This is a genomic window from Chryseobacterium sp. X308 (assembly GCF_020733145.1).
Classification (GTDB): Bacteria; Bacteroidota; Bacteroidia; order Flavobacteriales; family Weeksellaceae; genus Chryseobacterium; species Chryseobacterium cupriresistens.
Map to the genome: position 1 here is coordinate 346,029 of NZ_JAJFZH010000001.1, position 57,671 is coordinate 403,699.

Genomic DNA, 57,671 nt, shown 5'->3' on the forward strand with positions numbered 1-57,671 from the left:
AAATACCTTATTGAAGTTTGCAATATTATTAAAACCTGCTTCAAAAGCAATCTCAAAAACAGTAAGATTTTTCTCCATCAGCCAGCGTGCAGCATAGCTGATTCTTATTTCATTCAGGTAATTGACAAAGGTTTTCCCTGTTCTTTTTTTGATAAACCTGTTGAAAGTCACATTGCTCATATTTACCAATGAAGCAACTTTATCCAGTGTTATTTTATTTTCAAAATTCTTGTGCACAAAGTCATGTACAATCTTCATCTTGTCATTATCATCAAAAGTTTCAAGCTCAATACTGTATGATGAAAGCAGAGTTTTATTTTCTGCAATAGCAAGTTCATTCAGAATCTTCATAATTTCTATGAAAGATTCAAAACTGTTCATCTTCGACAGGTTGAGAAACGAATCTTTTAGTTTTTCAGCTGTTTCCTCAGAAAAAAGAATGCCTCTGATAGAGTCTTTCATCAGATTATTAATGGGCTTCAGAATATTTTTCTGCATCATAGACTGATTAAAGAAATCCTGATTGAACTGTATAGTGATTTCGTGGGTTTTTCTGTTTTTACATCGGTAGTTTGCCCAGCAATGCGGTAAATTGGGACCCACAAGAACCAATTCCAGATTACCAATTTCTCTTGTATGATCGCCGATCATCCTGCGATAGCCCTTTCCTTTATAAACAAAATTAATTTCAATCTCCGGATGGTAATGATAAGGAAAGTCAAAAGAAGCTTTAATCCTGTCAAATACGAGAAAGCTGTCCTCAGGAGATAGTGGAGTTATTTCTCTCAGAATATTTTCTAATTCGCTCATACAGGCAGTTTTGAAAAAAGGGTTTACGAATAGGGATCACAGTACAAATCTTTGTAAAAATGATAAAATAATATCAATGTAAAAACTTATTTTCGATTTATTTTTGTTCCAAATTCTGTAGATCAGATACCAGAAATTTGGGTTTCAATAATTTAATACCGTTCAAATCCTGCATTTTTGTATCTTTAATCTAAAGTTAAAGTATGCTGCAACCGCTTATTTTTGAAGATCATTATAAAAGACTGGGGCTCGAAGTCTTTTCAGAGGAAAGCCTGAAGAACTTCAGCGGAGATCTGTTCAGAACAGATATTAAAATATTTTTTATTCCTGCCGGATATGAGCTTACGGTTGATTTTAACCATTACAAAACCCAAAAATCTTCCCTGTTTTTTCTGACCAACCAACATCTAAGCATACAAAAAGGAAAAGAGGAATCAATTCTTCTTTTTTATAACCGTGATTTTTATTGCATCCAGATTCATGATAAAGAAGTGGCTTGTGACGGGCTACTCTTTCATAATGTATTTGAAATTCCTTTTGTGGAGCTTGACCATTCTGAAACGACTCTTATAAAATCCCTGTTTCAGAATATTCAGGATGAACTTGAATGGAAAGATTCCTCAGCAGAAGAAATGATAAGAACCTATGTAAAACAGATTATCATCCGGGCTACGCGGAAATGGAAAAAACAAAATTTAGACAATGATACCTTAAGAATTCCTGGCAGTGAACTTGATATTTTCAGGGATTTCAGCAGGCTTCTTGAAATTCATTTCAGGGAAAAGCATAACGTCGCTGATTATGCAGAACTGCTTCATATGGCTCCGAAAACTTTAACCCATAAATTTAAACATTTAAATCTCGAATCTCCCAATCAGTTTATCATCAACAGAATTTTATTGGAAGCAAAACGATTGCTTTTTTATACAGACAAGCCTGTAAAAGAAATTGCCTACGACCTGGGATATGAAGATCCTGCTTATTTCAACCGTCTTTTCACCAACAAAACAGGAAATACACCTGCCAATTTTAAAAAAAATTACACTTCGGGAAAAAAGTACAATATTTAAGCCTTTTTATCTATTGAATACGCCTAACCTCTGACCTACCTTTGTAACATCAAAATCAAACAATATTAAAAATAAAAAACAAACATTATGAGACGTAACGCAACAGCCGTTTGGAACGGTACTATCAAAGAAGGAAAAGGACACTTAACTACTCAGAGTACAACTTTAAACCAGACTCAATATTCTTTCAACAGCCGTTTTGCAGATGGTGTTGGGACAAACCCTGAAGAATTGCTGGCAGCAGCCCATGCAGGATGTTTCACTATGAAACTGGATGCAGAGCTTTCACAAGCCGGATATAACCCTGAAGAATTAAAAACAACTTCTGTCATCACTTTAGATCCCAACATTGGAAAGATTACAAAATCTGAACTGACATTAACCGCTAAAGTACCGGGAATCTCAGAAGAGGAGTTCCAGAAGTTCGCGAAAATTGCAGAAGAAGGATGCCCTGTAAGCGCCGCATTCAACTTTGAAATTACTTTGAATGCTACTTTGGAAAACTAATTTAAGTATTCATTCAATATCAATAGAAACGGGCTATTATCCTGAGCTTAGTCGAAGGGAGCCCGTTTTTTAATTTAAAAAGAATCCATTGGCTTCAGCCAAAACTTAAATCCAAAACATTCAAATTAATTATTCTTTTCCAATAAAATATACCGAGTGGTATATTTTTGTATATTTGCATCATATTTAAACATTTATAATGTCAAAGGCAGAAAAAACAAAACAGCATATCATTGAGAAAACAGCAACTCTTTTTAATACCAAGGGTTATATTTCCACTTCGCTGTCAGACATTACCCAGGCAACCGGACTGACGAAAGGCAGTATTTATGGAAATTTTGAAAACAAAGATGAAGTAGCCATTGAGGTTTATAAATACAATGCCGCCGTGTTGAGTAAAACCCTCAGCCGCTCCTTTGGCAATGAATTTCCTACTTCACTGGATAAGCTCTATGCATTTGTCGACTTTTACCGAAAAAACTGGAAGTTTGTCTTTGCCAACGGCGGCTGTCCGCTGATGAATGCTGCTACGGAAGCTGATGATTCTTTTCCTGCTTTAAAAACTCAGGTGAAAAGGTCTTTTACACAATGGATGACAAAAATATCAACTACTATCGCTGAGGGCCAAAACAAAGGTGAAATTGATCAAAAAGTCAATGCTGAGCAATATGCTTCCCTGTTCATCATGCTTATTGAAGGCGGAATCCTGCTTTCAAAAACAATGGGTGATCAAAGTTATCTCAACCATGCCTTAGATAAGGTGGCCCAAATGATTGATCATGAACTCAATATTCTTCCATCATAAATAATACCATATGGAAACAAAAAAAGTGGCTATTGTAGGATACAACAGAATTCCTTTTGCCAGAATGAATACCGCTTATTCAGAGCAGGGAAACCAGGACCTTCTGCTTGCTTCTCTGAACGGATTAATAGACCGTTATCACTTAAAAGGAAAACGACTCGGAGAGGTTGCCGGCGGCGCAGTCATTAAACACATTTCCGAAAGCAACCTCATCAGAGAAACGGTGATGAATACAACGCTGGATCCCGCTACTCCTGCTTGTGATCTTCAGCAGGCTTGTGACACGGGAATTGAGGCAGCTGTTTATATCGGAAATAAAATTGCTCTGGGTCAGATAGACTGTGGTATTGCATGCGGTGTGGAAGCCATGAGCAACATTCCATTTGAGTCTTCACCAAGGTTAAGAAAAGCACTGCTCAAAGCCAATAAAGAAAAATCAGCGTTTGGAAAAATAAAACAACTGCTAAGCCCGAAGCTGAAAGACTGGATGCCCATTCCTTATAAAGGGCAGGAACCCAAAACAGGTCTTGTCATGGGCGAACATACAGAAATCACTGCCCAATATTACAATATACCAAGAGAAGAACAGGATCAACTGGCATTAAAAAGCCATCAGAACATGGCAAAAGCTTATGATGAGGGATTTTTTGATGATATGATCACTCCAGCTTTTGGACTGGATAAAGATAATAATCTGAGACGTGACAGCAGTATTGAAAAATTATCGCAGCTGAAACCTGCTTTTAATAAGCAGAACGGAACCTTAACGGCAGGAAATTCAACTCCATTTACAGATGGTGCTTCTGCAGTTTTGCTTGCCAGCGAAGAATGGGCGATAGCCAATAACCTTCCCGTCTTAGCTTATATCACTTTTTCAGAACTGGCAGGAATAGAATATGTTGAAAATAAACAGGATTTACTTCTAGCTCCTGTTTTTGCAGCAGAGAGAATGCTTAAAAAAGCAGGTATGAATTTGTCAGACTTTGATTACTACGAAATTCATGAAGCATTTGCAGCACAGGTCCTGGCTACCATAAAAATCTGGGAAAATGATGAGCTGGCCAAAAAGTTCGGATTGGAAAAAGCGCTGGGAAAAATAGACAGAAATAAACTGAATGTAAAAGGAGGAAGCCTTGCTGCAGCCCATCCTTTTGCTGCAACCGGAGGAAGAATTATCGCAACACTGGCAAAATTACTTCATGAAAAAGGCAGCGGTAAGGGATTCATATCCATTTGTGCAGCCCGTGGACAGGGAGTAACGATGATTTTGGAAAAGTAATAAAAGCCTCATCCTATATTCAAAAGAGCAGATTCTTTTATTATGCAGTAAATAATATGATTGATTATTCGTCTGCAGAGAAAGAAAATTGATAATATTGCAGTGCAAAAATTAGCTGATAAAAGAAGTAATTAAAATAAAACATGGGATAAACAGGGTTTATCTTATGAAAGTCTAATCTATTAAAAAATAGTAACTACATATGAAGAGAGTTGTCATTACAGGATTAGGTGCTTTGACACCTTTGGGAAATAATGTTGAAGATTTTTGGCAAAACAGTATTAAAGGAGTCAGCGGAGCAGGACTCATTACCAATTTCGATACGGAAAAATTTAAAGTACATTTTGCCTGTGAGGTAAAAAGCTTTGATCCAAAAGTATATCTGAATCATAACGAAATCAAGAGAAGTGATCTGTTTACACAATATGCCATGTATGCTTCTGCAGAAGCGATTCAGGATTCAGGCCTGGAGCTTGAAAAAATGGATCCCTTCGACACAGGAGTCATCTGGGGAACAGGACAGGGCGGAATGTGGACTTTTGAAAAAGAAGTAATGGATTTCGCTGCTGGAGATGGAACGCCACGTTTCAATCCTTTCTTTGTACCGAAGTTTATTGCCAATATGGCTTCGGGAATGATTTCCATGAAATACGGTCTTCAGGGAATCAATTATACAACAGTTTCTGCCTGTGCTACAGGAAATACGGCATTGATGGATGCATTCAATTATATCCGTTTGGGAAAAGCCAAAGTAATCATCAGCGGTGGTTCCGAAGCAGCTATCACTCCGGCTTCTATCGGAGGGTTCTCTATTATGAAGGCCATGTCGACAAGAAATGATGATTTTACAACGGCCAGCCGACCTTACGATGCAGACAGAGACGGATTTGTAATGGGTGAAGGTGCAGGAGCTCTGGTACTTGAAGAATACGAACATGCTGTTGCCAGAGGAGCAAAAATTTATGCAGAATTAGCAGGAGCTGCCATGACAGCAGACGCTTACCACATGACAGCACCTCATCCTGATGGCGTTGGAGCTATCAAAGCAATGCAGCTGGCAGTGAAAGAAGCAGGAGCCAATATGGAAGATATTGATTATATTAATCCGCATGCTACTTCTACACCCATTGGAGATACGATTGAATTAACAGCTATCAACAAAGCATTTAAGGGAAGTAAAAATCTTGATATCAGTGCCACAAAATCCATGACCGGCCACTTATTGGGTGCTGCCGGAGCGGTGGAAGCCATTCTTTCGATCAAGGCTATTCAGAATGGAATTATTCCTCCAACGATTAATCTTCACAATATTGATGAAAGTATTCCTAAGGATATCAATATTGTTTTCGGAGAAGCGAAAGAAAAGAATATCAATTTTGCGTTGAGTAATGCTTTTGGATTTGGTGGACATAATGCCACTGTAGTATTTAAGAAATTCAGCTAATCAGATTAAATAATTGAAAATCCCTGTATGAAAACCATGCAGGGATTTTTTAATCGGATTAAAAATTAAAAAGCAGTCAAAACTGACTGCTTCAAATATAACGAATTATATACCCCTTATAAAGAGATTGACTTGTAACTATTGAGCATCCGGGATAAAAAAATCATCCGCATTTTCAGCAATCGGGATATAGAGTCTCTCCCATTCTTTGCTTTTCACCATATCCCAGCTGTGGCCGGTTCCTTTAAGGTCTTCTGCAAGAAGAACTACTCCCGGTTTAATCATAAAAGTAGAACCATCTGTTACTTTAAATCGTATATTGCCCTTGATGGTAATCACATATTGTCTTCGGGGAGCCGGATGTGCATTTTTTTCCCACTCCTCCGTTTTATTGCTCATCCAGAACGTTGTGGTATTCATATGTTTAAGAGTAGGTATTTTCCCTTTCTCAAAAGAGCATGAGCCGTCAGGATTATTAATTAATCTTATGGCAGGAATAAACTCAGTGGAGCTCTCCGCAGTAACGCTCACATGGTTGTGTTTTTTATGTTGTGCATTCATAAATCCTACAGTACTTACTACTAAAACAAGGCTTAAGCCCTTAATGATGTTTTTCATTATAAATTTAATTTTTTATTTTTAATTATAAACAGTATCATAAACCAGCATTCTCTCAAAGAATGGCTTATATTTCTGAACCAAAGCAAGATGCTCAGGAAGTTTTCCATAAGCTTCAAGTTCTTCCAGGCTATCGAATTCCATAGAAGCATTATAAGTAAATGTGCTGTCTAAAACACTTCTCGGGCTGGAAGCTGCCGGTTTTCCGTAACGGAGATTCTTCTGATAAGGAAGCTTTTTAAGGCCTTCAAAAAAATTTTCAAATTCTTTTACCTCAGGTCCGGAAAGGTCTTTTCTAAGCCAGAACAACAAATAATGGAAGTACACTTTTTTCTTTTTTTTAGGATTAAACATGGGTAAAGCAGACGCAAACATATTTCCTGAGATCAGCAGCAAAGCAGAAGCCTGGACTGAGCGGAATAAAAATTTTCTTCTTTCCATTGTCATTTATTTTAATTAAAATCTATTCTGTATTTAAGGACAAACTGCCATTTCCGGTCTGAAACTACGGCATTGTTTGAAGGGTCATTGGTGTAAACGGGTCTGTTCTGAGCGTCAAAGGTTAAACGGGAAGACATTCCGTTCATCAGCAGAGATATTCCTGCATCATAGATCACAGCATTATCATGAAGTCCTTTCAGATCTGACAGCTGCATTCCTACGGCAGGCTGAAGCTGAAGACTTTTCTTTTCTTTGTCCAGATAAGGCAGGGTTCCTCCCAGTTGTACATAATATGTATTTCCGGTTCCGATAACAGGCATTGCATTTCCTGCTCCATTCAGACTCGCTTGTGTAACATCTACAGAAGTCGCAGGATTATTGGTACCTACATACCGGATATAATTGGGTCCGTAGTCGTTATGCATCGCCATCCCATAAGCGCTTATTGACGTTCCTTTTTCTTTATTCAGTGGTGCATCATAAAATAAATCTACTGCAAAGCTTTTCATATCATCATTCACTGTATTTTTACCGGAATCCAGATGCCATAATGCATTGTGAATATAATCAAACCCCGCTCCCAGACTCAGTACATTCTTCTTCCCTACATAAGTTCCTGCATTAAAGGGAGTAGAAATATTTTCCTTATCCAAAAAAGCATATCTGAAATATCCTGAGAAATCTTTTCCGGGAGAGTTTTTACTAAAGGAAGCGACATTCAGTTTCGGATCAGAAGTTGCCATGGTATAAGGATCAGCCACTACCAGACGATAATCAAATCTTCCGAGCTGTCCTTTAATATAGGCACTCAATTCCCTTACGGTATAATCTGTTGCTCCCGCATTGGAGGTTGCGTAAGCCGGCAGGTCGTATAACAGCGTATTCAAAGGTCCTGTAGTAAATCTTGAAAGGCCGCGCCATGTAGAACGTCCTGCCCCAAAAGCAATTTTATCATTAAAAGCGTATTCAGCATAAGCATCCAAAAGGTCAAAATAGTTACTTCCTTTTGCATTGACATTCACGTTGGTAGTTCCACCCTGCAATACAAACATCAGCTTTTCTGTTGGCTTATAAGTCATTTTTACACGAACTCTTCTAAGCGAAAGGTCAGACAGGTCTGATTTTGCTTCGTTATTGACAAGGCTTCCAGGGTTAAGCTGGGTATATCTGGCCCACAATTCTGCATATCCGCTAAAGGAAATATATCTTGAGTGATCTTCATTGAAATAATGAGTCAATCCGGGATTATTAAAATCATTTTTTTTCTGGGCTTCTAATTTCCCCATAAGTCCTAATAAGGAAAACAACGCAATTGCTGTTTTGAAAGAGGTAGTCTTCATATTTTTCTATTCTTATCTTTTGTTGATTTCAACGGGACAAAATTAGATTGCTAAAAGGCCGACAGGTATTAGAAATCTATTAGAAACCTTATAGAAAACTATTAAAAGGGGGAATGTTTTCTGATAAAAGAAAAATATAAAATACCTTTGTACAGTGCTTTGGGAATAAATGAAGGTCAGGCTTTTAAAATCAAAAAAAACGTTTGAAAAACCAACACCCCTATTCATCGTATTTCTTTATGAAAATTTTAATTGTAGAAGATAACTCACGTGTTTCAAGCCTTTTGAAAAGAGGGCTGGAAAGCCAGCAATATCAGGTTTATATTTCGGAAGATGCAGAAGATGCGATTATCCTGCTGAATAAAATAACATTTGATCTCGCCATTACGGATATTATGCTCCCGAAAATGAGTGGCATTGATCTGTGCAAACTGATCAAACAGCAATATCCTGACCTCCCCATCATCATGCTTACCGCTCTGGGAACGATTGATGAAAAAATTGAAGGATTTGACGCCGGAGCAGATGACTATATGGTGAAACCTTTTGAGATTAGAGAGCTCTATGTGAGAATCAAAGCCATTCTGCAGAGAAGATCAATTAAAAATAAAGAAGCCTATCTGAACGATCTGGAATATTATGACCTGAAGATCGATAAGAAATTCAACAGAGTTTTCAGAAACGGAGCGGAAATAGAACTTACTCCCAAAGAATTTAAACTCCTGGTATTTCTGGTAAGCAATGCCGAAAGAATTCTTACCCGTGAAGAAATTGCCGAAAATGTATGGGGGAATCATTTCGACACCGGAACCAATTATATTGATGTCTATATTGCTTATTTACGGAAAAAGATTGATAAAAATTTTGATCATAAACTGATTCACACCAAACCCGGAGTAGGATTTATTTTTGCTTCACAATTATGAAAATAGCAACCCGAACAGCACTCATTTATTCCATCCTTACGGCAGGCATCTTATTTTTGTTTGCTTACGTTCTTTATTTTGTTTCTGAAAAAAACAGAGAAGATGAATTCAATGACCGGCTGGGATACAAAGTGATCTGGCGTTCAGAATTTATATTTGATGCCAGAATCAGTGATGAAAAAATCCGTGAACTCCACCAGCGTAACCAAAAACTTCTGAATGAAGCAGACATCAGCGTTTATAACAGCAAAAAAGAGCTTACCTTCACAGATCTTCCTCCTCTCAAAAGCAATGAAAAATATCTGGATAAAATGATCAGATCCGATAAAAACAGAATATTCTGGCAGCGGGGTGATCGTCAGTATATTGCCATTCAGCTCTCCTCCAACGGAGAAAAATATTATATTATTGGAAGTGCGGTAGACGTCACGGGAAAGGCCCATATTTCTGAGTTTAAAAAAGATATCATCATCATCTACATCAGTTCGATTGTTATCATTTTTATTATAGGATTTCTTTTTTCCTATTATACGCTTAAGCCTTTAAAGGATATCATTCTCCAGATCCGTGATATTTCAGAGCACAACCTTAATAAACGGCTGGATATTCCCAAGGCAAAAGATGAGATTTATGAACTCACAGAAACTTTTAATTCTACCTTCAACAGGCTTGAAAAATCCTTCAACAATCATAAGCAATTCGTGACCACTATTTCTCATGAATTCCGGACTCCTCTTTCTACCTTAATTGCAGAACTTGAGCTTGCCAAGGAACTTAACGTGACCCTGGATGACTATAAGCTTTCTATTGACAATGCTCTGCAGGATGCCAATGACGCTTCGGAACTATCTTCTGCTCTTTTGGATTTTGCCAGAGCCAGCTATGATGTATCACAAATCAGTTTTACCAATCTACGTCTGGATGAGATTTTGGCAGAAGCCAAGCTTGCATTGCTGCAGAAAAATGCCAGTTACAAAATCGGGATCAATTATATGAGCAATGCCTCAGATGATGATGAAAACAATTATGATTTTTATGGCAATCCTTACCTGCTGCAGGTTGCTTTTTCCAACTTAATAGAGAATGCCTGTAAATATTCGGCAGACAAAAGCTGTCATATCGAGATAGAAACCCAACAGGAACATATCAAAATCCATTTTATTGATCATGGGATCGGTATTTCAGAAAAGGATCTTTCTAAAATTTTTGATCTTTTTTACCGCGGTTCCAATAAGAGTTTCGAAAAAGGAAACGGAATCGGTCTTTCCATTGTAAAAAGAATTGTAGAAATACACGAAGGAAAATTGACTATCGATTCTGAAGTAGCCAAAGGAAGTATATTTACTGTAAAATTTCCCTCCAAAAATTAAAAAGCAGTCATTTTTGACTGCTTTTTAATTTATGCTTTCAACCATTCTGAGGAAGAAAGATAATTCTGATCAGGATAATAGATGAACAGACAGTTTTTGCCTTTAATCGTATTGATTATAGATTGTGTCAGTTCTCTTGGGACGGCAGGGCATCCCCAGCTTCTTCCGATTCTTTTGTGCATCGCAGCAAATGCATCACTTACATAATCCGCACCATGCATTACAATTGCTCTTCTGTATGCAGCATCATTAAAGCCCTTATCCATTCCCAATAATTTCAGAGAGTATCCGTTATCACCCTGATAGGTTGCATCCGTGATATAAAATCCCAGGCTGCTCTGCAGCGAACTTTCCTTGTTAGAAAAATTCGTCGCAAATTCTTCGCCGGTATTTTTTCCGTGTGCTACCAATGAGTTGAACAGAACTTTTTTGTCTTCAAGGTCAATAATCCAAAGTCTTTTTGTATTAGAAGACATAGAAAAATCGCAGATAGTCAATAAATGCGAGTCCTGGGTAAGCAATCCTGCTTTTTTTAAATTTTCATAGCCAGTCAATGCTTTTGAGAACACATCATAATTCAGTTCATGCCCCGGCTCAAATGCAATAGATTGGTACAGTGCTTCTGATGAAGACACTGCTGCAGTGTTCTTCTCAGATTTCGTTTCAGCTACTTTTTCAGTTTTCGTTGTTTTCACATTCTCACTTTTCGCCACCACTTTTGGGGAAATGTAGAATGAAGTCGTCACCATGTAAACAAGGCCTAATACGCTATAAAATCCTTTCATTCAATACTATATAAATCCAAATTAGTGGGGCAAAATTATAAAAACATAATTACCAAGGGGTTATAACTCTACAAAGTTTAACGCTATTTAAGAAACTTTAACGTCCTGATTTTGTGAATTAAAGTGGTTATTTTTGAGAATCCGGAACAAATTCCAGGCTTACAGAATTCATACAATATCTTAATCCGGTAGGTTTCGGACCGTCATCAAAAACATGTCCCAGATGGGAATCACATCTTTTACAAAGTACCTCTACTCTATCCATACCGTACGACTGATCTCTTACATAGTACACGCCTTCTTTATCTGCTTCAAAGAAACTCGGCCAGCCACAGCTGCTGGAAAATTTTGATGTCGAACGGAACAGATGATTTCCACATACCGCACAATAATATTCTCCTACCTCATCAAATTCGTTATATTTTCCTGTAAAAGCTCTTTCTGTTGCCGCTTCTCTGGCTATTGCGTATAGATCCGGAGCAAGGATTTTTTTCCATTCTTCATTGGAAACATTGAGTTTTGAAGTATCTGTTCTGGAGTAATATGGATTGCTTTTTGCTTGTGTATTTTCCATAGGAGTTTTTTTAATAGGTTCATATTTCTGCGTACATGCCTGCAGAATAATTAATAGGGTTATTGAAATTAAAAATTTCATAGTAAATTTTAATTCTTTAACCACGAATGGTTTCATAACCAAATTTAGTAAATTTGAGAATATGAATGACGAAGCAAAAAGAAAACAACTTAGAAAATATAAAGCATTTGCCACCGGATTATTTGTCCTGATGGCTGTTATTTTCATTGTTACCACTATTTTACAGAAGTCTGATAACTCTCACTGGATTGGCTATGTCCGGGCCTTTTCCGAAGCGGCAATGGTGGGTGCGCTTGCGGACTGGTTTGCTGTAACGGCATTATTTCGTCATCCTCTGGGGCTTCCTATTCCCCATACCAACCTGATTGAGAATAGTAAACAGAGACTGGGAGACAATCTTGGAAATTTCGTGGTGGGAAACTTCCTTTCACCTCAGAATATTCGCCCTTACATCCAAAAGCTCAAAGTATCAAATTTTGTAGGAGAATGGCTGGCCAAGGAAAAAAGCCAGGACATTTTGATTAAAAACCTTTCGGATATTGTTCTTGATATTCTCAATAAACTGGATGATTCTACAGTAAGCCAGTTTATCAGCAAAAAGGTGTCTGAAATGACGGATGATATCAAGCTTAATAAAGTAGTAGGAAACGGAATCGGTTATATACTGGAAAAAAATGATCACCAGAGAATCATCACCAATCTTTCAAAACAGATCAAAGAATACATCATTGAAAACGATGAAATGATCCAGGAGAGAGTAAAAAAAGGCAGTTATTCGTTCATTCCATCTTTTGTAGATAACAAAATTGCTGATAAAATTGCCGACGGACTTTCTGATTTTTTCAAAGAAATAGAAGAAAATTCTCAGCATGAAGTAAGAGCATTGATCACTCAGAAGATTCATGAATTTTCCGTTGATCTGAAAGAAGATCCGAAATGGGATGAGGAATTTAAAACGATTAAAAACGGTCTTCTCAAAAATGATAAACTGGATGAATATTCCAATGATATCTGGGTTTCCATTAAAAAAACATTGATGAAAGAACTTCAGGAGGAGGATTCTGCTTTGAAAAAGTACCTTTCAAAAAACCTGAATGAGTTTGCCCAGAATTTAAAAACAGATGAAAACCTTCAGAACAAAATTGACCATTGGGTTCGTGTGACGGCTTATAAGTACATCCTGAAAAACACTCATCAATTCGGAAACCTCATCAGTACTACCGTTGGGAACTGGCAGGGAAAAGAGCTCAGTGAAAAACTGGAACTGGAAGTAGGAAAAGACCTGCAGTTTATCCGGGTCAACGGAACGCTGGTAGGAGGCCTGGTCGGTCTGATCATCTACACCATCGCACACTTCTTCATTTAAAAAAACTAAAATCCACGATCACTCAGCCATGAAAAAAATTTTCAGTGTCTTCTTTTTTTGTTTTCTCACATTTGCCCTGTGTCAAAAAGTTGAATTAAAGAAAGTAACGGATTCTTCCCAAACGTTTACGGGAGAAATCGGAGGAATACCGATTACCATTGAACTCAACTATACTGGAATAGTAGATTGTGATCAGTATCAGCATTATGTTGATGGATGGTATTATTATAACAAGTACAAAAAGAAAATCCCTCTTACCGGAATATATGATTACTATGGAAACCTGTATTTGTATAATTTTGGAGCAAAACAAAAACAGAATTCAAAGCTTTTGAAAGAGCAGATCACTTCTCTTCAGAAAGTGGAAAAGACGGATGAAATAGCCCAAAAATTAGCACCAAAGGAATCTATTGTATTTGAAAATAGCAGCCAGAATACCAACCCTGTTCCCGGACATTTTTATCTGGACAAAAAATCCCAGCCTGCAAAATTATTTACAGGCAATACGATGATCTACCGTCTCAACAATTATCTGTACTTACCCAATAATAAGAAAATCAACACCTATGATTTCATCAATAAAGCAGGTGGAAACGAGCTAATCTCCTATTCTTCAGGAGAAAATGGGAACAGGATTTTACTGTATTTTGAGGAAATATCAAATTTTAATGCCTGCGGGCAATGCGGTGCAAGCAATGGAGAGAAAGGCTACCGGATTCTTTACTTCACAAAAGACTGGAATTATAAAAGCTATGAAGAATTCCTGACTGAAAGCTGCCGCGAAAATATATATGACGTTACCAAAACAAAATCCAAAGACAAACAAACGATTATCTATAAAATCGGTAAATCCGAAAGCACTCCGCCCCATACGCTTACAGTAAATATTAAAAACGCATCTGTTGTAAAGTCAAAATAAAAAAGAGAGTCATATCAACTCTCTTTTATTTTATCTCGGCAACCTGCTGGCTCTTTTTAGCAATTCCTGATTGATGTCGTTGATCAGTTGCGGGCCTTCATAAATAAATCCGGTGTACAACTGAACCAGCGTAGCTCCTGCATCCAGCTTCTCCATCGCATCCTTAGCAGAGTGAATCCCTCCTACTCCAATGATTGGAAATGCCCTGTTGCTTTTATCGGAAAGGTATTTGATCATTTTTGTACTTCTTTCACGGATGGGCTTTCCACTTAATCCACCATTTCCTATCTTTTCTAAAACTTCCGGAGAGGTTTTCAGGCCTTCTCTGTTCACGGACGTATTGGAAACTACAATACCATCTATTTTTGTTTCAGCGATCAGATCAATGATTTCGTCTAACTGATTGTTATTCAAATCCGGTGCAATTTTCAGTAATATAGGTTTCTGTACAGATTTTGACTGGTTTATTTTTTTCACTTCCGTAATCAGTTCTCTCAGATAGTCTACATCTTCCAGTTTCGCGTGGCTTCCTACATTCGGGCAGCTCACATTCAATACAAAGTAATCTACATGAGGATGAAGACCTTCAAAACAGTCTAAGTAATCCTGCGTATAATTTTCCGGGCTTGTATCTGTATTTTTCCCGATGTTTCCACCGATGATTATTTTTCCTTTATTGGATTTCAGTTTTTCAATAGCTGCTTCAAGACCATCATTATTGAATCCCATTCTGTTGATGATTCCACCATCTTCAATGAGACGGAACAATCTTTTTTTAGGATTTCCGGCCTGCGCTCTCGGGGTAACGGTTCCTATTTCTACAAATCCGAAACCAAGATCTCCCAATTCGTTAAATAACACTGCATTTTTATCGAAACCGGCAGCCAGTCCTACAGGATTTTTAAATTTTAACCCGAAAATTTCTCTTTCCAGACGTTTGTCTTCAATAGGTTTTGGTAAAAACAGTTTGGTAAGAAATCCAAAATTTTTAAGCATTGAAAATGTAAAATGATGAACTTCTTCAGGATCAAATTTGAAAAGGATCGGACGAATGAGCGATTTGTACATTGAAAAAAAGTTTTACAAAATTACTCATTTTAAAATTAATGCTAGATTGATGTATGATATTTTATCGAAATATCTCATATACAGCATCTATAAGATATACATATTGGTGAGATCATTTTTTTAAACGCTACGATCGAAAAGAAAATAAAAGCTATTTATCAATAACTTTGCGAGCATTGCGTTAAAACAATATGTACAGAGAAATCTGTGTTATCTGTTAAATGGAATGGGATACTTAGAAATCCCATCCTTGTCAAGGTTTAAAACCTTGACAAGGATATTTAAAATCTTGATGTTTTAATTAAGAGTACGCACTCAGATCAAATTTCAGAATGTCTCCTACTCTTTTGAACTCTTCATCTATAGTAGCATTTATTGTAATTCTTTCGTTAGAAACAGGATGGTTAAAAATCAACTGATGGGCGTGAAGTGTCATTTTGTTGATGTCAAACGTCTGAAGCCACAACTTATTTTGTTTGTTGCAGCCATGTTTGCGACAGCCCAGAATCGGATGGAGAATATGTTTAAAATGTTTTCTCAGCTGATGAAATCTTCCCGTTTCAGGAATGGCTTCTACCAAAGAGTATCTTGAAGTCTGATGTTTTAAAAAAGGTAAATCTATTTCTGAAGTCTGCAACCGGCGATAGTACGTAACAGCATTTTGCGTGACTTCATTTTCATTAACTAAATCATAATCAATGGTTTCTTCTTCTTTTGTCCAGCCACGAAGAATAGCCAGATATTTCTTCTCCACATCACGTGATGCAAACTGCTCGCTCATGATTCTAAGAGTATCTTTATCCAGAGTAAACAGCAGAACCCCCGAAGTTTTCCGGTCCAACCGGTGTACGGGATACACTTTTTGCCCGATCTGTTTCTTCAATTCCTGAATAGCATAGGTATCAGCTTCTCCGGCATAAAAAGATTTATGAACCAGTAACCCGCTGGGTTTGTTGATGGCAATAAGATGCTCGTCACGATAAAGAATTTCTAACATCCGGCAAAAGTAAAGATTTTTCGATTGATATTATATGCTGCCATTTTTGTAAACCTAACAGGTTTTGACATTCCTTTATCAATAGCCCCGATCTGAGAGAAAATCCCGCAGTGAGGCGGCGGCGCGAAGCAGAGCCGCCGAGCGAGGAATTGCAACGGAGAGCGGGTTCCCGGCTCCTGAAAAATTAAATTGTCAATATTTGTCTGTTTATTAACTGCTTTTTTTATTGAATCTCATGATTTTGGATCCAAATTGCTATTTTTGCATTTCAGACGTAAAAAAATTATGGCAAAGCAAGAAGATGTTTTCAAGAAAGTGATTTCTCACGCTAAAGAATATGGTTTTATTTTCCCATCGAGTGAGATCTATGATGGTTTATCCGCTGTTTATGATTATGGACAGAACGGTGCCGAACTAAAAAATAATATCAAACAATATTGGTGGAAAGCTATGGTACAGCTTAACGAAAATATTGTCGGCATTGATTCGGCGATCCTTATGCACCCAACAACATGGAAGGCATCGGGCCACGTAGACGCTTTCAACGATCCATTGATTGACAATAAAGATTCCAAGAAACGTTTCAGAGCAGACGTTTTGGTGGAAGATTACTGTGCTAAAATTGAAGATAAAGAGAATAAGGAAATCGAAAAGGCTGCGAAAAGATTTGGTGAGGCTTTCGATAAAGATCAGTTTGTAGCTACCAATCCAAAAATTATTGAATACAGAGCCAAAAGAGAGGCTATTCTTTCAAGATTGGCAAAGTCTCTTGAAAATGAAGACCTTGCTGATGTAAAAGCTTTGATCGAGGAGCTTGAAATTGCAGATCCTGATACAGGTTCTAAAAACTGGACGGAAGTAAGACAGTTCAACCTGATGTTCGGAACAAAACTGGGAGCTTCTGCTGACAGTGCAATGGATCTTTATCTGAGACCTGAAACGGCTCAGGGTATTTTCGTTAACTTCTTAAACGTACAGAAAACTTCACGTCACAAGCTTCCTTTCGGTATTGCACAGATCGGTAAAGCATTCAGAAATGAAATTGTTGCAAGACAGTTTATCTTCAGAATGCGTGAATTCGAACAGATGGAAATGCAGTTTTTCGTAGCTCCGGGAACAGAACTTGAATTCTATGACCAATGGAAGCAGAAACGTCTGAACTGGCACAGAGCTTTAGGTTTAGGAGATGAGAACTACAGATTCCACGATCACGAAAAGCTTGCTCACTATGCGAACGCGGCGGCTGATATTGAGTTTAACTTCCCATTCGGATTTAAAGAGCTGGAAGGTATTCACTCAAGAACGGATTTCGACTTAAAAGCGCATGAAGAATTCTCAGGAAGAAAACTTCAGTTCTTTGATCCTGAGAGAAACGAAAACTATGTTCCTTATGTAGTGGAAACTTCAGTAGGTTTAGACAGATTATTCCTTTCCATATTCTCTCATTGTTTAAGAGACGAAGTGTTGGAAGACGGTTCAGAAAGAACGGTTTTATCTTTACCTCCGGCATTGGCACCCATTAAAGCAGCTATTCTTCCATTGATGAAGAAAGATGGTTTAGCAGAATATGCTGAAAAGATTTTCAATGATCTGAAATATGATTTCAACTTATTCTATGAAGAGAAAGATGCGATCGGAAAACGTTACAGAAGACAGGATGCCATCGGTACTCCATACTGTATCACGGTGGATCACGATTCTCTTACAGATCACACTGTAACCATCAGAGACAGAGATACGATGCAGCAGGAAAGAGTTCCTGTTTCAGAGTTGAGAAGAATCATCGATGAAAAAACAAACTTCAGAAATTTACTTTCTCAATTATAGTTACAAAGCCCTGGTTTCAGGGCTTTTTTATTTTTCGCAACATATGGGTTAATTTATTACTTTTATACCTCAAATTCTAACCATGAAAAAAATAACTCTGATGATGTTTGGGCTGATCCAGACATTTGCTTTTTCCCAAACTCAGGACCTTACAACATTAGCTGCAGGTGATCACGTAGGAATGAATGCGCTATTCGATGATAAAGATAATCTGTACGGTTACGTTTCTCTCTATTCTTATGGTAAATCCGGTGACAAGACCAAGAAATTTGAGTATGTAATTCTTGATAAAAACCTCAACCCTGTTGCCAATAAGGAGTTTGAAGGAGATATCACGGCAGCCTCTTATCTGGGATATGTTGATTTTAAAGGTCAGATTATCTTAAAACCATCCATGATGGATTATTCTCTTGTAAAAAGTAAAGAAGTATTTACTCCGGTTTCTATGGTAATAGATCCGAAAACCAACTCCATTACCCGGAAAATATATTACGACTATCTGGAAAACGGTACTTTCAAAGAGATTAACGAACCTAAGAGCTGGAAAGAACAGCGTAAGGAAAACCGTGATGAGAAAAAAGAAAAAGGCTACAACTATGTTTCCGCAGTAGGAGAACTGAAAGAAGGCGGTTATTTTGCTGTTGAATACAAAGATTACGGTAAGTATGAAAATAGCAACAGCCTCATGAGGTTTGATGAAAACAAAAAGGAAATCTGGAGGTATCAATACAACACAGACGGCAGCAAAAAACTGTACACTACCCTTTCTGTTCTGGAAAGGGATGAGAACAATATGTACTGCATTATGAAAAAAGTGAATGACAAGCAGAAAACATTCAGTCTCATGGTTCTTGATATGAAAACCGGAAAAGAGAAATCCAGCAAACCCATTACCGGATTATCTGATGATACCATAGACAATATTGAATCCTTCTACTCCAATTACAGAAAGCTTGATAATGATAAAACCTTTGATGATAAAGTAGTTTTGCTGGGAAGAAACTATGATAACTCAGAATCAGTAGGGTTTGCAAGAATGCTCCTCAACAAATCCGATTTCTCTGTAGATACGAAAACGATTAATTACGAGCCCAACATCTCTGCTTTTCTCCCGAAGCTCAATAGAAATGGTATGGTAGAAAGCGGATACATGCTTCAGACTAAAGACATGTACTTTATGAATGATGGAAGTGTGGGTATTTTATCAGAAAAGTATAAGCCGGCCGGTCAGTATAACGCACCAAAGACCACGGATCTTGTATATATCTACACGGATAAGGATTTTAAAGTGAAAAATGTTCAGGTTTTTGAAAAGGAAAAATCAAAATGGGTGAACAGCGATTATCTGTTTTCACAGTACCTCAACGGAGGAAAAGACGTGGTATTTTTCTATCGTGACTATCAAAAAGATGAAGTCACCAAACAAAAAAGATGGAATCTGTTTATCAATACCATTATTGATGGAAAATTCAAACAGGAGATTATTCCAATCTCTGAAAAAGATAATTATGCAGTAACGCCATATGTAGGAAAAGAAGGTTATATCCTGCTTCGGGAGTATAACGAGAAAGAGAAATTCAATAAGATCCGTTTGGAGAAATTAAATTACTAAAATAATAAGAACCCTGACGAAACATCAGGGTTCTTTCTTTATGTTTTGGCCTAAGCCAGCGGATTTTTTATTATTTCAAAAACGGGCTCCTTCGACTAAGCTCAGGATAATAGCCCGTTCCTATTTTGAGATTTCAATCATTTATAATTAAAATCAGTTTACTTTTGCCAGCGTCTCATTCGTCTGATAAAAGTCTGCTATATTCTTTATTTCATCAAGGCTTAAGTTCCACATAAAGTTCAGAAACTGCTGATAGCTTTCACTTTGATTTTTAGGTTCTATTCTGTCCAGATACCGGTTGAGATTATAATTTTTTCTCGCCTCATATATTTTGGAGAAACATCTTCCCAACCAGCTCTTATAATATTTTTCTTCCTCTTCATCCTGTAAAAACTGCATGGCAGTATAGATTCCCAGTCCATAATCTTCCGAATGGAAATAATTGGGTACAATCTCCATCCTTGCAGTTTTTCTTAATGTTAAAAACAGATCTGAGGGTTTTTCCGGACCCACAGGAGTACCAAGCTCTGTAAAAGTCTTTTTAAGTGCTTCTATTCTTCTGGAAACTTCAGGATGCGATGCCAGAGAATCTTTGTTCAGCTTTTCTTTATAAAAGTTATAATTGTACAGGGAAAAATCTTCCTTTTTCATCCATTTCTCATTGAATGCCTGCCTGGGAAGATTAAACAGTTTTTTATAGGTTTCCACCTTTAATTCCCTTGGAGAGATCGTATCAAAATCCTGTAACCTCTGAAGAGCATTGACGAATTCTGTTTTCCTGAAATCACTGTTTTTAAAAATAACATACCCTAAAGAATCTGCCTGTATTTCATTTTGTCTTCTTTCCACGCTTTTCTTGTAGACTCTGTTTTTAAAAATATCGAAAGCCTTCTGGTTCTGGCTCTGGCTTCTGCTTGTCGTAGTGGATTTGATATTCTCAACCACCAGTTTATCCTGTTTATCCTGTTCTATAATTTTCAAAAAAGTCTTCAGGGAGTGCTCCTCTATTTTATGTCCAAGCTCATGGGAAATCACTGCAGCAATTTGTTCCTCATTATTCAGCCAGCTGTAAAGCCCCATATTGATGACAAAAGTTCCGTCAGCAAGGCAATAGGCATTGGGAGTGTTGTCTTTGGCAATCAGAATTTTCAGATCGTGAGGAATTGTAGGATTATTCTTTTTAAGACGTTGAATCATAGACTGTATGCTGGTTTCAAATTCAGATTTAAAAATAAAATCCTTATTCTTCACCTGCTTTTCAAAATCAGTTCCGAATTCTTTATAAATTTTGGATAATTCAGAGCCTGTTTTTCCGGAATATTGGGACTTTAATCTCTTTACAGTCGCTTCATTATTCCCTTCAAAGCTCTTTAAAAATGCTTTTCTTTGTATATAATCTGCAGTATCTATCGGTTTATAAATCTGGGCTGTTCCCAGGATTGAAAACAGGAAGTACCCCAATACAAAAATTTTTCTGGTCATAGTTTTCATCAATAAGAACAAAAATAACTTATTTGCTGATTCATTTTAAATTTTATAACCAAATTATTTTAAATTTGTTAAAGACCCATTCATAAAAAATGAGAATACTAAAATATATGATAGGCGGGGCTGTAGCCGGTGCGGCAGCAGCTTATTTTCTGGGATATGATTATTTATTCAATGGCATTTCCAAAACCTATCTGAAAGGAAAATCAAGTGCCCATATTGATGATGGAAATCTTTTCCCGAGCAATCCTGTTGCAACAGAAGAACCCAAACTCTGGGAGGAAGATCCGGACTACAATAAAACAGAATTACCTAAACATTTAGTTGAAAACTTAAAACACTCCAGAACAGCTGCTTTGGTAGTGATAAGGAATGGAAAAATTCTTCATGAACAGTATTGGGACGGCTACAATCAGCTATCACAAACCAATTCTTTTTCTATGGCAAAAGCAGTGACGGTGATGCTTCTGGGAAAGGCACTGGAAGAAGGAATTATTCCAACTCTAGATGAAAAGTTCTCAGATTTTTATCCCGAATTTAAAAACAAACCCTTTGGAAATCAGGTTACCCTTAAAAATTTAGCTCAAATGGAAGCCGGGCTGGACTGGAATGAAGATTACAACAATCCTTTTCTTCCCAATGCCAAAGCCTATTATGGAAAAAGCCTTGTAAAAGCTGTATTTTCCCGAAAATTTAAAGAAGAACCCGGTGTAAGATTTGAGTATCAAAGCGGCTCGACACAGCTTCTTGGTTTTGCACTCCGAAAAGCATTGAATCAATCACTAGCCGCCTATTTATCTGAAAAATTCTGGATTCCTCTGGGAATGGAACAGAATGCCAAATGGAGTACAGATGATCACGGTATGGAAAAAGCCTATTGCTGTATTCATTCCAATGCAAGAGATTTTGCCAAACTGGGACAGCTGTTTCTGGATGATGGGAAAGCCGGAGATCATCAGATTCTCAATGCAGACTTTATTGAACAGATGAGAACTCCCACACAAAAGTCTGAAAATATTTACGGAATGGGACTTTGGATCAATCATGACAACCCCATCAAACATTATTATTTCCTCGGATTACAGGGACAATATATTATCATGGTTCCGGAGCATAATATGGTTATTGTAAAAACCGGGAGCTATTCCAATAATCCTAAGAATGACAGAGGAAGACCTGACCAGGTAAAATTCCTTGTGAATGAAATTGTAGAACTATTCTGATAAACAGTATGGAAAAACATAGCGCAAAAGTTGATGAATACATTGAAAAATCTCCCGATTTTGCAAAACCTATCTTAGATTATCTTCGTGAAATCATTCATGAAGCCTGCCCCGATGCGGAAGAAGCCATCAAATGGAAGTTTCCCACTTTCATGTATAAAGGGAAGATTTTATGTTCCATCACCGCTTTCAAGCAATATTGCAGCCTTGGATTCTGGCTGCATCAGGAAATGAAAACTTTACAGGAAATAGAAACAAATACTGAAAAAAGTTCAATGTTCAGTTTAGGAAAAATAACCCGTCTTGAAGATCTTCCATCCCAACCTCAGCTGAAAAGAGCGATTAAAGAAGCCATGGAGCTTACAGATATGGGTGTAACGATGAAAAAAGCACCTCCATCGAGGATAGAAATGGAAATTCCTGATTATTTTCAATCTGCCCTGAATGCTCAGCCGAAAGCAAAAGAAATTTTTGAAAAATCTTCACCATCTTTCAGAAAAGAGTATATTGCATGGCTTACAGAAGCCAAAACAGAAGCTACCAGAAATAAAAGATTGGAACAGTCTTTGGAATGGATAGCCGAAGGTAAAGGCCGCAACTGGAAGTACCAGAAAAAATAAAAAAACACACACAATGAAGAAAAAAATTATTCTCTTTTTCTTCCTGATTATTTCAATTTTTACATTCGCTCAGGAATTTGATTTTGAGGGACAATATAAGTATGCCCGAACACTATCGTCCAAAAATCCGGACAGCTCAGAAATCGTTCTGAATAAGATTATAGATTCTGCACGGAAAAGAAATCTCCCGGAATTTTTAGCAAAAGCTTATTATTTAAAGTCTTTCAACAGCTATCTGAGATCTGATGCTGAGAAAAGTCTTGATTTTGCAGATAAGGCGCTTACAATAGCGACCCAAAGCGATTACAGCATCGGAAAAGCTCTCGCATACAGAATGCAGGGAACTCAATATGCAAAGCTCGGGCTGCTTAAAGAGTCTTCTGCCAGCCTCCGGAATGCACTTGCTGAAGTAAAAAATAATAATACCGAAGAAGGACATGAGCTGAAAGGAATGATCTATAATTCTTTTTTGATCCTTCTTAACAAGGAACAATATAAAGAGAAAGCGTATTATTCCAAAAGTGCCATTCAGGAATTTCAGAAGCTTAAGAATGTCAACAGAAGAAATGAACTGCTGATTTCCGCTTATACCAATATGGGATATAATTTATCTGAGGTAAAAAAATTCAGGGAGGCTAAACCTTATTTTGTAAAAGCCCTTTCGCTGGTAGGGGAAAACAATTATTATCTTCGGGCAAACATCCTGAATGATATCGGATTTTCTTTTTCAAAACAGAATAAACCGGACAGTGCGGTGCTTTATTATCAGAAATCCCTGGCCATCGTAGATCGGTATGGATTCAATGAAAAAAAGATTGAGGTTACTAAAAATCTTGAAGAAGCCTATGCCCAGCTTCACGACGACACCAATACCGAAAAATATAAAATTGAAAACCTTACATTAAAAGACAGCATTGCTTACAACAAGGCCATGGCCGTCAACAAAACACTTTCTAAAAAAGAAGAAAGCTTTCATCAGCAGCTCAATGAAAGCCATTCCGTCTCAAAAGGGCTTATTATTGCGTGCCTTGCATTATTAATTGTTTCAGGAGCTGTGATTTTCAATAGCCTCCGTCTCCGTAAAAAACATAAAGAAGCTGTTTCCAGAATTTACAGAGAAGGCATTTCTCCTGTTATTTATGAGGAAGATCCACAGGAAATTTCTGAGGATATTCAGGCAAAAAATACCTCTACTCCATCAGAAATAAAAATTTCGCCGGAAGTAGAGGAAAACATATTACAGGGATTAAAAATATTTGAAGAAAATCTTGAGTTTAACAACAAAAACATTTCGCGTTACAATCTTGCCAACACATTGAATATCAATACAAAATACCTTTCAACGGTTATTAAGAAACATAAGAAATTCAATTTCAACCAATACATTAATCATCTGAGGATCAATTACATTGTTAACCAGTTGAAAAATGAACCTCAATACAGAAAGTATAAGATCAATCACCTTGCAGAAATTACGGGATATTCCTCCCACAGTGCTTTTTCTCTTGAGTTCAAAAAGATTACAGGACTTCACCCGTCTGCTTTTATCAAAACCCTTGATGAAATCTCCTGATTACTGTTCTGCTATGGTAAGATTATTATAGCCGCCCGTATTGTTGAGCGAAAAATTCGCGAGGTTTGAATTATTTAAATTAAACCAGATGTAAGGCATAAGCCTCTGCCCTGCTGTCATGTAGAATGAAGCGGTACAGTTACTTCCTGCATCAATATTTCCTACGCTGTTTGAGGACATGGTATTGGCACATTTCACGGTATTGATAATATTGGTAACAGCCAGTCCGGCCGTATTATCGTAAAGCTGCCAGATGGCTTCTATCTGAATAGGATTTAAAGGATCCGTTGTATAATTAATGGCCAGCGGAGCCAGATCTGTAGTGAAAGTGGCTACATAAATTCCATTTCTGGGAGCTGTAAAAATACCTGTCGCAGCATTAAAGCTCGTACCGGAATTGCTCTCAAAAGTTTTACTCCAGTCTACAAGATAATTACTTGCTCTGTTCTGTAAACCCGCAGTTATAGTGGGAGCAGCAGGAGTTGCCAGTTTTACATTATTGGTCGTTTTGGCTGCAATAACGATTACTTTATTACTGGCAGACTGTGCTGTGAGCAAAGGAAGCCATTCATTTCCATTGGAATATTCCACACCGTTGTTATACCGTACGGCACCCTCATCTGCGGCTGCGGCTGTAAGGGCAGATGTTCCAAAACCAATGGCTCCGTTTCCGGAATTTCTGGCATCCACTTTTACTGCCGGGTTCAAAGTTCCTGCTCCTATTTTCCCTGCACTGTTCACAAGGATATCATTACTCTGCTGGGCTGGAGTAAATACAGCCCCTGAAGCAGGATTATCTTTTTGTCCGTCAATATGCAAAATGCCCTGCGGATTTGGGGTATTGATTCCAATTTGTGAAAATGCACACTGGAAGCTTAACGTCATTAAAATCAGTAAACAATTTTTTTTCATCATGTATGTTTTTATAATCCGAAAATACTTAAAGAAGTTAGCGTAGAATCCGTGTCCAGGGTTTTTGAACTTCCCAGTTTCTGATTCAGGCTTACGGTAATATTATCACCCTGATTCAGGTTGAAAATACCTGAGCAGTTTCCTGCAACGCGGTTTCCAATTGTATTGTTTCCGGGATAACTTCCTACACATTTGAAAACTTTACCGGTTGCGGAAGAGGTAGAATTGGTCTGGATCAAGGTTTCATATCTTGAATCGTCTGCAATACTTCCGGAAGCCAGTGAAAAGGTAAAGGATACAATATATACCCCTGTTTTTGAAGCTGTAAAAGTACCTGTACCGGCATTAAAGCTGCTGTTCACATCTGTTTTTTTAGTCCAGCCCGTAACGGCAGTCTGTACTCCATTGCTGAAACTTTGTATGGAAGCATTTTCAGCATCCACAAAATCATTGGGAGCCTTATGAGCCAGTGCTACCCAAGCTGTTCCGTTGGAATAGCTCAGATCCTGAGTTCCGGAATTATACCTCATCGCTCCTGCCTTTGCTGCAGATGCAGATTGTGAAGTTCCTCCGATGCCAATAGCATTCAGGCGTTCCCCTGATCTCAGATCCAGTCTTGTTTTGGGAGTTTTTTTTCCTACTCCTACATTTCCGGAAGAAGTAATGACTACATCATCATAATAACTGGAAAGTATTGAGGTATTTGTATTTTTCTGTCCGTCAATATGTACTGCTCCTTCCGGGGAAGACATATTGATTCCTATCTGGGCCTTCATCGCTATGCTGCTGCAAATGATCAGGGCCAGTCCTAATTTTTTTATCATATCCAATGTGTTATTGTTCCAGAATAGAAAGATTTACAAAGCCATATTCATTGCTTGCAGAAGAAATATCGGTCCTCAGACTCAGGTTGCCATTATAAACAGACTGATAGATATACGGCTGAAGCGTGTCTCCCTTATTGAGCTGAACGCCTGCAACGCAAGATCCTGCCACCTGTGCCTGTTTTGAGATATTGGAGTAAGATTTCACGCATTTTTTTACCGTAGTGCTTCCGTTTACAACATATCTTGCTTCTGAAAAATAGCCTGAAACAATAGGAATTCTTACAAAGTCATACGTAAAAGAAACAAGATATACTCCTGTTCTTGGCGCTGTAAAAACACCTGTTCCGGGAGTAAAATTTCCTGTCGGATCGGAAACCTCTGTCCAGCCTGTAATACCTGTAGCAGTCTGATAGGGAATTTTAACGGTAAAGTTCGCAGCCTGAAGGTTGGCTACCACTACTGCCTTTGTTGGGGAAGAAATAAGATCCTGCCATACAATACCATCCGAATACTGCATCTTTCCACCATTCAGCGGATTATACCGTACAGCACCTCCGCCTGCAGCCGAGGCTGTCTGACTGGTTTCTCCAATTCCGATTGCATTATCAGTATTGTTAGCTGAGCGCGTATCGATTCTGGTGGCCGGTGTTAAAGTTCCGATTCCGATTTCTCCGGCAGAAGTGATGGCAACATCATTGGAAATTTGGGTAGAGGATGGAGCTCCGGATGAGGGATTATCTTTTGCCCCATCCACATGGAAAATAGTTTGAGGGCTTGAAGTATTAATACCTACTTGAGCTTTTGAATAGCTTATGGTAAAGCATAAGGGAACCAGAATTCCCTTCATCAAAATACTTAGATTTTTCATTTAATTTGTGGTTTTAAAACGAGTACATTTCTTGGTCAAAGATAAATGTAAAAGCACATCCCACACAATAGCCCCGCTTAAGACATAAACACTTAAAACATTGATAATAAGTCAAATATAGTATTATTTTACATTATCAAAATACGGAATTTTATTATTTTACCATAAAACTGAACCTTATTTCGTAAGAAATTTTAAGGATTTATATTTTTGATGAAAAAGATTATTTCAGAAAAGATACTATTTAACTATCCTATGTCTTGGCAGCCCAATCTCATGTGCCTGTGGATAAGGTTTTCGAAAAGTCATACTCACATCTTCCTTAATCTGCCTGTGGATATCATATTGTTTTTCTTTATCATAAGCGTATCTGGGGTCTGGGATCATTGGCATTTTGGCCATCTTATGAATCGTTATAGTTGGAAAATGAAAATCTACTTCTACTGTTCCCAGTAATAAATAGCAGCCGCCACCCTGAAAGTCATAATTTTTCAGGCTATCCGGAAAATGGGCTGTATCAAAGTAATCTCCATTTGCATCAATCCAGGTTCCGAAATACATCGTTCCTTTTTTGGTTGGAACATGTTTCCTTGAAATAAGATAGGCGAGCATCTTTACCTGTTTTTTATGATATTGCAGCAGATCTTTAACAAAAACAGAACCTCTGTATTGGGTCTGCAGTAAATCAAAAGGGCTGCATGAAACCGGAAAACCAATCAGTTCGATTTCATCGAAAGCATCTTCAAACTGTTCTCTTTTTAATTGCGGAAGTTTAAATTCCTGCACAGGTTCTTCAATCAGCATAAGTCCTCTCTGTTCCGGTTTAAAATTGACCAATAGTAATCGGGCTTCCACCAATAGTTCATTTTTAGGTTTACCTGTGAATCTGAACGCGCCAATAAAAATAAGAATCTGTATTGTTTCAATACCAATGGGAATTCGTCTGATAAAATCTTCCAGCGATTTGTATACTCCGTTTTTTTCGCGTTCTTCAATAATACCATGTGCGACTCTTGTTTCGAGCCCTTCCAAAAGCATCAGCCCCAGGTAAATATCTGTTCCTTTAAGCGTTGTCTTATATTCACTGGTATTCACACAAGGAACCTGAACATTTCCTCCGGACATTTTTGCTTCATGGATATAGACTTCGGTGCGGTAAAATCCACCTTGATTGTTAACCACAGAAACCATAAACTCCAACGGATAATATACTTTCAGATAAAGACTTTGGTAACTTTCCACGGCATAAGAGGCGGAGTGAGCTTTGCAGAAAGAATATCCGGCAAAAGATTCAATTTGTCTGTAGGCTTCAGCAGTAAGTATTTCCGAATGCCCCTTTTCTCTACATTTTTCAAAAAAATTAGCTTTTACCTCCTGAAGCTTTTTGATTGATCTTCCTTTTCCGCTCATTGCCCTACGTAAAATATCACCGTCTGCAAGAGACAGCCCTCCAAAATACTGGGCAATCTTCAGCACATCTTCCTGATAGACCATAATGCCATAAGTTTCCTTTAAGTGCTCTTCAAATATGGGATGAAAATATTCAAACTGCTCAGGATGATTATGTCTGAATATATACTCCCGCATCATACCGCTTTGTGCTACTCCAGGTCTGATAATAGAGGACGCGGCAACCAATATTCTGTAATTATCACATTTTAATCTTCTTAAGAGTCCTCTCATGGCCGGAGATTCAATATAGAAGCATCCGATAGTTCTTCCTATTGCCAAATATTCGTTAGCTTTCTGTTCATCTTTGGAAATCGTTGTATCCCAGATATTAATATCAATTCCTCTTGTTTTTTTTACAAGGTCTACGGTGTCTTTAATAGTACCCAGCCCACGTTGTGAGAGAATATCCAGTTTTTCCATTTTTATATCTTCTGCCACGTTCATATCAAACTGGGCAATCGGAAAACCTTTGGGGGGCATTTCTAATGCTGTGTAATGGGTAATGGGCTCTTCCGAAATAAGGATTCCACAGGCGTGCATACTTCTTTGATTAGGAAACTTTTCCAATAACTTACCATATTTCTGCACCTGTTCCACTACTGAATTCCGGTCATGAACTTCCATTGATTTACCTGCCAGATCATCCAACTCTTCCTTGGGCAGACCAAATACCTTTCCAACTTCCCTGAAAATTGATTTGTATTTGAATTCAACATTAGTTCCGCAAAAGGCGACATGGTCTTTTCCATACCTGTTGAAGATATACTCCAATATAGCATCTCTGTTCTGCCAGCTCCAGTCGATATCAAAATCGGGTGGTACCTGGCGGTTAAGATTAAGGAATCTTTCAAAATAAAGGTCAAGCTCCAGAGGGCAAATGTCTGTAATTCCCAGGCAGTAGCTGACAATGGAATTCGCTCCGCTTCCCCTGCCAACATGCATAAACCCCATGCTATTGCTGTAACGGATAATATCCCAGGTGATCAGAAAATGGGCGCAGAAATTCAGTTCATCAATAACTTTCAGCTCTTTTTCAACTCTTTCTTTTGCCGTCTCATGATCTTTTCCGTAACGTTTTTTCAATCCTAAATAGGCTAATCTTCTGAGAAGTTTTACATCAGACTCTTTGGATTTTTTATAGTGTTGCTTATTCTTTACTTTTCCAAAATCAAATTCAAAGTTACATTGTTCGAGGATACTTCTCGTATTTTCAATAATCCGGGGATATCTTTCAAATGCCTTTATAATCTCCTGTTCGGAAATAAAATACTCAGATCTGCGGCAAACTTCTCTTTTGGTCAGCTTAGACAATAAGGTATTGTGGTCAATAGCCCGCAGAATTTTATGCAATTCGTATTCTTCATCAGAACTAAAGGTAACAGGATGAAAAATAACCATTTTAGCGATGTGTTTTTCATATTCGGGACGTATCAGAAAATTTAATTCTTCTATTCTTACTCCTATAAATTCATTGTCTTTCAATTTCGGAGGAATATTACTCATGGGATAAACAATAAATACATCTTTGAATTCAGGAGCAACTTCAGTCAGTTCTTTACCATTACAATTATGATCTGTAATCATTTTGTTGATCTCACCAATTCCTGAAAATTTTCTGGCTATGCCTACATAAAGAAGTTTCCCCTCGTTTCTGACCTCAACACCGGGAATAGGTTTTATTCCCAGGTCTTCACATGTTTTTTTAAAATCATAAATTCCCGTCACGGTATTGATATCAGTAAGCACCAGCTCTTTGATCCCTAAAGCCTGGGCTTGTTCTGCTACTTTCTGTATGGATAATGTTCCATAACGAAGGCTGTGGAAAGAATGACAATTAATAAACATGTTGAAAGATTTAAAATTATTTCCCGAAGTCAAAACCGGAGGCACGCCCTACCGCATCAGACCCGAAGCGGTTTTTTATATCATCCATTGTCTGATATAAACTCATTTGTTCCTCGGTGTCTTCAAATAGATTCATCTGATGGTTTCCGTGTACTAACCCTGTAAATCTCAGCCCTACCAAACGAAGCCTCATTCTTCTTGTATATGCTTTATTGAACAATTCTAAAGCAACTCTTGACAAGGTGTGATCTGCAGAAGTATAAGATACTTTACATTGCCTGGTCTCGGTATCGAAATTGGCATATCTTATTTTTACCACCACTGTAGATGTCAGCCATTTTTCCTGTCTCAACTGATAGGCCAGCTGCTCTGCCATTCCCGATATCAGCCGTTTTAACTCGATAATATCCATGGTATCATTGGTAAAAGTTCTTTCGGTTGAGATAGACTTTCTTTCGGAATAAGGAACAACAGGATTTTCATCAATTCCATTGGCCTTTTTCCAGAGTTCCTTTCCGTTAACGCCGATCATTTGCTGCAGAACCAGTACCGGCATTTCAGATAAGGTATGAATCGTCCGGATTCCGATTCTTGATAATAACTGAAAGGTCTTGTCACCCACCATTGGAATTTTTTTGATGGATAAAGGGTTTAAAAATGGCTTCACTTCCATTTCTCTGATTTCTAGCCTTCCAACAGGCTTTGCTTCTCCGGTACCAATTTTTGAAACGGTCTTATTGGTTGACAGCGCAAAACTGATCGGAAGTCCTGTTTCTTTGGTAATTGTCTCTGCAATTTCTTTGGTCCATTGATAGCAGCCAAAAAACTTATCCATTCCTGATAAATCCAGATAAAATTCATCAATACTTGCTTTCTCCATCAGTGGAACTTTTTCCTGAATAATTTCGGTTACAGTATGTGATAAATTGGAATACATTTCATGATCGCCTTTAATAACTTTTGCATCAGGGCAAAGCCTCAGTGCCATACGAATTGGCATGGCTGAACGAACCCCAAACTTTCTTGCTTCATAGGAACACGATGCCACGACTCCACGGTCTCCACCTCCTATAATAAGAGGAATACCCTGAAGCTGCGAGTTATTACGTCTCTCGCAGGATACAAAAAATGCATCAAGGTCCATATGTACAATTGAACGATTCACGTTACAAAATTAGAGACTATTTGTCCCAAAATTATTATATTTGCTGGTACAATTTGTCCCAATGTCAACTTTTGCAGATAACATAAGGTTTTTGAGAGTTAAGCGAGGATTATCCCAACATGCTTTTGCCAATGATATTCTTATCATCAGCAGAGATCGCTACTCCAAATATGAAAGTGGCCGTTCGGAAGCTCCTTACGAAGTTTTAATAAAGATTTCGAAGTACTTCAATATAAGCATTGATTTACTTCTGACAGTTGATATCCGAAAGTATCCGTTGGAAGATATTTTAAAACTTCCTGACAATCGAATTGTCTTACCCGTTGTTGTAGACCAATTGGGAAACAACAGTATCGAAATCGTTCCGCAGAAAGCATCAATGGGATATTTATCCGGTTATAGTGACCCGGAATACATTGAAAGTCTGCAAAGAATCACACTTCCTTTTTTAACCAATGGAAAATATAGAGCTTTTCCAGCGCAAGGAGATTCAATGCCTCCTTTTAAAGATGGATCTTACATTATCGGAAAGTATGTGGAAAATATTGATGACCTGAAACCGAATAAAAGTTATGTTTTTGTGACTTTGAATGATGGTATTTCTTACAAGAGATTGAAGACTAAAAAGAAAAAATCAATCACAGTGGTTTCTGACAATGCATTTTATAAGCCTTATGATATCCCTTTGGGAGAAATTATAGAGATATGGCAGTATGCCTCAGGTATATTTCCTGAAGATTTTGATTCAACCAGTTTTGAAAATTATAATTTTAAAGATATATTTTCAGAACTAAAAAATAATATTACCGAATTAGAAAACAAAATTCTTACTATAAAAAATCAAACCATGTAACTACTTATAGATTAAATCATCCTCAGCCGTTCTTCCTCGAGGTCGAGCTGATAGAGCTGATGGCGGATAATTTCTTCATTAACGGAAATATCTTTATTCAGTTCTGAAAGAAACTGTCTCTGGCTTTCCAGCATTTCAAAAAAGATATCTTTGGTCTTTTCATTCATCCATTCGGTATTATTGGTCTGTATTTTTTCTTCCCATTGTTTCAGCATTCTTTCCAATCCTGCATGGCTGTTCAGTTCAGTTTCGTGCTTGGCTTTAAGAAAATGGTAGACATGCTGCTTTAGTTTATATTTTATTTCTTCCCGTGTCTTTTTATCTTTTTCTTCATCTGTGAAATCATCAAATACATGTCCATATTTTATAAAGTAAGGCAAAGTAAGTCCCTGTACGAGTAAGGTAAGCAAGATTACCACGAAAGTAATGAACAGGATAAGGTTTCTGTTGGGAAAAGGAAGTCCGTTTTCAAGGGTAATCGGAATGGCCAGGGCAGCAGCCAGTGAGACAACACCTCTCATTCCTGTCCATCCAAGCATCAAAGGCATCAGGAGACGTCTTCTTGCAGAAGAAGCACGGGGAGCGACACTTGGCCGGAAAATCAATGTAGCCAGCATAGCGGCATAAGAACTTATGATTCTGGCGGCAATCAGAATACCGGTCACCAACACTCCATATTGGATAGCAATTCTCAAAGGAATTCCTTCTGACCGCAGCCCTCCGACAATTTCAGGAAGCTCGAGTCCTATTATTAAGAATACTATGCCATTCAGAATAAATACGAAGCTTTCCCATACGCTATACCCCATGATACGGCTGGTACTGTTTAGAAATATCATTCGTTTCCCAGACATATACAACCCACCACAAACTACAGCTAAAACTCCTGAACAGTGAAACTGCTCTGCAACCCAATACATCAGATACGGTTCAATAAGGGTCAGGGCAATATCAGAAGAAGCTTCTGTAGGAAGCCGTTTGTGAGCCTGTACAAAAATCCATGCCAGTACTAACCCGATTCCTGCGCCTCCGATTACCATCCATAAAAAATCCAGAGAAGCTTCCTGCCATACGAACTGTCCGGTTCCTACAGCAATCAGAGCAAAACGGAATATAATAAGAGAGGAAGCGTCATTCAACAGACTCTCTCCTTCCAGAATCGCAGATGTAGTGGATGGTATTTTTACAAACTTCATAATGGCTCCCGTACTTACGGCATCCGGTGGAGATACAATGCCTCCCAGCAAAAACCCGAGAGCAAGTGTAAATCCGGGAATAAAATAATTCGCTGTCACCGCTACTGCCAGCGCCGTAAAAAAGACCACTAAAAAAGCAAAGCTTCCGATAATACGCCACCATCTTTTCATTTCTTTAAAGGAAATTGACCATGCGGCCTCAAACAAAAGAGGAGGCAAAAAGATAAAAAAGATAAGATCCGGATTAATCTTTACCACCGGAAGACCTGGCACAAAACTAACAAGCAGTCCGAATACAACGAGTAAAACAGGATAAGCAATTTTTAATTTTGTAGCCCACATATTGAGCAGTACAATAGCCACAATCATGGCCAATAAAAAAGGTAGGATGGTATGCATTGATATTGTGTTTTATCCGTCATATTTACTACTTCTATTTGATTTTTAAAAATTTAAAAACAATTTTTTCTTATTTTTTTGTGTACGGATGAATTTATCTCCTTCTAAATCTTTTTACTTTATGTTTTTCACCTCAGGTTGAATATTTATAGAATTTTAAATAAAACACGTCAAGTTTCGTCGCATCCGCGCTATACTTTTGTTCTACAAGAAAATAAGAAATATGGACAAAGTAACCTTAGAACGGATTCAGAAACTTCACCCGTTGGTAAGAGATGAAGTGAAGCAAATTATACAGGAATGTGATGAAGCACTTACCGGAAGAGCCAAAGTGCGGATCACTCAGGGATTAAGATCTTTTGAAGAGCAGGAAAAGCTTTATGCAATCGGAAGAATTACTTCAGGAAAAAAAGTAACCAATGCCAAGGCAGGGCAAAGCATTCACAATTATGGCCTTGCGGTAGACATCTGTCTTATGATTGACGGAAAAACAGCAAGTTGGGATACGGCAAAAGACTGGGATAATGACAACGTTGCAGACTGGTACGAATGTGTAAAAATCTTTGCCCGCCACGGCTGGGATTGGGGCGGAAACTGGAAAACATTTAAAGACCTTCCCCACTTTGAAAAAAAGACAATTCCCTCTAAAAAAGGACCTGTAAAAACCAGCTGGAGAACGCTTTTGAAGATGCCAAAAGACCAGCAGAATTACGTTATTTTTTAGTTTCATTTATTTGAAATTAAATATAATACGACATGTTCTGTCGCTTCCCCAGACTACCTTTGCTTTATAAGAAAACAACAAAAAAAGCAATGAAATCTAAGTATGGAATCTCCACAATTTTTAAAGTATTCAACAGATTCTGTACATGTAAGATTGCATGTGTCCTTTTAACAAACCATTAAAAATATCACATGAAAAAGACAACCATTCTTTCTTTGGACGGAGGTGGAATAAGGGGAATCGTAACCTGCATTATTCTGCGTTACATAGAAGAACAGCTCCAGTATTATGATAAGCCCACCGCCAAGCTGGGAGATTATTTTGATCTGGTTGCTGGCAGCAGCACCGGAGGTCTGATTGCTTCTATTATTCTCTCTCCTGATGAAACCCGAAAAGCAAAATATTCTATTCAGAAAGGATTGGAATTATATGCTGAAAAGGGCGGCGATATCTTCCAGGTTTCCTTTTGGGAAAAACTGGTTAATCCATTCGGATTATTGAATGAAAAAATTTCCCAGGAAGCTCTGGAAAAAAATTTACATGATTTCTTTGGAAATTTAGAATTAAAAGAATTAATAAAACCCTGTTTGATAACAAGTTATGATATAGAAAACAGAAGAGCAAAGCTTTTCAACTCCTGGAAAGCCAACCTCAGCACAGACAATTTCTATGTAAGAGATATCTGCAGAGCGACTTCAGCGGCTCCTACATATTTCAGTCCTGTTCAGATCAAATCAATGTATGGCCAGATTTTCAGTCTGATTGATGGCGGTATGTTTGCCAATAATCCCGCATTGTGCGCTTATGCAGAGGCCAGAAAGATTCCTTTTGCAGAAGTTTTAAAAAATCATCAGAAAGCTAACCGTCCCACGGTAAACGATATGATAATGGTTTCTATCGGAACAGGGATCGAAGCAAGGCCTTACTCTTTTAAAAGACTGGAAAAAGCAGGAAAAATTGGCTGGGTAAGCCCTATTGTTGACATTCTGATGTCTGCCAATGCAGAAACAGTGGATTACCAGCTGGAACAGATGTTTCAGACACTGGGACTTAGAAATCAAAAAAATTATTACCGTTTGAATCCTTCACTAAAAAATGCTTCTCCCGCCATGGATAATGTAAGAAGATCCAATATTGAGAATCTGATACAGGCCGGACTCAGCTATATTGATGATAACAGAGAAACTTTGAACCAGATTGTTCAGAAACTCATCAAAAATAAAATATAAGCTTTTTGCCTTATAACTACCTTATATAAGTTATTAAGATTATATTTAAAAATTAAAAAATCTTTTTTAAACACGTCAAGTTTTGTCGTTTCGCCCCACTACCTTTGGAGTATCAAAAAGACACAGAACAACAATCTAAAAAAACTTTAAAAAGCCTTTGAATTCAACATTTCCCTATGCTGAACAGCCTGAAATATGTTCAAAAAAATATAACCAACACCTTATCACACAAAACATGGAAACACCAGATCACAATACAGATATACTCATCGATGAAGATCTCTATACGATAGAATGGAGTGATATCGAAAATGCTGAGATGGATTATGAAAACTATCTCAACGACATTGAAAACTTCTTCAGAGAAGATTTTGAAAAAGGAATACCTGAAGAAGATATTTTTTAAATAAAATTAAAAAAACACGACAAGTTCTGACGCTGTCCGACATTACCTTTAAATCTCTGTAATATACGCACAGCAATCTCATTAAACAACCTCGAACACCTTTGAATTCACCATTCACAAAATGCTGGACAGCCAGAACTATGTCTTAAAATATAGCAATCATAAGCCTGTTATACCAAAATACAGGACATATAATCAATTTATTAACCAACAAATCACACAACGTTTTATGAAAACAAAAGAAGAACTCAGGCTCTATTTTGAAAATGGAGATATTCCAAAACAGGAAGACTTTTGGGAATGGCAGGATTCTTACTGGCATAAGGATGAAAAAATTGACATGCAGAAAGTTGCAGGTCTGGAGAATGGTACTTTCAACATACTCTATGCTGAAATCGATGCTGATAAAAATGCTTCACTGGCTTTCTTTTCAAAAAGAAAAATTGTGATAAAAGAAGGAACACTCACTATTCCCAAAAATTTCACCGCAGGTCTGCAGGTAACTGACGTAGAAATCCCTGACTCTGTAACAACTATCCAGGAAAGCGCATTTAGTAACGGCGGCTTAACGACCTTTACAATTCCTCCAAAGGTAACCGAAATCCCCAATTGGGCTTTTTACAATAACAGATTAACGTCTTTATTTATTCCGGACAGCGTTATCAATATTGGAATACAGGCATTTACAGCCAATCAACTGAAAGAACTTCGTCTTCCCAAAGGAATAACGATTATCTCACAAGGAGCCTTCTCTGCCAATAAGCTGACATCTGTTGAGATTCCCGATGGAGTAACAGAAATTCACTCGGATGCTTTTGTCAGTAATCAACTCACCTCAGTAACCATTCCGGCCAGTGTACTCAAAATTGAAAACAATGCTTTCAGAGTTAACCAGCTTACAAAAGTAACATTAGGCCCTGAAACGACCTATTTACCTTATTCTTTTGACAGCACAGTGGAAATCGTGGGAGGAAAACTCATCAATTAAAATTTTTAGAAAAATGAAAACAAAACAAGAATTAAAAAAATATTTCGAAAACGGAGATATCCCGGTACAGGAAGATTTCTGGGCTTTGATGGACTCTTACTGGCATAAAGACGAGAAACTAAACAACACTTCACTTGATCTGCCTGTTTATACAGAATTTGCCTATTCGCCAACGGATAGTACAGAAATTATTGGAACTGATAACATCATTGTTTTTCCTGAAGGTATAAAAACTGTTGGAGGATTTATCTTTTCAGTATCCGTACCACGCATTTCAAAAATTATTTTTCCTAAATCTCTTGAAAGGATAAAAGCTCGAGCATTTAACTCTCAATACCTAAAGGGAACCATAACAATTCCTGGTTCATGTAAAACAATAGAAACATTCGCTTTTGCAAGTGGTAACGCCCGGATATCAAAAATAATATTAGAAGAGGGAGTAGAAACTATTGAATCATCAGCATTTCAGTTATCAACAAGCAGCGACCTAACAGCTTTATATATTCCAGATTCAGTCAGCTCTGTAGGAGAAAATGCATTTGCCATTCCTTCACTACAAACAGTTTCTGCACCACAAGGTTTAGATCTGAGCAGATCAGGTATTCCAATCGGAATTATTACATACAGATAAACCAAATCAGTTAAATTTTTAAGCAAATGAAAACAAAACAAGAATTAAAAAAATATTTCGAAAACGGAGATATCCCGGTACAGGAAGAATTTTGGGAGTGGCATGATTCATACTGGCACAAAGATGAAAAGATTCCTGCAGCTCAATTAGATTATGATCTGTCACAAAAAGCAGATGCAAATGCATCCAATATAAATCCGCAGAATGCTCAACTTTGGAAAGAAAAAATTGAAACGCAGACAGCTATTCAGGTTCCGCAATTAAATGGAAATATCTTAACGGTATTTTATACGGGTGAGAATGGGGTTCAGCAAAGCAAATCCGTAGATTTAAGCAGTTTGGTAACCCGTGATATCAGCATTCAAAACGCAGTATATGACGCCTCTCAAAATATCATTACCATTACCCAGAATGACGGCTCTGCCTTTCACATCAACCTTTCTGAATTCAGTATTATTCCCACCACCAATGCAGATGGAAGTGTTACATTGTCACAGGAAGGACAGGAAAAAGTTATCCTGAAAAAAGTAGCTGTAACAGGCAGCTATAATGACCTTTCTGACAAACCCACTTTTAGCGGGAATGATAATTTACAAAATGTCATCGACAGAGGTAACGGAACAACCAAGCCTATTATTTTTCAGCCAAGCCAGGGCAGAGCAGGCGAAATCAATTTCAGTCCTACAACGTATTCCTTCTGGTTTGGAAATTTGAACACGGATCACACCGGAGCTTACGGACTGGGAATTGGTTATAATACATTATCAAAATTAACCACCGGAGCAAATAATGTAGCACTTGGTTCTTATGCTTTAAATGAAACCACAACAGGAAGATGGAATACCGCAACCGGTGTTTCAAGCGGAGCTAAACTTACCACGGGTAATTTCAATGCTTTTTTCGGAACACAGGCGGGAACTGAAACAACAACAGGAAACGGAAATACGTATATCGGAGATGAGGCAGGAAACAAAAATATTGCCGGAACCAATAACACCGCGCTGGGTCTTGGAGCTGCTTATTCCTTAACTAATGGAACCCAGAATACTTTTTTAGGTGCTTTTGCAGGGTATATTCATGGAAAAGCGACGACTTCAGGTGCATGGGGTTCCAATACTTTCATCGGATACAATGCAGCGTCTACTACTCATGCAATGGGTGTTTGGGGAGATAACAACGTCGTTATCGGCTGTAATGCCCCGTTAGGAGGTTCAATATTTAACAAGCTGGTGATTGAATCCAATCCGGTAGCAAGACGTCACGATCTTGTCACTCCATTAATTGGTGGAGATTTTGCCGCAAGAACATTGGATTTTGATGCTGTAATCAGTGCAAGAAGAACTCCACTGGCCGATAATACCTATACAAAAGTAGCGGTTCTGAATGCCGGTAATGTATTGGGATATAAAAACCTTTCCGACTTCCAGAACTGCATTCCTCTCACAGGAACAGAAGTGAACAATCCCGTTTCCGGTCATATTCAGTTTGAGAATGCCGAAGCACCGGAAATTGAATCTCTTCTTTATAAAATCAATACTCAGGACGGAATTAAAAACCAGGTAGGTTTCTTTCCAAGCGGAGTTTTGATCACATCAGGCAGTGTAGATAATTCTATACAATCAAATTTAGATGTCAGTAAAGATTACGGTGTATTGGCTAGAGCTTATGGTGCAAAACTTAGTTTAAGTAATGCCGGAGCCTCTTTAACGAGTTTTACAGATCATTCTGACGGTAAAGGAATTATGGTAAGCAATTATCCTGATGAGCCTGTTATGGTAGAACATCAGGTATCAAATGCCAGAGGATTAAGTTCTAAAACTTATTTTGGAGACAACGCACAGGAAAATGATTACATCCAGAAACAATATGCAGACAAACAGCATTCCTACAGTACCAAAGAAGAGCTGACAGGCGGAAAATGGATTAACGGTAAGCCTGTTTATAAAAAGACCCTGTATCTGAATCAGATTCCGAGAACAGGTGAAATCGATTTAACACCTGAATTCCCGGATCTTGAAACTATTATCTCCAACGAAATGTTTACAGAATGGGATGATCTTAAAGCAGCATTTGCAGGCAACCAATGGAGAACAAAAGCCTATATCACAATCGAAAGAGAAAGAGCCATTATTGAGCTGTTGAATGTCCCTGATTACAATTATTCTCTTATCAATTCATTTACCCTAACCCTTGAATACACAAAAAAATAAGCAACCATGTCAACAAATAATACATCAACAGTAAAATCCGCATTTACTGTCGGAAAATCCTTAATAGGAGAAGGAATTATTAACTACAAAGAAACAAACCCTATGAATACCAATAACGCATCACAATCACTTTTCAGATTTGTAAGTCTGAGAAACCCTCAATTAACAGAAATTAAAGACAAAAACTTAGGATTTATCCACAGACCTAAAGGAGTCACCGGTGTCTTTGATACAGCAGTCGTTGGAAGACCTGCCAAAACTTTAAAATTTACAGCCATGAAAAGGGCTGCCGGTGAGTTTAACAATTCCGGATTCGAAAGCGAGAAGAAAATCGAAGAAGGAGCATTTAAAGACCTTCTGATGATCGGAAGAAAGCTTTCTAAAAAAGAAACATTAGAAAGCGCTGACTGGACGTTCGTTACGGATTATTACAAAAGCCTTATTAATACCAACAGACAGCTGAACGCAGAAGGAATTGCTATATTTTCCCAGCTTTGGAATAATTATATTTATCAGATTGTTACCCAGGGAGATTTCTATATTAAAGAAGCCATCAGCCACATTTTAATGGCTATTCAGCTTGGTTTTGCCAGCAACCAGGACCTTACAGATCAGGAAATCATCAAAATTAATGGAGAAAAACCATTGGAAAAAGCAATGGATGGAAAAATTATACTTCCTACCATTCTATTTTCAGAGGATACGGAAACGGCTTCTTTAGTTTCATCTGCAAACGCTGAAGGTTCCGAACCGGCTTTGGCAGCAAGAACGGTTCAAAGATTAGAGTCTGAAGCAAGAGCTTCTTTTGTATCCAGCAAAGCGATCCACAGAAAAGAATCTCTGAACACACTGAATTCCGAGCTGGAAAAGCTTCAGAAAAAGTTCTATAAATCCAGATATCAGGCCTACCAGGACGAGTATTCCAAATATATGGCAGAAAACAAAGAGCGTTTGGAACTCTATGACAGAAAGCTGGCCGAAGTAGACAGTAAAATCACTCCGGACATGTCCGAAGAAGAAAAAGAACGTCTTTACAGCACTTTGAAAGAATATGAAGTTGCTCCTTTCGTATTTACGTACAAAAATGAAATCAATTTGGAAGATTTGCAGGCAAAGCTTTCTCCAGAATCTTTCGACCTTTTTGTAGAACTTTTCGGTGAATCTACAACCAGCTTAACTTCTGTGGCAGAAGATACAGACAGCCTTCAGATCCTTTCGCACGACACCTTAAGAATGGGTGCTCAGACCATTGTTCTTGATGATGAGATTGAAAGCTATGCTGATGCTTTAGTTGTTGTAAGAAACAATATCTCTGCTTCCATGGAGACGGCACTTCAAAATAGTCCTCTTCCGGAACAACAGTATGCCAATATCGGAGGAGCTTCAATACCTCTTATTCAGAATACAGCCAGAACACCGATGGCATACAGCTTATATGCTCACAGTGCTTACGTAGTAGCAGGCAGCAGAGGATTTGTTAATTTTTCTTTTGAAGTTGAAGATGTTTCGTGGAGCGTTGCCAATGCTAAAATTACGGCTACAACAGATGCTGCCGGAACTTTCGAAGAAAATTACAGCAATATTTCTGTAGTTGATAATAAAATTACCTTACCTGCGGCTTTGGTAAACAGATTCAGAACCAGCTTTAGTTTCAAAATAGAAATTATTTTTGATAACGGAAGCCAGGCCTATGGAGAAATTGCCACACAATATCTGAAAGAAGACTTAAATCTTACCGGAATGCTGACTCTGAAGCGTGCAGCAGTTGAAAACCCGGGTACACCTGAACCAGGTACAACCCAAAAACGTAAAAACTTCGGGATCAAAAGATTGGGCGTAGCAGATTATATGAAAGTCGTGCAAAGTGTTCATGCTTATGTTCCGGGAGAAGTGTCCAATATTGAGAACGTTATGGCAAGCGAACTGAGACATAAGTCTTCCGTTTCCAGAGAGTACTCTGAAATTACGGATACAACTTCCAAATCTCAGGAAACAGAGAAGATGTCAGACACTTCCAAAACTTCCAGAACGGATATGCAGACAGAAGTTGCGAAAGAAATTGAAAAGCAGCAGAGTATTTCTGCCTACACAAGATTCAGCTATGGAAATGACAGTGCCATGAAGTTTGAAATCGGAGCAGATTATGCCAATAACTCAGCACAGCACGACAGTACAAGACAAGCCGTAATGAAATCTCAGGAAATCACGGAAAGAGCAATGGAAAGAGTTCTTACTAAAATTTCAGAAGAAAGAGTTCAGAAAATCATCAAGGAATATACAGAAACCAATGTTCATGAATATGACAACAGAGGAAAAGTAACCAATACTGATAATGCTGAAGTAGCACAGCCTAAGCACATTACCGGAGTTTACAGATGGATCGACAAGAAAATGAAAAACCAGATCTACAACTATGGCAAGCGTACGATGTTTGAATTTATGGTTCCTGAACCTTCAAGATTACACCGTCTGGCTCTTACTGTTGCCAAAGCTCAGGTACTCAAAGCACCTGTAGATCCTAGAAAAGCACCGGAACCATGGTTAATGGCAGATCCAAAATCTGCAACGATTGTACAGATCCAGCATTGGGCTCAGGAATATGGAGTAACTTTAGAAGCTTTCCCGGAAGCAACCAAACAGGTTATCCATACAGCTTCCAGTGTTCCTCAGCAAAATGACGATTTCGGAATTGATTATACACAGTTTACCATCCCGGACAATTATGCCGGAAAAAATGCAAGCTTTGCCTGCAGATCAACCAGAAACAGAGGTGGTGGATGGTCAGGGTCACGTTATTCTGAAGTGATGTTCTCTAACTTAAAAGGAGATATGATTGGCCGTTCTGAACGTGGTGGAGACCTTAATTTTGACGACGGGTCATCTGGTTTCAATATCACAGGTAATGTATCTTTTCAGGTGAAGGGCCACAACGTAAGAAGTTATACCATCAAAGTTGTTGTGAACTGTGAGCTGAGCGATGCCTTTATCAACAAGTGGAAAACAGACAGTTTTAATGATATTATTAAAGCCTATGAAGCTGCTTATGCCAAATTCCAGGAAGATCAGGCAAGGCTGGATGCAGAGCAAAAAGAAAAAGAAGCTCAGCTTAAAGAAAGACAGGATACTTTCTACCGCTATATGGAACATGATGTCTTAAAGCACAACTGTATCGCTTATTTATTACAGGATTACCTTTATACATTAGGTCAGGAAACAACCAATGGTGCTGATGAGAAAACAACCATGGATAATTTCCAGGTATACCTGAATGAAAATCTGGACAGATATACAGCCCTTGCCAAGTTCATGGAGCAGGCATTTGAATGGGAAATCATGGATTATACCTTCTATCCTTACTATTGGGCCAACCGTAAGAGCTGGCAGGAATTCTATATCAGCGAAAGTATGGACCCATTGTTCAGAAGTTTCCTGCAGGCAGGTATGGCAAGGATTATCGTTACCGTAAAACCAGGTTTCGAAGCAGCTGTTCAGTTCTTCCTTGAAACAGGATTGATCTGGAATGGCGGTTCTGTTCCGGTAATCGGAGATCCAATGTACATGAGTATCGTGGACGAAATGAGACAGCCAACCGGAGAGCCTCAGGGTAAATACTGGATTACCAGAATCCCTACTACCCTAACGATCCTTCAGGATAAATCTACAGGACTTCCGGTAAATCAGCCATTACCGATTTTCCCTGAAAATGCCCCTGAGAATTGTGAAAACCCATCAGAACTGGAGTTTGAAACAAGTTTCAGATTAGATGAAGATGCACAGTTACAGCATGGAGAAAAAGACACCAGCACTTTAGGCTAATATTTATTCAACAAAATGGCGGTTAATCCGCCATTTTATTTCTCATAACATTAAAAACTAAAAAGATGAGCACAATAAAAGCATTAAAAGTTCCAAAAATACAGGATATTTCCTCTCCATCTCAAATCATAAAAGCAATTCCTCCGCTAGGGCTACCCCCAAAAAAAACTGGTAAATATTCAGAAGATTTTTATGGATTAGAAAGAAATGAAAAAATTGATTTTTCTAAGATAGTTAAATACTTGAAGACTGGCACAGAAGAACCTTTAGACTGGACTAACTTTATTGCCCCAACAAAAATAATTAATGAAAGTGTTGTAATTGGTACAGATGGTGTGGTTGATGTAAAGAGAAAAGTTAATGAGACAATTCCTTTTTCTTATATCAACTCTTATAAACAGAAAATTACAACATCGATTAGCTGTGGTATCAATAGAAAAATAGATAATATTGACAGTACAATATCAATATCTTTTCAAATTGACAGCAACCAAGAACAAATTAAGTGTAAGGCAGCATACTTTTATAAAAATACAGAACATTATCGGAATTCTGTACAGTCAACAACTTCAGAAAATGCATTTAGCATTAATGATAAATATGTTGGCATTATGTTTTTCAGTGAAAACATTACGGATATATATTACTTAATCAAAGAGATCCAAGGAGATACCCCTGAATGGTTTCAACAATTAATTAACAACAAATATATTCCATTAATTGAAAGGACTACAGATATTAAACAACTTATTTGGTTATATGAAAACGCCCCTGATTTCACATTATCCAGCTTAAAACCTGAAGTCTTATGGAAAAACATTTGTTCTTTTTACAGCTATGATGTAAACGGTTTTTTCAGCTTTGTAAGAGATGCCAGTCCTGCGTTAATGAAAGCATTATTTGCATTTAACACTCCTCAACGAATCTCATTTTTGATGCAACAATTCAATAAAAACCAAAGTTTTGTAGTTAACCTCTATCATGCTTTGGATGATGAGATAGCTTTTATGGGCCAGGAGGTTCCTTGTAGAATGGCCTTTATAAGTATCATTAATTCATTCTCTCATATCGCAAAAGATAATTTCACTTTTACTAATCATCTTTTTTCAGTTGGAAAAAAATCTTTTGTAAGTCTGGAAAAAATAGAGTCCAATCTAAAAGAGGATAAAAACAAATACTATGTTCAACAAAAATATATTACAGACGAACAATTAATAGATACCGGAAGTGTTATCATGGATATTGGTAGTAATACCATTACAACAAGAGCAATAAAACTAAATCCACTTGATATTGTTATTGTTATAGAAGAAGAAACTCAAAGTCTCTTATTTGTACCTGCATTGTTTCTCTATGATAAACAGCATCAGAAAAACATGGAAGGACTGGCCAGTGCAATCAGAATTGGAATAAACATGCTGGCGATTGCATTAGCTGTAGAAACCCTTGGAACAAGTTTATTAGCTGCTGAAGGAGCCAGCTCTATTACATTTTGGGGAATGTTAGTAGCTGTAGACGGAGCCATCGCCTTAGGAGATTTGGGAATTCAATTAGCCAAAGATAACCTAACGAAAGAATTTCTGGATATATGGGAGAAAATTTATAAAACAGCAGGTTATGCAACAGCTACAACAGCCGTAGTACAACAATTATACAAAATAGGGGGAAAGATATTAGCCGAAGAAACCAGAGCAGAAGTAAAGAATTTTGTAATGAGCTGCATGGTAAAAGTAATGCTTGAAAGAGAAATTTCTAACTTTACCAAAAATACATTTAAGGTACTCCTGACAAACAAGGAATTAATAGATGCAACAAGAGGTCTTGTAAACGAAGCTAAATCAAAAATGCTAAATAAATATGGCATGTTCCTTATAGAAGGACAGTTCAAGACTCAAAGAATTGTAAAAAATAAGGTTGTAGAAGAAGTTAATAACGAGATTGCTATAGTATATAAAGGTGAAATAATTACAAGAGCTCAAAAATCCGAGTTTTATAAAGAGGCCAACAAGCTGTTGAAGCACCTTAATAACCCAAAGGAATTTATTAAAGCAGCTGAAGAACTTCTTACATATGGTAAAATATATCCTACAAGTAATTTAAAAGATTTACTTACTGAAGCAGAAGCTTATAATAAATATGGGGATTGGGGTAGAAGCCTCGTAGAAAAGGTGAATATAGATGCTGCCAAAATTCTTTCTACTTTTGATGCTGGTGTTATTTTCGAAAAAACAATGATAAGTGGTTTCATTTATGTAAAAAATGGAATAAGGTATATTTCAACTGAAACCAATTTTTTGAAAGCAGAAATAGGAAAAGGAAAAGGTGAAGTATATAAAAATTTCATTGATAATATCCACCCTACTCTTAAAATAAGGTTGGAAAAGCATATTGCCCGTTTAAAAATGAAAGGGGTTCCTGCTGAAGAAATTGACATATTAAGGGCTGGTGCAATGGGGTCTCATGGAGAGATCAGAGCATTAGATAGGCTGTTAACTACTATTGATCCTGAAGGAAAACTGGGAGAAGCAGTCTTTCATGATATTATCGGATACAACAGATATTTAAGAATTGCCGATAAATTACAACCTCCATGTGTCCATTGTTATTATTTAACCTCAGGAATTAGATTCATGGGATTTTAATAAATTTGTTTAATACATTAATCGAATAATCATGGCATTAAAAATAAAAGAAAGCGAGTTAACATGTAACCGTTTAGATGGCGGAGGAGTTCCTATATATTATCACAATGGCAGCCCTTTTACAGGTATTGTTTTACGGTACTATGACACTGGCGAGCTTTTTTGCGAAGAGGAATATAAAGATGGCTATCAGGAAGGATGGTTCAGATCTTATCATAAAAATGGTAAAAAATACACAGAATACAAAGCCCATAACAACGTAGAATACGACGGAACTTATAAAAAATGGGATGAAAATGGTAATTTGACGGCATCCTTCTGATAAGAATATAATAGATAAAAATAAAACACGACACGTTTTGTCGCATGAACCGCATATATTTGTCCTATAAAACTTTACCATGAACGCAGCACTGCTGCACCCTAAAAAATAGAGAAATGAAGAAAGATTTTTATCTGACAAGATATGCCTTAATTATTAAAAGATTAGAAAGTTCTCCGGCTACCTATTCACAGCTGGAGGACTATCTTTTAAACTCTTTTGAATTCCAGGATGCAGGAATCAAGAGCTACTCTATCCGTACTCTGCAGAGGGATATCCGGGAGATTTCCGATCTTTTCAATCTCTCCATTCATAACAAAAAGAAGGGAGACAACCGGTATTATATCGAGAGCCGCCCGATTATGGAAGTGGATGAATACAACCAAAAACTTCTTGAATCTTTCCAGGTAAGCAACGCCCTGAATCTTCATCCGGACTTTTCAGATTTTATCTTTTTTGAAAGCCGTAAACCCACCGGTGTAGAACATTTTTATGATCTGTTCTTTGCGATCAGAAATAAAAGAGTTGTAAGTTTTGAACACTACAATTACAAGAACAAACTGATGACCTCCAGAAAAGTGCATCCTTTGGCTTTAAAAGAATCTAAAGACCGATGGTATCTTATTGCTATTGATACCAAAGACAAAGTTTTAAAATCATTCGGGCTTGACAGGATCAATTATCTGGATGTAGCCAAAAATCAGTTCAGGGAGAAGTATAAATACAACTTCAGAGAGCATTTCAAAAATGCATTCGGAGTGATGAACCTGACAGAACAGAATCCGCAAAACATTGTATTGAAATGCAGCCGCCATCAGGGAGAGTACATCAGAAGTTTCCCACTTCATCAGTCACAGAAAGAAACCAAAGAAACGCCGGAAGAGATCTATTTTGAGTTCTTCCTCCACCCTACTTATGATTTCATGCAGGAGATTCTTTCTTACGGAAAAGAAGTAACCGTTCTGGAACCGAAAACCTTAGTTGAAGAGATTCGCAATCATTTGCAGGAATCTTTGAACCGTTATCTTGAAAGCTGATCATAAAGAACTTATTTCATATTTTTTGTTATATTTACATAAATATACCCTTATTGAAAACTTTATTCATTGGCATCAGCTGCTTTATCTCTTCCTTTTTTCTCGCACAGCAGAAAGAAGAGTTCAGACTCGTAAAGAGTTATTATAACCAGCACAGAAATATGCTGAATAAAGAGTTCAAAAAGAAATTTGATGCAGAATCCAATACGGTAAAAAAAGCTGCGATAAAGGGAGACTTCCTTTTTTTCATGAAAAAAATGGATAGCATTGAAAACAATGCCCTGATCGGAGCTTTATTAAAAGTCAGGAATCTGGAGGACCTTCAAACCATCAAAAATCCCAGGCTCACCTCATCTGAAAAGTTTGCAGATGCTGAAAAGATTGCGGATTATCCCGGAGGCATCAATTCTTTGAGGCAGGAAGTCGCCAATCTGCTGTATGTTGACGGAGTATATTCTAAAGAGAAGATGATAAAAACGGATGTGGATTTTATTGTTGAAAAAGATGGAACAGTCAGCAATGTTCATGCACAGGGAGATAATTTTACCTTTAACAGACAGGCAGAAATTGCTTTATATTCTCTGGCGGAAAAATTTTCCCCGGCAATGCTGAAGGGCGACCCTACTATTTACCGCTTTAAACTTCCTTTAACTTTAACGATAACAGATTAATGTTTACCGACGAATATTACATGAAAATGGCGCTGCAGGAGGCAGAGGCCGCTTTAGAAAAAGATGAAGTTCCTATAGGATGTGTGGTAGTCTCCAACAACCGGATTATTGCAAGGGCCCATAATCTTACTGAAACACTGAACGATGTGACTGCCCATGCAGAAATGCAGGCCATCACCTCTGCTGCCAACTTTCTGGGAGGGAAATACCTGAAAGACTGTACGCTTTACGTAACGATGGAACCGTGTGTGATGTGCTCAGGAGCTCTTTCCTGGTCTCAGATTTCCAAAGTAGTGATTGGAGCGCGTGATGAGCAGAGAGGTTTTATCAATAAACATCTTTCTCTCCACCCTAAAACAGAAGTTATTACGGGAATCATGGAGACGGAATGCTCTTCTATTGTTAAAGAATTTTTTAAAAGTAAAAGATAATTAAAAACAAAAGCCGGAGGATAGTGATATTCTCCGGCTTTCAATTTTATAATAGTAAGACAATTTCTTTAGTCTTTTAAGATACAATATCTCACCAGATCAAAATATTCTCCGTCCTTTTTCACTTCTTTTATCAGAACAGCCTCCTGCTCCATTCCTACTTTCTCCATAATTCTTCCGGAAGCAGGATTGTGAGGAAAATGAGTAGCAAAAATTTTATTCAGTTTCAATTCTTTAAAGCCAAAATCTATTATTGCTTTTGCAGCCTCGGTTACATACCCTTTGTTCCAGTAAGGAATGCCTATCCAGTAGCCAAGTTCAGCTTTATCATCATCTCTGTCATGCAGCCCGATAGCTCCTATGATCTGATCCTCTTTATTCCGGATAGCAAACGTATACCCTGTATTATTTTCAAAAGCTTCTTTTGACATCTTCACCCAGGATCTGGCATCATTTTCCACATATGGATAAGGAATATTGGAAGTAAGATCAGAAAAAATCCTATGCTGAAGAAGTTCAACGATAAAAGGAATATCCTTTTCTTCCAGCTGTGAAAGGATCAGTCTTTCGGTTTGTAGTATGGGAAATTTTTCCATTATATTAATTGTAAGATTGAGGAACTAAAGTATCAGCTGGATTCAACCTCAACCTTAATCATTTAAATTTATAAATCTTTTCCGAGGAAATAAAGACCTTTCAATGTATGGAGCCTGTCCATCACATGGATCTTATCCGTAAGGGGTTTGTAAACATGGGAAACACCTCCCGTTGCTACTACGAAACAATCGTCATTCACTTCTTCGTTGATACGGCTGACAAAGCCTTCCACCATTCCGAGAAAGCCATATACCATACCACTCTGCATACAGGTTACCGTATCCAGTCCCAAAACAGATTTGGGTTTCTTCAGTTCGATATCCGGAAGCTGTGCAGTCTGGTTGATCAGTGAGTTCAGAGACGTAACAATTCCCGGTGCAATAATTACCCCTAAGGTTTCTCCTGTTTCAGCTACACAGCTTGCTGTAAGGGCTGTTCCGAAATCTATGACAATTTTCTTTCTGTTCGGGTACAGATTGTGTGCAGCTACAAGGTTGGCATAGATATCTGTTCCCATCTGCTTGGATTTAGCCTGCACTCCGGAAGGTGTATTTCTGTCAACAATCACAGGATTTGTTCCATGTATTTTTTTGATCCCGGAGCTCATTACTTTGGTAAGCTGAGGTACTACGGATCCGATAATTACCTTATCAATCTCTTTCGGATCAATTTTATAGGTTTGATAGAGCATCAGCATCTGTACATAAAGTTCATCTGCTGTTCTGTAAGGTTTTGTATTGATGACCCACGAAATATCACAATTATCGCCATTGAAAAGACCAAATCTGATATTGCTGTTTCCTACGTTTATTACGATTGAATTCATTGACATATTTTTCAGAAGAAATTCATTATGTATAATTGAAATCCCGCTTATTTTTGAGGCACTAAATTTAATAATTTTAAAAAAAAGAACCTGTCATAATCAGACTAAATTACAATGGCTCACTTATTTTTTCTTTCTCCGGAACAAATCAGTATATTTAATAACACATTATAATTATTCTGATTAACTCATGAAAAAACTGATCTTCGGTACTTTACTATGCCTCAGCGTCTCCATTTTTGCGCAATCCGGCAATTCAATGGCAAGCATTTTACAAAAAATAAAGAGTCAGTCGAAAATTGATACTCAGGATAAAACAGTTTATGATCTGATGGATGAGTTTTATCAGAAAAATCTTCAGGCTGACAATGATGAAATGACTCCCGAGTTTACCCACAAACTTCAAAAAGCAGTTTCGGATTCAAATACCAAGAATATACACCTGCTTTATCTTTTTCTGATGTATCAGCAGCATATCAGCCAGGCCGTGGCAGAAGGGAAAAAACCAAATCCCGTGTTTCAGATTGAAACCATGAATCTTCTGGAAAGTGAAACAAAAGAAGTATATGGAAAGCTCCCGGCAATTATTTACATTTTTAAAGCGGAGGCCTTGGAGAGCGGCACAAGAAAGGAAGAAGCACAAATTACAGTTGCAAACGGCTTAAAAGAATATCCGGATTCTGTTCCTTTAAAGGTTTACAATTATCTAAATACCAAAGATGAAACTTTGAGGAAAGATCTTATCCAAAATCATCCTAATCACTGGATGGTACAGCAATTTGGAATACAATAAAAAAATCCACAGATGAGTCTGTGGATTTTTATGTGATATATTTATAGTTATTTTACTTCAACAAAATTATTTTCCATGTTTACATCTGCTATTCTCTGGCTGAAATCGATTCCCAGTACAGACAATTGAGATTTTGAGTAAGGAATAGTAAGGGTATATTCTTTTTGAGTCCATGGCCAGTAAGGCATTGTTTTAAACTCACCATAAATATCCTTTTCTTTCCATGTATGGGTCATATTCATCGGAATCTGATAGGTAACAACTTTCTTATCGGTAGTCATCACACCAAAATCAATCGGCATCGGAACCTGACCATTATTAATCAGGGTAATGGTGGTAGACTTCGCATCATACTTTACATCCTTAATTCCGTAATCGATAGTTTTTGTCGTATTGATCCAGTAATTATGGAACCATTTCAGATCCATCCCTGAAACTTTCTGTGCAATGTGAAGGAAGTCCCTGTCTGAAGGATGCTTCATACTCCACAGGTCATAATATTGCTTTAAGGTTTCGGCAAGGTTCTGCTCTCCCATAATATATCCAAGCTGCACCAGATACAATTCACCTTTTACATAGGATGCATAGGTGTAAGATGTACCGTTATCATGATGATCTCCCAACCAAACGGCAGGTTCTTCAATTCCTTTTTTAACGAAGTTTCTGTAGGCATCCAATCTTTCAACAAAAGGATTCGGAAGATCTTCAGGGAATAACTGATACATGGTATAGCCTTCCGCATAGCTTGTAAAACCTTCATCCATCCACGGACGTACAGATTCGTTAGTGGCAAGCATCTGCTGATACCATGAGTGGGCTCCTTCGTGAGCCATTAATCCCATCAAATCTTTAACACTTTTAGCTTCTCCTAAAATCATGGTACACATCCCGTATTCCATTCCGCCGTCTCCTCCCTGGATAAATGCATAGGTAGGATATACATATTTTCCAAAATGAGCATTCATGATCTGGAAATACTTCGTGATATAAGGCTGAGATTCACCCCATGCTTTCGTTTTATCATTTTTCTGATACACCAGGTATACTTTCGGGCCTTCCGGAACATTGAAGCTTTCTACAGAATAATCTCTGTCTGCACTCCATGCGAAATCAAGGATATTTTTTGCGGTCCATTTCCAGACCACTTTTTTGTCTTTTTCTGTTTTTATTTTGGCATTGGCATCGTAGCCTTTTACTTCTGTTGGATTTTCCAGAATTCCTCCTGCTCCTACGACATAATCTTTGTTGATTTTAATGGTAACATCAAAATCGGAGAAAGGTGCATGAAATTCTCTTCCCAGATAATCGAAAGTGGCCCAGCCATCATAATCGTATTCAGCAATTTTCGGATACCACTGCGTCATGGTCATGTCTACTCCTTCTCTGTTGTTTCTTCCGCTTCTTCTGATCTGCATAGGAATCACAGCATCCCAATCCATTGTAAAAGTAGTCTTAGAATTAGGCTTGATTGGTTCTGCCAGATACACTTTCATAATGGTTTCCTGAACCTCAAATTTAAGGTCTTTCCCATTTTGCTTAATCCAGTGAATATTCTGAGCTCCTTCCTGATCTTTTGGAATGGAAGCGAGTCTTGAAATACCATCTTTCTGCAGTCTTCCGTCACCATTTTTTCCCTGGGAAGCCACTCTCTGATCCATCATGGAATTAGGTTTGAAAGCATTCCAGTATAAGTGGAAATAAACCACATTCAGCTCATCGGGTGAATTGTTGGTGTATTCTAAAGTTTGTTTTCCCTGATAGGTAAATTTTTCAGCATTGACATCTATATCCATCTTGTACTTCGCAGCCTGCTGATAATAAGCTCCTTGCTGAGCCTGAAATTGTGAAATGATAAACGCAAAAATGATTGCAGCCGATTTTCTCATTTAAAATTTTATTTTTTCTAAAGGTAGGTAATTTATATAAGAACCTCAAATAGGAGTTATCCCGAGGTTTTATTCTGTTTATTATGGTTTTAGATGGATATTAATCTGAATTGTTAAATTCTTTTTTGAGCTTTCTTTCAATAATCCGATTTACAGTTTTTAAAAGTTGCTTCTCCTATTTTCATATGTTTTTAATATTTTTTTGATTAAAGTAATCTGTCCCAGATGATAATAGCTGTGTTCAATCATTCCATCAATATTCCTTCGGTAGGTTCCATATTTTTCATCAACGAAAACCTCATCAAGTTGGGAATCCGGCATTTGTTCCAATAATGCGGCAAACCTTTCAGAATCCGTCCAGAGTTTACTCAACAAGGCTTCCCATTGTTGCTGAGATTCTATGGAAGGAATATCAAAACTGAATTTATCTTTAATCTCAAGATCTCCTCCTTCAAAGACATTGACAATTCCTGCAATATAATAATCAATGTGAAAAGTGAGCATCGCAATGGTGTTTAAAGAATCAATCTTTGTCACAGCCTGCTGCCAGGTCACATCTGAAAGCTGATCTTTAAAATTGGTATTGGCGATCCAGAGACCATCCAGCAAAACTTCTCTGAATCTTTTGGCAAGTTGTGAAACTGAGCTCATGGATATTTTATTTATGTTTCCTAAAGATAGGTTTTTATTTAAACACAAATATCACCAATGAAAACCACTATTTTAAACACAATAAAATAGTGTAATTTGTGCAAATAAACTTGTGATACTCGTGTTTAAATAATTACAAAAAAACCTCAAATACAAAAGTATCTGAGGTTAATATTATAATGATTGAACTACAATTATTTTTTAGTTGAAGCTTCTTTCTTTCCACTTCTTAAAATCTTCTCAAGGATTCTTAAAGTGATCAGATACGTTGGTTTTACTCCTGTAAGACCTAAGCCTCCTGAAGAGAGTGTACTTCCTGTTTCCAGTGGATTATCCGATGCATAATAAGCATACATGACAAACAGATCCGGTGAAATATGGTGTCTGATCTTGGATGCTACCTGAATAGCTTTCTGGTAGTGTGCCCCTTCCATTTCAAGACCAATAGCTTTCCATGAAGTATTCATAAAGTAAGAAAGGATATCTTTATTCTGTAGAGAGGTTCCCAGCACCGTAATCATTGGACCTTCAAAAGCTTTCAATTCATCATCGTTGAAATCTTCCAGTTTTAAAGCATTTTCAAAAGGATAATTATCTGCAGTTCCTTCAAAAATATGAGAAGTAGGAATCATGATATCTCCCTTCGCTCCGGTAAGAATACCTGCTTTACCCATGATGGAAACGGATTTTACATGCATCATGTATACTTCTCCTTTATGTTCAAAAGGTCTCAGCAATTCGTCCATTACTTCGAAAGCCTGCTCTCCGAATGCATAGTCAAAAACCATGACCACATCATCACCTGAGAACTTGATGTCTGCAAATGGTGTATTTTTCAGGTCTGTTTTGCTGAGGTCTATAATCTGAACGTCAATATTACTTCCACTCTTGTCAGCAATATGGATCATTCCCTCCTCCAAAGCATATTTTAAAACTTTATCACGAAGTTCTTTTTTGTTCGAGATATCTTCGTACAGCTTATAATCCACTTCATGATGCTGTTTCTTTTTAAGGGCGTCATTGGCATACAGCATATTTTTCACCGAGTGCATATTGGCTGAAATAATATGCAAAGGACGCATGTGAAGATTGTTTTCAAATAAAACCTCTTTCACTTTGTTTGCCCATTTTTCTCCAAAATAATGGTGTCCTACTCTTTCTTTCAATATAGAACTGAAATGAATTTCTCTTTCCCTGCTACCTTTTGCATCATCAAGACTTACTTTTCCTAAGTTGTAAATGATTTTGAACAGACGGTCAGGATTATGATCGTCACCAAAAGTATTATAAGCTCTTAAAGTTTCATCAAAAGATCTTCCTATTAAAGAAGAAAGATGAATAAGTGCCACTTCTTTTTCTTTTCTGCTGAATTTCTTTTCTCCCTTCACTACTTCTTCAATAATTTTGAAGGCACGTGTCGGTTTCCAGTTTTCATCCTGGATGAAGGCCAGATTACGGATTTTATCCGCTTCTATAAACAGGAATGTAAGGTGGGTAAGAATGTCATAAATTTCGGAACGGCCCAAAAGAACCTCAATATTCATCTGGTGTTCGTCTATTCTATAACAGTTTCTTCTTCTTTTCTTGGGAACAATAGGTTCGAAACTTCCTTTATCAAACCCTTCATCAGATGTAAGATGAATAAAAGCACATTCTTCAATTCCTTCCGGAAGTCTGTCCAGTACATACATCAAACCGTCCAATTCCAATTTGCTTGGAATATTCATGGTTCCATAAATTTCCGGATTGATGGTCTTTAACAAACTTCTGATACTTTCTCCTGAAACTCCGCCCGGCTTGAAAAATCCTCTATAAAATAAGTGTCTCATAGAGATGTATAGTCTTTCAATAGCCTCTGTTGTTTCTCTTGCTCTAGAATTTGTCATAAAATAAATTTCACACAAATATACAAAATCTTTACCCACTTTATTTTAACTGTCTTTTAACAAGTCGTTTAATCCCATCGTATTATTTTAATTTGCACAATATATAGTATATTTACATTGACATCTATAAAACAGGCGTGAATTCTCACATCCTAAATATTAAATCACAAAACACCCCTGTTAAAAAACACCAAACAATTGTTTAAATTATATAAATTTCCTAAACACCCCTAAAATTTTCAGGGTTAAAATATTTTCAATTCATTTTTTTTGTAAATTTGCGCTGTAAAAAATCAACCCAATTATGTCAACCTTAAGATTCAAAGCATTAGAAACCCTTCCATTTAAGGATTTCAGAAAAGACAACTCTGTTGAGATCCCTGCGAAATTATCAGAGCTATTCTGTAAAAATGTTTTCTCAGAAGAAACTATGAGAGAATATTTAACAAAAGAAGCATTCGGTTCTATCATGGATGCGATTAAAAAAGGAACTAAAATTCAGAGACATATTGCAGATCAGGTAGCTGTAGCGATGAAAGACTGGGCAATGAGCAAAGGTGTAACACACTATACGCACTGGTTTCAGCCTTTGACGGGTACTACTGCAGAAAAGCACGATTCTTTCTTCACTCCAATCGAAGGAGGTAGAGCAATCGAAAGATTTAGCGGAAACATGCTTATTCAGCAGGAACCAGACGCATCGTCTTTCCCTAACGGAGGTATCAGAAATACTTTTGAAGCAAGAGGTTATACAGCTTGGGATCCTACGTCTCCGGCATTCATTATGGGAACTACATTATGTATTCCTTCTATCTTCATTTCTTATACAGGAGAAACGTTAGATTATAAAGCACCTCTTTTAAGAGCTTTGAACGCTGTGGATGAAGCTGCAACGAATGTAATGCAGTATTTCGACAAAAATGTAACGAAGGTAACTCCTACTTTGGGTTGGGAGCAGGAATATTTCCTTGTTGATTCAGCATTATACCAATCACGTCCGGACCTTGTACTAACAGGTAAAACATTATTAGGACATTCTCCGGCAAAAGGACAGCAGCTGGATGACCATTATTTCGGTTCTATTCCGACAAGAGTAATGAACTTCATGAAAGAGCTGGAAATCGAATGTATGAAATTGGGAATTCCTGCAACAACAAGACATAACGAGGTTGCCCCTAACCAGTTTGAGCTTGCTCCAATGTTTGAAGAAGTAAACGTTGCGGTAGACCACAACTCTTTGTTGATGGACATCATGGCAAGAGTAGCACACAAACACCATTTCCATATTCTTTTCCACGAGAAACCATTCGCGGGAGTAAACGGAAGCGGAAAACACAACAACTGGTCTTTAGCAACAGATACTGGTGAAAACCTTTTAAGCCCTGGAAAAAATCCTAAGAAAAACTTACAGTTCCTGACATTCTTTGTTAACACCATTAAAGCGGTTCACGAATATGCAGATCTTCTAAGAGCAAGTATCGCTTCTGCAAGTAATGACCACAGGCTTGGTGCCAACGAAGCGCCGCCGGCAATTATTTCCGTATTCATCGGAAGCCAGCTGTTCAGTGTATTGGAAGAACTTGAAAAAGTAACCAACGGAAAACTATCTCCGGAAGAGAAAACAGAATTAAAATTAAATGTAGTTGGTAAAATTCCTGAAATCCTGTTGGATAATACAGACAGAAACAGAACTTCACCATTTGCATTTACAGGAAATAAATTTGA

General features: G+C 37.6%; 49 protein-coding genes (2 of these 49 cut by a window edge). 29 read left to right on the forward strand and 20 right to left on the reverse strand.

The genetic code is table 11. The annotated features are described in order from the left end of the window. Positions 1–810, reverse strand: the 5' portion of a protein-coding gene (locus LIV57_RS01575; protein ID WP_227941150.1) for an AraC family transcriptional regulator. It extends 69 nt beyond the left edge of the window; only the first 810 of its 879 coding nucleotides appear in the window; its start codon is at positions 808–810; the stop codon falls past the left edge of the window. 203 nt (positions 811–1,013) lie between these two features. On the opposite strand from LIV57_RS01575, the gene LIV57_RS01580 reads away from it, so the two are divergent. The 5 genes from LIV57_RS01580 to fabF all read left to right on the forward strand — a co-directional run bounded on the left by LIV57_RS01580 (position 1,014) and on the right by fabF (position 5,915). Then, positions 1,014–1,880 (forward strand): helix-turn-helix domain-containing protein, encoded by an 867-nt coding sequence (locus tag LIV57_RS01580; RefSeq protein ID WP_227941151.1) that lies wholly within the window; start codon positions 1,014–1,016, stop codon positions 1,878–1,880. A gap of 87 nt (positions 1,881–1,967) precedes the next feature. Beyond that, positions 1,968–2,387, forward strand: coding sequence for an OsmC family protein (locus LIV57_RS01585; RefSeq protein ID WP_002982623.1), 420 nt, complete (start codon positions 1,968–1,970; stop codon positions 2,385–2,387). Positions 2,388–2,586: 199 nt separating this feature from the next. Then, a complete protein-coding gene (locus LIV57_RS01590) occupies positions 2,587–3,192 on the forward strand; it encodes a TetR/AcrR family transcriptional regulator (RefSeq protein ID WP_227941152.1) in 606 nt (201 codons plus the stop codon). 10 nt (positions 3,193–3,202) lie between these two features. Further along, on the forward strand, positions 3,203–4,471 hold the full coding sequence (locus tag LIV57_RS01595; RefSeq protein WP_227941153.1) for an acetyl-CoA C-acetyltransferase: 1,269 nt from the start codon (positions 3,203–3,205) through the stop codon (positions 4,469–4,471). 202 nt (positions 4,472–4,673) lie between these two features. Then, positions 4,674–5,915 (forward strand): beta-ketoacyl-ACP synthase II, encoded by a 1,242-nt coding sequence (fabF, locus tag LIV57_RS01600; protein WP_227941154.1) that lies wholly within the window; start codon positions 4,674–4,676, stop codon positions 5,913–5,915. A gap of 138 nt (positions 5,916–6,053) precedes the next feature. Here fabF and LIV57_RS01605 read toward each other — a convergent pair whose 3' ends face one another. The 3 genes from LIV57_RS01605 to LIV57_RS01615 are packed head-to-tail and all read right to left on the reverse strand — an operon-like array spanning position 6,054 to position 8,314. After that, the gene (locus LIV57_RS01605) at positions 6,054–6,533 is read right to left on the reverse strand and encodes a hypothetical protein (RefSeq protein ID WP_227941155.1); all 480 of its coding nucleotides are present in this window, start codon (positions 6,531–6,533) and stop codon (positions 6,054–6,056) included. Positions 6,534–6,554: 21 nt separating this feature from the next. Then, positions 6,555–6,974: a Dabb family protein gene (locus tag LIV57_RS01610; protein WP_065119613.1), complete on the reverse strand. Its 420-nt coding sequence runs from the start codon at positions 6,972–6,974 to the stop codon at positions 6,555–6,557. A gap of 11 nt (positions 6,975–6,985) precedes the next feature. Beyond that, positions 6,986–8,314 (reverse strand): OprO/OprP family phosphate-selective porin, encoded by a 1,329-nt coding sequence (locus LIV57_RS01615; protein ID WP_227941156.1) that lies wholly within the window; start codon positions 8,312–8,314, stop codon positions 6,986–6,988. A 239-nt stretch (positions 8,315–8,553) separates the two neighbouring features. Here LIV57_RS01615 and LIV57_RS01620 point away from each other — a divergent pair, with 239 nt between their 5' ends. Next, on the forward strand, positions 8,554–9,240 hold the full coding sequence (locus tag LIV57_RS01620; RefSeq protein WP_227941157.1) for a response regulator transcription factor: 687 nt from the start codon (positions 8,554–8,556) through the stop codon (positions 9,238–9,240). Next, positions 9,237–10,610, forward strand: coding sequence for a sensor histidine kinase (locus LIV57_RS01625; protein ID WP_227941158.1), 1,374 nt, complete (start codon positions 9,237–9,239; stop codon positions 10,608–10,610). The genes LIV57_RS01620 and LIV57_RS01625 overlap by 4 nt, the downstream gene beginning before the upstream one ends. Positions 10,611–10,639: 29 nt before the next feature. Here the strand turns inward: LIV57_RS01625 and LIV57_RS01630 are convergent, their stop codons facing one another. After that, entirely contained in the window at positions 10,640–11,395 is a 756-nt protein-coding gene (locus LIV57_RS01630) for a murein L,D-transpeptidase catalytic domain family protein (RefSeq protein ID WP_062673223.1), read from the reverse strand. A gap of 127 nt (positions 11,396–11,522) precedes the next feature. Next, positions 11,523–11,969, reverse strand: a complete 447-nt coding sequence (msrB, locus tag LIV57_RS01635; RefSeq protein ID WP_227941159.1) for a peptide-methionine (R)-S-oxide reductase MsrB — start codon at positions 11,967–11,969, stop codon at positions 11,523–11,525. Positions 11,970–12,111: 142 nt separating this feature from the next. Here msrB and LIV57_RS01640 point away from each other — a divergent pair, with 142 nt between their 5' ends. Further along, positions 12,112–13,356: a DUF445 domain-containing protein gene (locus LIV57_RS01640; RefSeq protein ID WP_227941160.1), complete on the forward strand. Its 1,245-nt coding sequence runs from the start codon at positions 12,112–12,114 to the stop codon at positions 13,354–13,356. Between the two features lie 28 nt (positions 13,357–13,384). Further along, the gene (locus tag LIV57_RS01645) at positions 13,385–14,275 is read left to right on the forward strand and encodes a hypothetical protein (RefSeq protein WP_227941161.1); all 891 of its coding nucleotides are present in this window, start codon (positions 13,385–13,387) and stop codon (positions 14,273–14,275) included. Between the two features lie 30 nt (positions 14,276–14,305). On the opposite strand, the gene LIV57_RS01650 is transcribed toward LIV57_RS01645, so the two are convergent. Together LIV57_RS01650 and LIV57_RS01655 are read right to left on the reverse strand one after the other, a co-directional pair. Continuing rightward, positions 14,306–15,343: a quinone-dependent dihydroorotate dehydrogenase gene (locus LIV57_RS01650; protein WP_227941162.1), complete on the reverse strand. Its 1,038-nt coding sequence runs from the start codon at positions 15,341–15,343 to the stop codon at positions 14,306–14,308. A 301-nt stretch (positions 15,344–15,644) separates the two neighbouring features. Then, positions 15,645–16,340 (reverse strand): pseudouridine synthase, encoded by a 696-nt coding sequence (locus tag LIV57_RS01655; protein WP_227941163.1) that lies wholly within the window; start codon positions 16,338–16,340, stop codon positions 15,645–15,647. A 285-nt stretch (positions 16,341–16,625) separates the two neighbouring features. On the opposite strand from LIV57_RS01655, the gene LIV57_RS01660 reads away from it, so the two are divergent. Together LIV57_RS01660 and LIV57_RS01665 are read left to right on the forward strand one after the other, a co-directional pair. Continuing rightward, a complete protein-coding gene (locus tag LIV57_RS01660) occupies positions 16,626–18,167 on the forward strand; it encodes a glycine--tRNA ligase (RefSeq protein WP_227941164.1) in 1,542 nt (513 codons plus the stop codon). 82 nt (positions 18,168–18,249) lie between these two features. Further along, entirely contained in the window at positions 18,250–19,779 is a 1,530-nt protein-coding gene (locus LIV57_RS01665; protein ID WP_110008345.1) for a hypothetical protein, read from the forward strand. Between the two features lie 153 nt (positions 19,780–19,932). On the opposite strand, the gene LIV57_RS01670 is transcribed toward LIV57_RS01665, so the two are convergent. Beyond that, the gene (locus LIV57_RS01670; protein WP_227941165.1) at positions 19,933–21,261 is read right to left on the reverse strand and encodes a M48 family metalloprotease; all 1,329 of its coding nucleotides are present in this window, start codon (positions 21,259–21,261) and stop codon (positions 19,933–19,935) included. A 98-nt stretch (positions 21,262–21,359) separates the two neighbouring features. Between LIV57_RS01670 and LIV57_RS01675 the strand changes: the two genes are divergently transcribed. The 3 genes from LIV57_RS01675 to LIV57_RS01685 are packed head-to-tail and all read left to right on the forward strand — an operon-like array spanning position 21,360 to position 24,683. After that, positions 21,360–22,490 carry a serine hydrolase domain-containing protein gene (locus LIV57_RS01675; protein ID WP_227941166.1) on the forward strand — a complete coding sequence of 377 codons (1,131 nt, stop codon included), beginning with the start codon at positions 21,360–21,362 and terminating at the stop codon, positions 22,488–22,490. Between the two features lie 8 nt (positions 22,491–22,498). Further along, a complete protein-coding gene (locus tag LIV57_RS01680; RefSeq protein WP_227941167.1) occupies positions 22,499–23,110 on the forward strand; it encodes a YdeI/OmpD-associated family protein in 612 nt (203 codons plus the stop codon). A gap of 13 nt (positions 23,111–23,123) precedes the next feature. After that, a complete protein-coding gene (locus LIV57_RS01685; protein WP_227941168.1) occupies positions 23,124–24,683 on the forward strand; it encodes a tetratricopeptide repeat protein in 1,560 nt (519 codons plus the stop codon). On the opposite strand, the gene LIV57_RS01690 is transcribed toward LIV57_RS01685, so the two are convergent. The 5 genes from LIV57_RS01690 to dinB all read right to left on the reverse strand — a co-directional run bounded on the left by LIV57_RS01690 (position 24,684) and on the right by dinB (position 31,752). Continuing rightward, on the reverse strand, positions 24,684–25,595 hold the full coding sequence (locus LIV57_RS01690; protein WP_227941169.1) for a hypothetical protein: 912 nt from the start codon (positions 25,593–25,595) through the stop codon (positions 24,684–24,686). It abuts the gene before it with no gap. An 11-nt stretch (positions 25,596–25,606) separates the two neighbouring features. Next, positions 25,607–26,419: a hypothetical protein gene (locus tag LIV57_RS01695; RefSeq protein ID WP_227941170.1), complete on the reverse strand. Its 813-nt coding sequence runs from the start codon at positions 26,417–26,419 to the stop codon at positions 25,607–25,609. Between the two features lie 10 nt (positions 26,420–26,429). Continuing rightward, complete coding sequence (locus LIV57_RS01700; RefSeq protein ID WP_227941171.1) at positions 26,430–27,290, reverse strand: complement C1q domain-containing protein; 861 nt, start codon at positions 27,288–27,290, stop codon at positions 26,430–26,432. A gap of 240 nt (positions 27,291–27,530) precedes the next feature. Next, the gene (locus tag LIV57_RS01705; protein WP_227941172.1) at positions 27,531–30,587 is read right to left on the reverse strand and encodes a DNA polymerase III subunit alpha; all 3,057 of its coding nucleotides are present in this window, start codon (positions 30,585–30,587) and stop codon (positions 27,531–27,533) included. 16 nt (positions 30,588–30,603) lie between these two features. Further along, on the reverse strand, positions 30,604–31,752 hold the full coding sequence (gene dinB / locus LIV57_RS01710) for a DNA polymerase IV (protein ID WP_227941173.1): 1,149 nt from the start codon (positions 31,750–31,752) through the stop codon (positions 30,604–30,606). Positions 31,753–31,843: 91 nt separating this feature from the next. On the opposite strand from dinB, the gene LIV57_RS01715 reads away from it, so the two are divergent. Next, positions 31,844–32,605 (forward strand): LexA family transcriptional regulator, encoded by a 762-nt coding sequence (locus LIV57_RS01715; RefSeq protein WP_317259031.1) that lies wholly within the window; start codon positions 31,844–31,846, stop codon positions 32,603–32,605. 11 nt (positions 32,606–32,616) lie between these two features. Here LIV57_RS01715 and LIV57_RS01720 read toward each other — a convergent pair whose 3' ends face one another. Next, positions 32,617–34,200 (reverse strand): Na+/H+ antiporter, encoded by a 1,584-nt coding sequence (locus LIV57_RS01720; RefSeq protein WP_227941175.1) that lies wholly within the window; start codon positions 34,198–34,200, stop codon positions 32,617–32,619. A 223-nt stretch (positions 34,201–34,423) separates the two neighbouring features. On the opposite strand from LIV57_RS01720, the gene LIV57_RS01725 reads away from it, so the two are divergent. From LIV57_RS01725 to LIV57_RS01780, 12 genes are all read left to right on the forward strand, one after another. Continuing rightward, entirely contained in the window at positions 34,424–34,924 is a 501-nt protein-coding gene (locus LIV57_RS01725) for a M15 family metallopeptidase (protein ID WP_110008332.1), read from the forward strand. A gap of 191 nt (positions 34,925–35,115) precedes the next feature. Next, a complete protein-coding gene (locus tag LIV57_RS01730) occupies positions 35,116–36,153 on the forward strand; it encodes a patatin-like phospholipase family protein (RefSeq protein WP_227941176.1) in 1,038 nt (345 codons plus the stop codon). Positions 36,154–36,388: 235 nt separating this feature from the next. Beyond that, positions 36,389–36,559, forward strand: coding sequence for a hypothetical protein (locus tag LIV57_RS01735; protein WP_167497887.1), 171 nt, complete (start codon positions 36,389–36,391; stop codon positions 36,557–36,559). Positions 36,560–36,788: 229 nt separating this feature from the next. After that, positions 36,789–37,547: a leucine-rich repeat domain-containing protein gene (locus LIV57_RS01740; RefSeq protein WP_227941177.1), complete on the forward strand. Its 759-nt coding sequence runs from the start codon at positions 36,789–36,791 to the stop codon at positions 37,545–37,547. Positions 37,548–37,560: 13 nt separating this feature from the next. Continuing rightward, complete coding sequence (locus LIV57_RS01745; RefSeq protein ID WP_227941178.1) at positions 37,561–38,178, forward strand: leucine-rich repeat domain-containing protein; 618 nt, start codon at positions 37,561–37,563, stop codon at positions 38,176–38,178. Between the two features lie 26 nt (positions 38,179–38,204). Next, the gene (locus tag LIV57_RS01750; protein ID WP_227941179.1) at positions 38,205–40,388 is read left to right on the forward strand and encodes a hypothetical protein; all 2,184 of its coding nucleotides are present in this window, start codon (positions 38,205–38,207) and stop codon (positions 40,386–40,388) included. A gap of 6 nt (positions 40,389–40,394) precedes the next feature. Then, the gene (locus LIV57_RS01755) at positions 40,395–44,204 is read left to right on the forward strand and encodes a hypothetical protein (RefSeq protein WP_227941180.1); all 3,810 of its coding nucleotides are present in this window, start codon (positions 40,395–40,397) and stop codon (positions 44,202–44,204) included. Positions 44,205–44,269: 65 nt separating this feature from the next. Then, positions 44,270–46,846, forward strand: coding sequence for a hypothetical protein (locus LIV57_RS01760; protein ID WP_202841858.1), 2,577 nt, complete (start codon positions 44,270–44,272; stop codon positions 46,844–46,846). Positions 46,847–46,877: 31 nt separating this feature from the next. Then, positions 46,878–47,168, forward strand: coding sequence for a hypothetical protein (locus LIV57_RS01765; RefSeq protein ID WP_034691694.1), 291 nt, complete (start codon positions 46,878–46,880; stop codon positions 47,166–47,168). A gap of 116 nt (positions 47,169–47,284) precedes the next feature. Further along, positions 47,285–48,205: a helix-turn-helix transcriptional regulator gene (locus LIV57_RS01770; protein ID WP_137904446.1), complete on the forward strand. Its 921-nt coding sequence runs from the start codon at positions 47,285–47,287 to the stop codon at positions 48,203–48,205. Positions 48,206–48,258: 53 nt separating this feature from the next. Next, positions 48,259–48,876: a hypothetical protein gene (locus LIV57_RS01775; protein ID WP_227941181.1), complete on the forward strand. Its 618-nt coding sequence runs from the start codon at positions 48,259–48,261 to the stop codon at positions 48,874–48,876. Further along, complete coding sequence (locus LIV57_RS01780; protein ID WP_114822261.1) at positions 48,876–49,307, forward strand: nucleoside deaminase; 432 nt, start codon at positions 48,876–48,878, stop codon at positions 49,305–49,307. The genes LIV57_RS01775 and LIV57_RS01780 overlap by 1 nt, the downstream gene beginning before the upstream one ends. A gap of 68 nt (positions 49,308–49,375) precedes the next feature. On the opposite strand, the gene LIV57_RS01785 is transcribed toward LIV57_RS01780, so the two are convergent. Further along, positions 49,376–49,903, reverse strand: a complete 528-nt coding sequence (locus LIV57_RS01785) for a GNAT family N-acetyltransferase (RefSeq protein WP_227941182.1) — start codon at positions 49,901–49,903, stop codon at positions 49,376–49,378. 68 nt (positions 49,904–49,971) lie between these two features. Then, complete coding sequence (locus LIV57_RS01790; RefSeq protein ID WP_110009141.1) at positions 49,972–50,730, reverse strand: type III pantothenate kinase; 759 nt, start codon at positions 50,728–50,730, stop codon at positions 49,972–49,974. A gap of 190 nt (positions 50,731–50,920) precedes the next feature. On the opposite strand from LIV57_RS01790, the gene LIV57_RS01795 reads away from it, so the two are divergent. Then, on the forward strand, positions 50,921–51,523 hold the full coding sequence (locus LIV57_RS01795; protein ID WP_227941183.1) for a hypothetical protein: 603 nt from the start codon (positions 50,921–50,923) through the stop codon (positions 51,521–51,523). A gap of 47 nt (positions 51,524–51,570) precedes the next feature. Here LIV57_RS01795 and LIV57_RS01800 read toward each other — a convergent pair whose 3' ends face one another. From LIV57_RS01800 to LIV57_RS01810, 3 genes are all read right to left on the reverse strand, one after another. Next, complete coding sequence (locus LIV57_RS01800) at positions 51,571–53,409, reverse strand: M1 family metallopeptidase (RefSeq protein WP_227941184.1); 1,839 nt, start codon at positions 53,407–53,409, stop codon at positions 51,571–51,573. Between the two features lie 159 nt (positions 53,410–53,568). Then, a complete protein-coding gene (locus LIV57_RS01805) occupies positions 53,569–54,060 on the reverse strand; it encodes a DinB family protein (RefSeq protein ID WP_227941185.1) in 492 nt (163 codons plus the stop codon). Between the two features lie 194 nt (positions 54,061–54,254). Further along, the gene (locus LIV57_RS01810; RefSeq protein WP_227941186.1) at positions 54,255–55,946 is read right to left on the reverse strand and encodes a DUF6909 family protein; all 1,692 of its coding nucleotides are present in this window, start codon (positions 55,944–55,946) and stop codon (positions 54,255–54,257) included. Between the two features lie 304 nt (positions 55,947–56,250). On the opposite strand from LIV57_RS01810, the gene LIV57_RS01815 reads away from it, so the two are divergent. Next, positions 56,251–57,671, forward strand: the 5' portion of a protein-coding gene (locus LIV57_RS01815) for a glutamine synthetase III (RefSeq protein WP_137904454.1). Its footprint extends 775 nt past the window's final position; the window shows 1,421 of its 2,196 coding nt (coding positions 1–1,421); it begins with the start codon at positions 56,251–56,253; its stop codon lies beyond the right edge, outside the window.

Bases quoted from the DNA above. Each gene is read 5' to 3' on its own strand.
- LIV57_RS01730 (WP_227941176.1), top strand. From the start codon at position 35,116: ATGAAAAAGACAACCATTCTTTCTTTGGACGGAGGTGGAATAAGGGGA.
- LIV57_RS01685 (WP_227941168.1), top strand. From the start codon at position 23,124: ATGAAGAAAAAAATTATTCTCTTTTTCTTCCTGATTATTTCAATTTTT.
- LIV57_RS01795 (WP_227941183.1), top strand. From the start codon at position 50,921: ATGAAAAAACTGATCTTCGGTACTTTACTATGCCTCAGCGTCTCCATT.
- LIV57_RS01610 (WP_065119613.1), bottom strand. From the start codon at position 6,974: ATGGAAAGAAGAAAATTTTTATTCCGCTCAGTCCAGGCTTCTGCTTTG.
- LIV57_RS01670 (WP_227941165.1), bottom strand. From the start codon at position 21,261: ATGACCAGAAAAATTTTTGTATTGGGGTACTTCCTGTTTTCAATCCTG.
- LIV57_RS01705 (WP_227941172.1), bottom strand. From the start codon at position 30,587: ATGTTTATTAATTGTCATTCTTTCCACAGCCTTCGTTATGGAACATTA.
- LIV57_RS01780 (WP_114822261.1), top strand. From the start codon at position 48,876: ATGTTTACCGACGAATATTACATGAAAATGGCGCTGCAGGAGGCAGAG.
- LIV57_RS01805 (WP_227941185.1), bottom strand. From the start codon at position 54,060: ATGAGCTCAGTTTCACAACTTGCCAAAAGATTCAGAGAAGTTTTGCTG.
- LIV57_RS01810 (WP_227941186.1), bottom strand. From the start codon at position 55,946: ATGACAAATTCTAGAGCAAGAGAAACAACAGAGGCTATTGAAAGACTA.
- LIV57_RS01745 (WP_227941178.1), top strand. From the start codon at position 37,561: ATGAAAACAAAACAAGAATTAAAAAAATATTTCGAAAACGGAGATATC.
- LIV57_RS01765 (WP_034691694.1), top strand. From the start codon at position 46,878: ATGGCATTAAAAATAAAAGAAAGCGAGTTAACATGTAACCGTTTAGAT.
- LIV57_RS01645 (WP_227941161.1), top strand. From the start codon at position 13,385: ATGAAAAAAATTTTCAGTGTCTTCTTTTTTTGTTTTCTCACATTTGCC.
- LIV57_RS01750 (WP_227941179.1), top strand. From the start codon at position 38,205: ATGAAAACAAAACAAGAATTAAAAAAATATTTCGAAAACGGAGATATC.
- LIV57_RS01675 (WP_227941166.1), top strand. From the start codon at position 21,360: ATGAGAATACTAAAATATATGATAGGCGGGGCTGTAGCCGGTGCGGCA.
- LIV57_RS01770 (WP_137904446.1), top strand. From the start codon at position 47,285: ATGAAGAAAGATTTTTATCTGACAAGATATGCCTTAATTATTAAAAGA.
- LIV57_RS01655 (WP_227941163.1), bottom strand. From the start codon at position 16,340: ATGTTAGAAATTCTTTATCGTGACGAGCATCTTATTGCCATCAACAAA.
- LIV57_RS01695 (WP_227941170.1), bottom strand. From the start codon at position 26,419: ATGATAAAAAAATTAGGACTGGCCCTGATCATTTGCAGCAGCATAGCG.
- LIV57_RS01660 (WP_227941164.1), top strand. From the start codon at position 16,626: ATGGCAAAGCAAGAAGATGTTTTCAAGAAAGTGATTTCTCACGCTAAA.
- LIV57_RS01620 (WP_227941157.1), top strand. From the start codon at position 8,554: ATGAAAATTTTAATTGTAGAAGATAACTCACGTGTTTCAAGCCTTTTG.
- LIV57_RS01790 (WP_110009141.1), bottom strand. From the start codon at position 50,730: ATGAATTCAATCGTAATAAACGTAGGAAACAGCAATATCAGATTTGGT.
- LIV57_RS01785 (WP_227941182.1), bottom strand. From the start codon at position 49,903: ATGGAAAAATTTCCCATACTACAAACCGAAAGACTGATCCTTTCACAG.
- LIV57_RS01605 (WP_227941155.1), bottom strand. From the start codon at position 6,533: ATGAAAAACATCATTAAGGGCTTAAGCCTTGTTTTAGTAGTAAGTACT.
- LIV57_RS01690 (WP_227941169.1), bottom strand. From the start codon at position 25,595: ATGAAAAAAAATTGTTTACTGATTTTAATGACGTTAAGCTTCCAGTGT.
- LIV57_RS01700 (WP_227941171.1), bottom strand. From the start codon at position 27,290: ATGAAAAATCTAAGTATTTTGATGAAGGGAATTCTGGTTCCCTTATGC.
- LIV57_RS01735 (WP_167497887.1), top strand. From the start codon at position 36,389: ATGGAAACACCAGATCACAATACAGATATACTCATCGATGAAGATCTC.
- LIV57_RS01800 (WP_227941184.1), bottom strand. From the start codon at position 53,409: ATGAGAAAATCGGCTGCAATCATTTTTGCGTTTATCATTTCACAATTT.
- LIV57_RS01755 (WP_227941180.1), top strand. From the start codon at position 40,395: ATGTCAACAAATAATACATCAACAGTAAAATCCGCATTTACTGTCGGA.
- fabF (WP_227941154.1), top strand. From the start codon at position 4,674: ATGAAGAGAGTTGTCATTACAGGATTAGGTGCTTTGACACCTTTGGGA.
- LIV57_RS01595 (WP_227941153.1), top strand. From the start codon at position 3,203: ATGGAAACAAAAAAAGTGGCTATTGTAGGATACAACAGAATTCCTTTT.
- LIV57_RS01720 (WP_227941175.1), bottom strand. From the start codon at position 34,200: ATGCATACCATCCTACCTTTTTTATTGGCCATGATTGTGGCTATTGTA.
- msrB (WP_227941159.1), bottom strand. From the start codon at position 11,969: ATGGAAAATACACAAGCAAAAAGCAATCCATATTACTCCAGAACAGAT.
- LIV57_RS01630 (WP_062673223.1), bottom strand. From the start codon at position 11,395: ATGAAAGGATTTTATAGCGTATTAGGCCTTGTTTACATGGTGACGACT.
- LIV57_RS01760 (WP_202841858.1), top strand. From the start codon at position 44,270: ATGAGCACAATAAAAGCATTAAAAGTTCCAAAAATACAGGATATTTCC.
- LIV57_RS01665 (WP_110008345.1), top strand. From the start codon at position 18,250: ATGAAAAAAATAACTCTGATGATGTTTGGGCTGATCCAGACATTTGCT.
- LIV57_RS01590 (WP_227941152.1), top strand. From the start codon at position 2,587: ATGTCAAAGGCAGAAAAAACAAAACAGCATATCATTGAGAAAACAGCA.
- LIV57_RS01615 (WP_227941156.1), bottom strand. From the start codon at position 8,314: ATGAAGACTACCTCTTTCAAAACAGCAATTGCGTTGTTTTCCTTATTA.
- LIV57_RS01640 (WP_227941160.1), top strand. From the start codon at position 12,112: ATGAATGACGAAGCAAAAAGAAAACAACTTAGAAAATATAAAGCATTT.
- LIV57_RS01580 (WP_227941151.1), top strand. From the start codon at position 1,014: ATGCTGCAACCGCTTATTTTTGAAGATCATTATAAAAGACTGGGGCTC.
- LIV57_RS01725 (WP_110008332.1), top strand. From the start codon at position 34,424: ATGGACAAAGTAACCTTAGAACGGATTCAGAAACTTCACCCGTTGGTA.
- LIV57_RS01650 (WP_227941162.1), bottom strand. From the start codon at position 15,343: ATGTACAAATCGCTCATTCGTCCGATCCTTTTCAAATTTGATCCTGAA.
- LIV57_RS01625 (WP_227941158.1), top strand. From the start codon at position 9,237: ATGAAAATAGCAACCCGAACAGCACTCATTTATTCCATCCTTACGGCA.
- LIV57_RS01740 (WP_227941177.1), top strand. From the start codon at position 36,789: ATGAAAACAAAAGAAGAACTCAGGCTCTATTTTGAAAATGGAGATATT.
- LIV57_RS01585 (WP_002982623.1), top strand. From the start codon at position 1,968: ATGAGACGTAACGCAACAGCCGTTTGGAACGGTACTATCAAAGAAGGA.
- LIV57_RS01680 (WP_227941167.1), top strand. From the start codon at position 22,499: ATGGAAAAACATAGCGCAAAAGTTGATGAATACATTGAAAAATCTCCC.